Source organism: Erythrobacter sp. KY5 (genome assembly GCF_003264115.1).
In the GTDB taxonomy this organism is placed as follows: domain Bacteria; phylum Pseudomonadota; class Alphaproteobacteria; order Sphingomonadales; family Sphingomonadaceae; genus Erythrobacter.
The window spans coordinates 1,722,861-1,780,531 of the sequence record NZ_CP021912.1; the positions used below are offsets into that span (position 1 = coordinate 1,722,861).

Below are 57,671 nucleotides of genomic sequence, written 5' to 3' on the forward strand. Positions count from 1 at the left end.
TGCTTCATTTCTGATCCCATTGATTGGATTTGTAGCGCTTCCAACGATACCCACCGCGTTCTTCCCGGCAACAGATCGAGATCAGTTTCGGATCGAAGTGCGGATGGCGCAGGCCAGCTCGATTTACGCGAGCGCCCAAATTGTGAAGCGCATAGATCAAGCGATCCGGGAAGAAGAAGGCGTCGCCGAAGTCCTCGCGACCGTCGGGGCAGCTTCACCGCAACTCTATTACAATGCGCAGAGCTCTGAGAGCCAGAATCCCGCTTTTGCCGACCTCGTCATCGACACTGACAGCGATGCGGATACTGCGCGGCTTGTCCCCCTCCTTCAGCAAAAGCTTTCGGACCAATTCCCGGAAGCCTCGATTGCCGTGATCCAGTATGGGTTTGGGCCGCCGCTGGCTACTCCGGTCGAGATGCGGATCATCGGGACCGAGTTCGAAACACTCGCACAGCTCGGTGTCGAGGCGGCGAGCATTCTGGCCAATATTGACGGCGTGGTGGGGGCGCGTGCTGCCGTTCACCGCGACGCCGCCAAAATCGAAGTTGATGTCAACGAGGTCGCAACAGCAAGAGCCGGCTTGAGTCTCGGCGATGTGGCGCGACAACTCGACAATGCGCTGATCGGTCAAGCCGGCGGCTTTGTCCTTGAAGAAACCGAACAGCTTCCTGTCCTGGTCCGCTTCCCCGAGGACCAGAGAGACAGTATTGCTGACGTTGAGAGCATCTCTCTGACCCCTCCAAGCAGGGTAAGTCAGTCCGGTGTGCCGCTATCGTCCATTGGTTCGGTGCGGATTGTGCCCGCTTGGGTCGACTTGCAGCGTCTCGATGGCGAGCGAATTCAGGTCGTGTCGAGTTTCGTTGCAAAGGGTTATGATTCTTCAGTCATCCTTGCTGAGTTTCAATCAGAGCTTGAAGAGCAAGGTTTCCAGCTTCCGCCTGGCTATCGCATCGAGTGGGGCGGAGAAGCAGAAGCGCGCGGGGATGCCATCACCCAACTGTTGAGCCAGGTGGCAATACTGCTGGTGATTGCTGTCACGATCCTCGTTCTTGTTTTCAATTCCTTTCGCAGGATGCTCATTGTGGCGGGCTCCGGTGTTATAGCCATCGGTTTCGGCTTTTTCGCTCTTTTTGTGAGCGGCCACGACTTCGCTTTTCTCATCATTGTGGGTGTGATGGGCCTGATCGGTGTCGGCATAAATGACACGATCGTGGTCATCTCGGCGCTTGATGAAGACGAGGAGGCGCGCACTGGCGATCCTGATGCAATCAGAGATGTCGTAACCGGATCGGTCGCGCGCCATGTCTGGTCAACGACCATCACAACCGCCGGTGGCTTCATTCCACTTGCACTCTTTCCCGGCGAATTCTGGCCTCCATTCGCGCAGACATTTGCTGGCGGGCTGCTGGGCCTGACAGTGATTGCGTTCATCTACACTCCGGCTGCTTATCTGCTCGCGGTTCGGGCGCGGCATCGGTCGCGCGAGCACCCGATATCGCCAGCGAAAACAGTGCCAGCGACATGAGTTCTCGCCGCCACAATAGACTCAGGTCACCGCAGATTATTAAAGGAAGCGCACCATGCCGCACGTAATTGGCGAGCCTTGTCTGGGGGTGAAAGACGCGTCGTGCGTCGAGGTCTGCCCCGTCGCATGCATCCATGACGACGGTGACCGATTCAAAATCGATCCGAAAGTCTGCATCGATTGTGGAGCTTGTGTGATTGTCTGCCCCGTAAGCGCGATCACGCATTGCGACGATGAACCCACGGAATGGCGCAATTTCAACGCAGCACAAGGCAGCTGACTGGAATGCGCGCAATGGCAAAATTGCCGACCAAAGAATGAATTAGCAAGGAACCCCTAACCCATGCTTGGCCCCGCTGAACTCGTTATGCGCATTGCCGCTCGCCTCGGGTATTCCTTCGACGGTGTCGATGTCGAAGCAAGCACCGACGAGATGCTCGCGAAGCTGGAAGATCACGGCCCGATAGGCAGCGATCCTGTCGAGGCCGACGAGACCTCCCTACCCAGAACGCCGTTCACCAGCCACGTCCCTTTCCGGCAGAAAGCCATAGCGCGCATGAGATGGCGCGACTTCCTAAGACTTGTTCCCCAAATGCCCCATTTCGGAAAGCAGACACAAAGGGCGGCCAAGTTTTGGGACGAAACCTATTCCCCATACCGTCGGCATATCGATCCTGAAGAAATCGAAGAACTCACGCAGCTCATGAAGGAGAAAGGAGCACTCGAGGTTGGATTTCTCCCGAATGTAGATCCGAAGTTGATTTTCGCCGGCAAGTCGCTGCCCGAACGACATGCAATCTTGTTTACTGTCGAGATGCTCAAAGAGGAGATTCAGACTGCGCCGTCCGCCCGTGCGAGCACGGAGGTCATGCGTGGCTACGCCGATCTCGGCGAGATCGCATCGGACGCATGCGAGTGGCTGCGAGGGCGCGGCTTTGCAGCCTATCCGGGCACTAATTTGGGCGGTCAGTCGGATTACCCGGCTATGGCGGAAGCGGCGGGAATCGGTGCGATCGGTTACCATGGTCTTCTGATTGGGCCCACGGCCGGTGCTCGCATGCGGATTTGCGCGATCTATGTTGGGATCGAAAACCTTCCTGAACCGGAAAACCCCTATTTGTGGATCCGCGAGGTCTGCGCCGACTGCCGCAAATGCGTCCGATCCTGTCCGCCCGGCGCGATCGAGGCCAAGCCAGTCGATAAGGCGAATGGATACAAGCGCGCGATCAGGGCCACGGCCTGCCGCGACTATTTTGCTCGCAATTGGGGTTGCGCGATTTGCGTCAAGGTGTGCCCCTTCAGCGAGCTTGGATACGACAAGATCAAGCGAGGATACGATCAGGCAAGAAGAGCGCTCTTGCCGCGACCCGGCGAACCCAGACCCGGAAAAGCGCTCGACGACGAAGAAGGTCCGCGGATTGCTGTTGTCGGCGCCGGGCCAGCGGGAATGTACCTGGCTAAGTCGATCCTGGATGGGCACCCAACTGCGCAGGTCGATCTTATAGAGCGACTTAACTTCCCTCACGGGCTTGTACGGTATGGCGTAGCACCGGATCACCCTGAAGTGCGTGCCAAAGGTTGGGGGTACGACCGAATGCTCGAGCATCCACGCATTCGTTTTCTGGGAGGTATTGAGCTAGGCAAAGACACTAACATCGAACAGCTGCGCTCGTGTTATGATGCCGTCGGACTGTGCACTGGCGCTAGTGCGTCCCGCAAGTTAGGCCTTGAAGGCGAAGGCCTCCCTGGAAGCATTCACGCGCCGGATTTCGTGCGATGGTATAATGCCCATCCCGACTACCGAGACCTCGACCCACGGATCGGGAGGAGCGTTGTAATCATCGGTCATGGTAATGTAGCACTTGATACGGCCCGGATGCTGCTCAGCGATCCTTCTCACCTCATTACTACCGACATGATGCCCGAAGCCGCCGTGCGATTTGCGTCCTCGCAGGTCGAAAACGTAACGATAATTGGTAGACAGGGGCCTTCACAAACCAGTTTCACTCCGAAAGAACTGGTCGAGCTTTCAGAGGTCCCTGGCGTCCAGATCGTTGTTGATCCGCTTTCCCTTGAGCTCGACGAGGCTATCCCGCTCAATGACGCGCAAGCTGAACGCCGTAGACAGCGCAATCTCGAGCTTTTCAGGGGTTGGAGTCAGCAAGAGCTCGATAAGGACAAGCGACCTGTTCGGCTGAGCTTTGGATTGAGCCCACAGCGGATCGTCGGAGAGCATCGCATTGAGAGTTTGATTTGCGACCAGACCTTCGTCGTCAAGGAAAATGGACGCCCTCAGCACATGCTCATGGGAAAAACGATCGAACTGCGTTGCGATACCGTCATTCAATCAATCGGTTTTCGAAGCGAGCCTCTGGCAGGCCTGCCCTTTGACTTCGAAAGGTCACGTCTTCCAATTGGGCCGGGAGGGCGGATTTTGGATGAGAAGGGAGTTGCGATCCCCTTGGTCTACGCTTCCGGATGGGCTCGGCGAGGCGCTACTGGAGTGATTGGAACGAACAAAATTGATGCTGAAGAGGTCGCTCAAGCCATTCTCGAGGATCTCGAGCAGAATCGAAGCCGGGTGGGAGCGCGAGGGCTCCCTGAAAGCAAAGCGAGGGCAACGCTTGCCGATTGGCTGGATGTATCACGCGAAGAAAAACGGCGAGGAGCAATTCGAGGTCATGGGCCGCTAAGGTTTCGTGATGGGATCGAGGTGTCCGAATGGCTGAAGAGCCATGGAAGAAAGCGACTTAACGATCCGACGATGGCGCCAGAGCATCCGGAAGTTGGCAGACCGGACGCCTCACGGATCAATTTGTCATAGCCGATCAGTTGGCCGCTTTGGGAAAGCACAAAGGACAAATTGGAAGAGCCATCGCGCAATCTCGCAGCGTGTCTCGGTCATGCTGTGCAGGAAAGTGGCGCGCGTCGGCGGACGAACGCCGCACAGGCAATATCAACATGGATGCGCCATGCTAAACAAGTTCAGGTCAATCGGCTTCGAACCGCCCGAACAGTAGCGAACGAGCTGTTTGGGCTGCGCCTGGCCAGCGCCCGGCCGGCAGTCGGTGGATGTCCCTCTCGGGCGATTTTTACATGGCGTTTATGTCGCGGCTTGCTGATAGTGGCGGCGTTCCGGCCTGGCCTTGATAGCGAGTTCCGTTGCGCGCTCATTCGCTTTCTCGGCCTCGCGGTAAAGCTGATACTCGCCGGAGCGCAGCTGTACCGGCCAACCCAGCGAAGAGCCGTTGACCGAGCGTACGCCGTAATGCCCAGCTGCGTGACGTGCCCAGAAAGGATTGTTGAGGTGAGGGCGGGCCAATGCGCAAAGGTCTGCGCGCCCTGCCGCGATGATCGTATTGATCTGCTCGGGCACCGAGATATCACCGACCGCGATTGTCGGGATGTCGACAGTGTTGCGCACGAACTCGGCGAAGGGCGTCTGCCACATGCGTCCGAAAACGGGCTTCTGCCAACGGACCGTCTCGCCCGACGAACAATGGATGATGTCGGCACCGGCATCCTTGAAAAGTCCCGCGATAACCTGCAGGTCCTCAAGCGTGAGGCCGCCGGGCGCCCAGTCGCTTGACGAGAGGCGCACCGACATCGGCTTGTCCTCCGGCCAGACCGCGCGCATCGCCTCGAACACTTCGAGCGGATAGCGAGCGCGAGCTTCGGCGTCTCCGCCATATTCGTCTTCACGCACGTTGGTCAGCGGCGACAGGAAGCTTGCGAGCAGGTATCCGTGCGCACAGTGCAGTTCGAGCATGTCGAAGCCGGCCCGCTGGGCCCGTTTGGTGGAAGCCACGAAATCCGCTTTCACCGCATCCATCTGGTCCCGGCTCATCGCTTCCGGCGTACTCGACGTTCCCTCGATATAGGGGATCGCGGAAGCGGAAATGAGTGGCCAGTTGCCATCGGAAAGCGGCATGTCCATCCCGTTTTCTGCCACATTCGTGGACCCTTTTCGCCCCGCATGGCCAAGTTGGAGCGCAATCTTGGCCGGGGTTTCGTGGATGCGGGATACCAGTTCGGTGAAGTCGGCTTCCTGCTCGCCATTCCACAGGCCGGTGCAACCCGGTGTGATACGCGCATCCGCGCTTGGACAGGTCATTTCGGTGAAAATGAGCCCGGTGCCGCCAAGCGCGCGTGTGTAGTAATGCGTGTTATGCCAATGGTTCAGGCGCCCATTCTCGGAGCAGTATTGCGCCATAGGCGCCATGACAATCCTGTTCGGCACGGTCATGCCGCGCAGATCGAAGGGGGTGAACATAGGCGTGGGGTTGTAAGATGCGACATCACGTCCCGTATCGCCTTCGTAGTTCCGGTAGAATTCCTGCTCCACCTCGTGCAAAAATTCTTGGTCGCGAAGCGCGATATTATCCCACGTGACGGATTTGGCCCGGCTCATCAGGGAGAAGGCGAATTGATAACGCGGCTTTTCCCAATGCATCGCCATGTCCTCGAACCAGCGAAGCGAGACGGCGGCGTTATGCTGCGTAATCTCGACAGGCGTCCTTCGTTCTTCCTCGTAGGCCCTCTGAGCAGCTGCGATGTCGTCGCCATGTGCAACGACCTGATCGGACAGGCTGATCGCCGATTCCATCGCCAATTTCGTTCCTGAACCGATGGACCAGTGGGCTGTCGCCTTCGCATCACCGAGTAGGACCATGTTCTTGTGCGACCAGCGCTCGCACGCGATCACAGGGAAATTCCGCCAGATCGAGCGGTTGGTTATGAGCCCATGGCCGTCCAGGCAGTCGGCAAAGACCTCTTCAAGAGCCCACGCGCTTTCCTCTTCACTCATCTCGGCGAAGCCGGATGCGTGCCAGGTTTCGGGGGTCGTTTCGATCACCCATGTCGAGCGCTCGGGATTGTATTGATAAGTGTGCGCGCAGAAGTGACCGTGTTCGGTTTCGCGGAAGAAGAAGGTGAATGCGTCCAGCGGCCTGGTCGACCCCATCCATGTAAAGTAATTGGGGCGATCCTGCTGCGAAACTCCGAACTCTTCGGCAAATCTGTCGCGGATGGGGGAAGCAATCCCGTTGCCGACCACGATCAGGTCGCTGTCTGCAAAGCGATCTTCGATTGTATCGGCGTCGATGACGGATTCGAAATGCAACGCGACCCCTTTTTCGCGGCAGCGATCCTGCAATTGGGTCAGTAGCACCTGGCGCGAGCATCCCGCGAAACCGTTGCCGCCGATAACCGTGCGCTCACCGCTGCGATCGACGACGATATCGGTCCAATAGGCAAGATGATCGCGCAGCCCATCGTAAGACTCCGGATCCGCGCTCAGGAATTCGTCCATCGTCTCGTCGGAGAAGACTACGCCAAAGCCGAACGTATCGTTGGCCCGGTTCTGCTCGTGGACTTCGATCTCGATCTCCGGGCGCCGTTTCTTGGTCAGAAGCGCGAAATAGAGCCCGCCGGGTCCGCCGCCGATTACCGTGATTTTCATTTCAATGGTCCCGCTTTTTTAAACCGCGTTTTGTTGATGAATAAAATATCGACTCATGGCTGTCGCCGCGTCGAATGGGGCGATGCGCGCTCCTATTCGGCCTCAATGGGGACGACTGCTGTCGCTTCGATCTCGACGATCGCCTCGCGCTCAACCAGCTCTGAGACACCGATTACTGCCATGCAAGGAAAGACCTTGCCGAAATGCCGTCTCCATGATGCGCCGATCTCTTCGAGCGAGGCGCGATAGGCCGCGATATCTGTCACATAACAGGTTAGCCGCACGAGATGGTGCGGTTCTGCATCGCCCTGTCTGAGGATTTCGGCGACATTGCTTAGCGCCTGATCGAACTGGCCTGGGAAGTCATTCGCTTCGAAGGTTTCGTCTTTCGTCCAGCCAATCACGCCCGCTGTCATGACAAGGCGCCCCGTCGCGGCGATGCCATTGGCATAGCCCCTGGGACGTGGCCATCCCTCGGGTTGCAAATATCGATGGTCCGTCACGCGAGTCCCTTTCTCATGCCGTCGAGCAATTGCCGCGCAATAACGATCTTTTGGACCTCGGAAGCGCCCTCATAAATCCGCAGGGCGCGAATTTCACGGTAGAGTTCCTCAACCTTTACACCCTTCTTCACGCCGAGGCCGCCGAACATCTGCACGGCTTTGTCGATGACGCTCTGCGCCGCTTCGGTCGCATAGAGCTTTGCCATCGCTGCCTCGCGGGTAACGCGCTGTCCCACGATGTCTTTTGTCCAAGCCGAGCGGTAAACCAGAAGCGCCGAGGCATCGATGTCCACCGCCATTTCGGCAAGACTTGCCTGGGCGAGAGGGAGGTCGGCGAGCGAGGCTCCGAACATCTGCCTCGAAAGCGCGCGCGCTCCCGCTTCATCAAGCGCCCTTCTCGCAAGGCCCAGCGCAGCTGCGCCTACGGTCGTGCGGAAAATATCGAGTGTGGATAGGGCGACCTTGAAGCCTTTACCGTCTTCACCGAGTTTCCGGTCGCTCGGCACTTCCACACCATCGAAGCGCAACCGTGCGAGCGGGTGAGGGGCGATCACATTGATCCGCTCGGCGACCGAGAGCCCGGCACTGTCCGAGTCGACAACCACCGCGCTGACCCCTGCCTCGCCCTTGGCGAAAACGCAGTAGAAATTGGCGATCCCGCCGTTCGATATCCATAGTTTTTCGCCGTTTAGGCGCAATGTTGTGCCCGCTTGCGAGAGGGTGGTTTCCATCGCTGCCGCGTCGGACCCTGCATTCTCTTCCGACAAGGCAAAAGCCGCGATCTTTTCACCGCTCGCCACCGCTGGCAGATAGCGCTGCCGCAACTCATCGCTGCCGAACAGACTGATGGCCCCGGAGCCGAGGCCCTGCATGGCAAATGCAAAGTCGGCGAGCCCGGAATATCGCGCCAGCGTCTCGCGGATCAGAGAAAGCGAGCGGACGTCCAGCTCCTCATGCGCGCCGCCATAGGCGCCGATGACACAATATTTGAGCCAACCCGCCTGCCCGAGCGCCGCGACCAACATGCGGCAGGTTTCGTCGAGTTCTTCCTCAGCTCCCTCGCGCTCTACGATCGCGGGAATGGCGTCCGCTGCCCATGCATCCAGTTCGCGCGCGAGGGTTTTGTGGTGCGGCTCGAAAAACGGCCAACTCAGATATGATTGGTCCGCCATTCAATCGCCCTTGAACTCGGGTTTCCGCTTGTCGACGAAGGCACGGTAGGCGCGCTCGAAGTCTTTTGTTTGCATACAGATCGCTTGCGCCTGCGCTTCCGCTTCTATCGCAGCCGACAGGCTCATGTCCCATTCGAGATTGAGTTGGTTCTTCGTCATGGCATTGGCGAATGTCGGGCCGGAGGCCAGCTTGCGAGCCAGTTCGAGCACTTGTTGGTCAAGTTCATCGGCATCGAACACGCCGTTGAAGTACCCCCATTCAAGCCCCTCTGGCGCGCTCAAGGAGCGACCGAAAAACAGCAACTCGCTCGCTCGACCTTGGCCGATCAGGCGCGGCAGAATGGCACATGCCCCCATGTCACAGCCCGCAAGGCCAACGCGATTGAACAGAAACGCGGTCTTTGCGTCGGGCGAGGCGTATCGCAGATCGCTTGCCATCGAGATGATAGCCCCGGCACCCGCGCTCACCCCCTGAACCGCAGCGATGATCGTCTGCGGGCAGTCGCGCATGGCCTTGACCAGATCGCCCGTCATTCGGGTGAACCGAAGAAGGTCCGGCATATCCATCGCAACGAGCGGTCCGATGATCTCGTGCACATCGCCGCCAGAGCAGAAATTGCCGCCATTGCTCGCAAATACGACGACATGAACTTGAGGCGCGCAAGACAAGTCACGGAAGAGATCGCGCAATTCCGCGTAGGATTTGAAGGTCAGCGGATTCTTGCGCTCGGGCCGATCAAGACGGATCGTCGCCACGCCTCCCTCGAATTCCCAGAGGAAATGCTGCGGGGTGTAGGTCGCCGGATCGAAGCTATCATGCGTCAATGTGCGTATATCCTTCTCTTGAACGGTTTTTGAGCCTCGCGTTCGGCAAGCCTGATGCGCCCGACCAGCCGAGTGCGCTCGTCGATATCGGGCGGATCGAATTCCTCGAAACGCACCGCGATCGACTCGCCAGGCTGGGTTGCCATGCGTGCGAACAGCGCGCGCCCGTGGGCGGTGAGGCTGAATGTGGCTGCGCGGCCGTCGCTCATGAAATCGTCTCCCCGCCGTCAATCAAAATTGCCTGACCGTTTACCGATGCAGCACCTTCGCTGGCCAGCCAGGCGACTGCCTCGGCGACTTCGGCAGGGTCGATCAGCCGGCCCATCGGATTGCCTTTCACGAACTGGTCGAGGACTTCCTCGCGAACTCTCCCGGTTCGCGATTCGACGGCATCGAGTGCGTTCTCGAGGAGCGGGGTATCGGTAAAGCCGGGGCACACCGCATTCGCCGTGACACCCGATTTCGCAAGCTCGATCGCAAGCGAGCGAATCCAACCGAGCACTCCGTGCTTGGCCGCGGAATACGCCGCGCTATAAGCGTAGCCCTTGACCGAAGCGGTCGATGCGATGGCAATAAAGCGTCCCTGTTTGCGTTCAAGCATTTGCGGAATCACCATCTGCGAACATCGCACCACACTGGCGAGGTTCACCGCAATCATGGCATCCCAAAGTTCCTTGTCGGTCTTCAAGGCCGGTGCGGTTCGAGCAGCACCAGCGTTAGCAACGAACACATCGCAACGGCCAATGCGTTGGAGCGCCTCGGCTATCGAAGCATCGTCGCATACGTCCATCACGGCATAAGACAAGCCGGTCCGCTGCAGCTTGGCTTCGTTGCGTCCGCAAACCGTGACCTGAAATCCGCGCTCGTGAAGCACGCGCGCGATCGCCAGGCCAATTCCGGAGCCTCCTCCCGTGACGACGACATTCGGGTTACGTTCAGACATAGGTATACTTTATGCCTAAAATAAATTTGGTCAATCGAATTGCGCCGCTGATGGGCAGGGTGTGACAAGCGCGAACGTGCTGGCGGCTGAGGCGCCGATCATGTTCGACTGAAAACCGATGCATCGCAAAAGGCGCGCCCGCGCGATCGCTCACGCCTCTTGCAGTTTTCCCCCAGCCGCTCTAATCCCGCATTGTTGAACAATATTGTATGAAGAACGAGAGAATGGTGGCGGGCCAAGCACTATCGAACAAGACGCCTCGAACGGCAGACCGCGTCGTTCAGATTCTGAGAGAACAGATCCTCAACGGCTATTTGTCGCCCGGACAAAGGTTGGTCGAGACAGACTTGATCGGCGAATTCAATGTCAGTCGCAATACGTTGCGCGAAGCCCTGTCGAGACTTCAGAGCGACGGATTGGTCGAGATTATCCACCAACGCGGCGCGTCCGTTGTCCGGCTCACGCGCGAAACCATCGAGGAAACATTTGGAATCAGGGAGCGGCTCGAAGGATATGCCGCCGAACTCGCAGCGGAGTATTCGCACCTCCCGGAAAACGTCATCTGGCTCAAAGAGCAAAAGAGGACGTGGATGTCGGCGCACGTGCTTGAAGACGGCGATCGACACATGAGCGTGAACGTGCCGTTCCACGAGGGGCTTATCGCAATGTGCGGCCAGCGTCGTCTGGTCGCCATGATAAACTCTCTCCAACTTCCCGCTTTTCGTGCGCGTGGGGCTCGGCATTTTGACGAGAAGCACCGCCTGGTGTCAGCGCAAGATCACCTCAAGATTATCGAGGCGTTGCTCAAGAGCGACGCCAAAGCCGCAGGCAGAGCGGCCGAGGATCATATCCGGCGCGCAAAAAGGATCGCGCTGACAGTCTTTGAACAGGAACAGCAGAACCGCGGATTCAACTGAGCGCTGCAAGCCTCGTTCGTGGCGAGAGGAATGGAAGCCATGGGAATTATTATCGGCAGGGAAACGCAAGATGGTTTTGAGCCGTCCTGGCTGGTCAAAAAGCTGTGGCCCAAAACGTCTGGCAATACGATCAACGGTTTGGGCGAACGGGAAGATCGCCCGGCGACACCGGTGTTCCACCGACTTCACAAGCATCCATTCCTTCCGATTAACCTCTTGTTTCTGAGCAAAAGCACCTGGGATCTCAAGGTCTTGAATTCGGTCAGGCGCTCCGGAAAGATCAAGGAAGGCGAGAAGGAAAAGGTCCAGCAGGCGCTACCACGGCCCACTTCGTCCGATAAAGACGAATTGACGCGTATGATACAAACCCATGCCGAGGAGGACGCTGACTGCGATCTCATCCGCGTGGCAGCAAATCACAAAAATCTCTACTTCGACATGGATCTGGAGAAGATTTCTCACATCCCAAAGTACGCGATCGTCCTTGGCTTGCATCAGGACTACGAGGAAATATCGAAGAACCTCGAGCCAGAAACCTGGTGGAAGAAGCGCCCCTGGAATACGAAATGGCGGCATACGAGCGATGAAGTCATGTCAGTCTACGAGCGCACGCATGCCTCGGCTGCTCGGCTGGCAGACAAAATCCGAGAGGCGGGCTACCATGCGGAAGCAATTGGCGGAGCGATGGGATCGGCCATCAACGTCCTGAGGACTGCGATTGAATCAGGGATGGGGGAGCTAGGGAAACATGGCTCTATCCTCAACGACAGATACGGGCCGAACTTGCGCTTTTCGGTCGTTCTGACTGACATGCCGCTGCACGTCGACGGCCCGCGTGAGGTCGGGGCAGATGAGTTCTGCTATAATTGCAAGCTGTGCACGACGACATGCCCACCGAGTGCCATTTCCGATCGCAAGCAATTGGTGCGCGGCGCCACGCGTTGGTACGTCAATTTCGACAAATGCATGCCCTTTTTCATCGACACCAAGGGGTGCGCCCTTTGCATTGCTGCATGTCCGTGGAGCCGCCCTGGTGTGGCACCCAATCTGTCGAAGAAGATGCTCGCAAGAATGGAACGCAAACGCCTTGCGAAGATGAACTGAAGCGTCTGTCTGTCGAGCGCAATGCCGCCGCAATGTCCGATGCGGCGGCAGTCAGAATAGCGCTCTGACTTTCGTTTCGCCTTCGGGTGGGTTGGCGGCAGTGGCCTCAACTTTCGGATCGAACTGACGAAAAAAATTGATGGTTTGATCGTGCACCTTCCCGAAATCCGGGAGTGACGGGCATCGTGCTACGACCCATGCGAGTGTAGTCAGGCCCTTGACCGGTGGAGGCGAAGGTCTTCTGCAATGACATCGGTAGCCGATTGAAGCGCGCTGCTGATCCGGTCCACGACCCTTTGATCATCGCCAGATCTGTTTTCGAGCAAGGGGATGCTTGCCAGAACGGGAAGATCGAGAGCGCGCGATCCAGCGTCTTCGAAGGGCGCAGAGACTGTCCCACATTCCGGGCATGCCCACCTCGACATATTGGCGATCTGCCCCAGGATCGGCGTTTCGAAGCGCTCGAACATCGAACAGGCCCGGCGCGCGTCAATCTGGCCGAGGCTACTCGGCGTAGTAACGACAATAGCGGCGGAAAGCGGCAGATCGCGGATCAGAGAAAGCTGAATGTCTCCAGTGCCTGGCGGCATATCGACGATCATCACGTCGATGTCGCCCCATTGCGTCTGATTGACCAATTCCAGGACAGTCCGCGAAGCAATAGGTCCACGCCAGACCAGCGGTTCGTAGTCTTCGAGAAGGCCTCCCATCGAGGCAAACTCGATCCCTTGAGCGGTGATCGCCTGCATTCCCGTTGGCGCCTCGCTCGGTGCTTCCTTACAGCCCAGCAGGGCATGGACGGACGGACCGTAAAGATCCGCATCCAATAGACCGACCGAGAGGCCTCTGTCGCGCAGCGCCAACGCGGTTGCGACTGCGAGGGTCGACTTGCCGACCCCCCCTTTCCCAGACGCAATGCCCAGATAGTAAAATCCCCGACGCACTGCGATCGTGGGCGCTTGACCGGGTTCCTCCGCCCGCTCCGGCTGCTGGCGATTGCGAACCGGAACGATGGAAACGCTCTTCACCCGCTTTAGCTGTGCGAGACGCTCCTTTGCATCATCAATGAAGAGGCGGACAGCCTCGGCATCGGCCTTGTCTCGTACGGCGATAGCGATGGCGACAGCACCCTCAGGCGAGATCGAGATACCATCAAGCCGGTCATGATCGGCAAGGGATGAGCCGTCAGTGGTCAGGATCGAACGGAGCACCTTGCGGATTTCCGCTTCAAGCTTGGACTGTTGCTTTCTCGTTTTCCAGAACATTGCCATCGCCGCATTCTTGCTTGTCTTTTTTGGAGCCGAGCCAGCTTGGCCATTTTTAGTCCGACAAGATCTGCAAACGATATTGATGAACAATCGGGTGGTCAATCTTAGGTTCGACTGATCACCTGTGGAACTCTCGGTGTGCTAAGCTGACCTCTCGAATTCAGCATGTCGCGGCCGGAGAAAATTCCCTGCTTGGCAAAAGGCTGGCGGAAACCCCTGCTTCTCGTGCCCTAAAGCTAGGCAGTCGTCTTGGCATCTCGTCGACGGGCGCGGGGATCGCGCCCTTCGCAAGTCTGATCCGCGAGCCAGACCGGAGCATCGCAACGCAAAGCGCGATAATCCTAAAGCAGAGCGTGGCGCCTGATCTTGCCACTGGCGGTCTTGGGCAGCTCGCTCACGAACTCGATCTCGCGCGGATATTTGTAGGGTGCGATCTGCTGCTTCACGAACTTTTGCAACGCCATGACGTCGCATGCACCGGACGAGGGGTTCTGCTTCAGGACCACGAATGCCTTTACGATCTGCCCGCGCTGCTCGTTGGGCACGCCGATGACCGCACATTCGAGAACGGCGTCGTGCATCAGCAGCGCGTTTTCGACCTCTGGCGCGGCGATATTGTATCCCGACGAGATAATCAGGTCGTCGCCGCGCGCGACATACCAGAACATTCCCGAATCATCCTTGCGAAACACGTCGCCGCTAATGTTCCACCCCTCCTGTACATAATCGCCTTGTCTGGGGTCCTCCATGTACCGGCATCCGGTGGGTCCCTTGACAGCGAGGCGACCGATGCCGCTTTCCATTTCCTGCCCCGCGTCATCAAGGATGGTTGCGATGTACCCCGGGACTGCCGTGCCCGTTGTACCGGCGGTTTCCGTGTCCGGTCGGGTCGACAAGAAGATATGCATCATTTCCGTCGAGCCGATACCGTTCATCAACCTCAGACCGGTTGCGGCGAACCAGTCATGCCACGTCTTCTCGGACAGGTGTTCGCCGGCTGAGACGCAGACCTCGAGCGACGCGGTGTCGCCCGGCTCCATCTGTTCCAGCATCGCCCGATAAGCGGTGGGCGCGGTCGCAACGACCTGAGGTTTGTAGCGCCGGATCATCGCCAGAAGGTTTTTCGGCCCTGGCTGCGCGCAGGTGAGGGCCGTTCCTCCAAATCTGAGCGCGAAGATGAACTGCATTCCCAACCCGAAGGTGAAGGCGAGCGGGGCGCTCGAAATCCATTTCCAGTCGGGTTTCGGCTTGATCACCATACGCGCATAGGTGTCGGCACAGGCGAGGATGTCGCGGTGAAACTGAATGCAACCCTTCGGCTCTCCGGTTGTGCCTGATGTGAATGCGATCATCGCGGGCGTGTCGCGGCCCGTTCGGACCGCGGCGAGAGGCGCGAACTCGTCAATCGCCAAACTCAACTGATCCTCGGCGCCGTCGGCCGCGAACTCGACTATGTGACCCTGTCGTTTCTCGGTCGCGAAAGCCTCGCCGAGCGCGGAGCTGCAAGCGTTATGGCAGATTGCGAAGTCGGGCTGAGCTTTCCTGACGATCTTCGCGATCTCGTCTGCGCGCAATATCGGCATCAACGCAACCGCGACGCCGCCGGCCTTCAAGACACCGAGCCAAGCAGCGAACAGCTTCATGGAATTGGGGCCAATCAACAAAACCCGGTTGCCCCGGATCAGCCCCGCAGAGTTCACGAGATAGGAAGCGATTTTTCCTGAAATCTGATCGAGTTCGTCATAGTTCCACTGGCCGTCCTCGTTCTCGACGGCGACATCTCCGGGAGCGCCCCCCTTCAGCAATTCGTGCGCTGCGTTCAGTTCTTCGGGATAGTCGAGCTGAGCGAGATCGAACAGGAATTCGGGCTGCATTTCCTTGGGCGGCAGGCGGTCCTGGACGAATGCATCAAAGCTGCTGTTTTCCATGCTTAACCCCGGTGGATGGAGATATGAATACAGTCGCGGGCCGCTCCAATTCGAGCGCGCCCGAGATAGATCGGGCGTCCTTCGTGCAGGAAATTGCGAAAGATGCGGCGGACTCATCCACAGGCTGCATCCTTGGCGAGCGCGGCCTGCAGGCGCTCGCGCCAGTCGGACGGCCATTTCCGTGAGGAGCCAGTCGCGGTGTGAATGAGGACTTGACGATACTGAATCTTGAAACGCTCGGAGCCTGCGCAGCGCGCATCAAGCCTAAGGTCTACCGAGCTCGCACCGACCGCCGATACGAACAGCGTGATATCCAGCCGCTCGCCCAGCCGTGCCGGTGCTGTGAATTCTGCCGCTAACGTTACGGTAGGAAGCCCGGATCCGTGGTCCTCCACCAAAGCGCGACGAGAAACGCCGAGTATCGCTTCGCACCAGTCTTCAATGACGATATCGCCCATCTCGAACAGCCGCGGGTAATAGGCAATGCCTGCGGGATCACAGTGCGCGAAGCGGACGCGCCGCTCGGTCATAAAAGGGCTCATGATGCCCCGCCGACGCGTTTATGTCCAAATTCCGCGCGGAACATTTGCAAAGGCAAGTTGCTGCTGGGCTGAACTGCGATCATAGGCGGCATAACGATTTCATCCGATTGAGGATTTAAGGGCTTCGCGCAGCTTGCCGAGATCAGCATAAAGCGCCGCTTGATCTTCATTTGTCAGCGGCTCAAAAATCTCCCTTACCCAGGCATGATGGCTTTCGGCCATCTTCTTGAAAGTTCGTATGCCTTTCGGTGTCAGCGAAGCAATCGATACTCTCCTGTCGCTCTCGTCTTTTTGGATTTCGACAAGGCCGTCTCGCAGAAGTGTTTGCATTCGCCCGGTCACATTGCCGTTAGTCACGAGGAGAGCTTCGGCCAACTCGCTCATTGTCATGCCCGCTCGTTTCCGCTCCAGCGCCGCCAAGATGTCGAAGCGTGCAAGTCCGGCGTCGAAGTCGCACTTTAACATCGCAGCCAGATGCGTTTCTATCTGGTTTGTGCAGCGGATAAGTCGCAACCACAGGCGGAGAGAGATTTCGGGCTCGCTGTCTTCTTCGATCGCGATTGCGAGACTTGTTTTGCTCATCGCGACCCTCCCGGCGCGCTACTAAGAACCCCATCTTCGAAACCGATAGACAATCGCATCTCCATTAAGTTTTATGTATAAAACATCTTGACACATTGCAAGTGTATTTTAGGGGTCAAATAATTCCAACCCCAGATTTCGAGGTTCCAGAAATTGGCCGAGCTTGCGTCCTTCTCATGGGAAGATCCGTTCGATATCGAATCCCAGCTCGACGAAGATGAGCGTATGATCCGCGATGCGGCCCGCAACTTTGCGCAGAGCGAGTTGCAGCCGCGTGTCATCGACGCCTTCCGAAACGAGGTGGATGCCCCCGAACTCTTTCCGCTGATGGGGCGGGCAGGGTTGCTGGGCGCAACCGTTCCCGAAGAATTTGGAGGGGCTGGTGCCAATTACGTCGCCTACGGGCTTATAGCGCGCGAGATAGAACGCGTGGATAGCGGCTATCGATCGATGGCGAGCGTCCAGTCCAGCTTGGTCATGTATCCGATCCACGCCTACGGAACGGCAGCCCAGAAAGAGAAGTTCCTCCCGGGGTTGGCCAGCGGGGATCTGATCGGCTGTTTCGGGCTGACCGAACCCGACGCCGGCTCGGATCCAGCAGGAATGCGGACCTATGCGAAGGCCGACGGTGACGATTTCGTCATGTCGGGATCGAAGACGTGGATTTCCAATGCGCCATTCGCCGATGTGTTCATCGTCTGGGCAAAATCCGAAGCGCATGGAGGCGGTATCCGCGGCTTCATCCTCGAAAAGGGCATGAAGGGACTCGCTGCACCAAAGATCGAAGGCAAGATTTCGCTTCGTGCATCGACAACCGGCATGATCGTTATGGACGAAGTGCGCGTTCCGCGGGATGCGCTACTGCCCGATGTTCAGGGATTGAAAGGCCCGTTCGGCTGTCTAAATCGCGCGCGCTATGGTATCAGTTGGGGAGCAATGGGGGCTGCCGAGTTCTGCATGTCGGCCGCTCGGCAATATGGCCTCGACCGCAAGCAATTCGGTCGCACGCTTGCAGCCACGCAACTGTATCAGAAAAAGCTCGCCGACATGCTCACCGACATTTCCTTGGGCCTCCAGGGCAGTTTGCGGGTAGGGCGGTTGATGGATGAGGGCCGCTTTGCCCCCGACATGATTTCGATCATCAAGCGTAACAACGTTGGCAAAGCGCTCGACATCGCCCGCACCGCGCGCGAGATGCACGGAGGCAATGGTATCTCCGAAGAATATCAGGTGATGCGCCATGCGGTAAACCTGGAAACGGTCAACACCTACGAGGGCACGCATGATGTCCACGCGCTCATTCTCGGTAGAGCCGTAACGGGGATTTCCGCTTTCTAATTCTTGGCGCGCTCCGGCGCAGGGCGAGCGACCTAACGCGGTTTGCTATCGCCTTTAGGATAAGCCGCCGGACGGCTTGTCGTAATTGAATGAAACGCTGCCAAGTCCGTCAATCGCCGCTTCGATATGCGCACTCTCCTGCAACGTGATCATCGGACCCAGAGCTCCGGTCAGAATGATGTCGCCGGCACGCAAATGCTCGCCCTGCTGCGAGAGAGTCGCGGCAAGCCAACCCAGCGCATTTAACGGATGACCAAGGCAGGCCGCGCCTGTTCCGCTCGAGGCGACATCGCCATCGACGGTCATCCGCATTGCGCACCCCGTCATGTCGATATCCTCCGGTCGCTTGCGCTCTTCCCCGAGAACGAACAGCGCTGACGAACCGTTATCGGCGACCGTATCGGCGAATGTGATCTTCCAGTCCGTGATCCGACTATCGACGATTTCGATCGCGGCGACGGCATAGTCGATCGCTTGCACGAGTTGCTCGTGGGAAGGATCGGTCGAAACGATATCGCTTTTCAGAACCACGGCGATTTCCGCTTCCGCCTTGGGCTGGATCAGCGCCGAAGCATCGACGCGTGCCCCTGAGGCGATCTCCATATCGTCGAACAGAACGCCGAAATCCGGTTGATCGACGCCGAGCTGTTGCTGAACGCTTTTGGATGTCAGGCCAATCTTATGGCCCACCTGCTTTCGTCCGCCTTTCAGCCAGTGGCGCGTGTTAAATGCCTGGATCTGATAGGCCGTTTCTGCATCATCCGGTTCCACAACATGGCGCAACGGAGCGACGGGCTGGCCCGCGTAGGCGCGGCGCAAGTCAGCAGCAGTCTGGGCGATTTCCGGTCGCAGTTCATCATCAGACCGTGATGTTGGCGGGTGAGTCATTTTGCCCCTTCAAGCCCTTCGATCTCTTGCGCCAGAAGTCCGGTCCGGCGAACGTGCTGGCGCATCTGGTTTTCGGATTCGGCCGCGTTCCCCCGCAAAAGCATGTCGATGATAGAGAGGTGATCCGCGATCGATTGCTCGCGTCGTTCCACTACAAGCTGATCGAGGAAGCGCTTCCGGTAGACAGGAATGTGGAGCCGTTTGAGAGTTTCCACGAGGCACTTGTTGCCGCTCATCTGGATGATGCCTTCATGAAGCGGCATGTTTTTGTCCATGTGCGTGCGCTCATTGTAGAGCACGTCTTTGCCTTCCCAGATCGCTTTCTGCGCCAGTAGCCAATCACGATGCCCGGCCTCGTCGACCCTGTCTGCGGCGAGCCTTGCGGCGTAACCTTCGAGCTGTTCGCGCACTCCGAAAAGATCGGCAATTTCGACTCGATTGAGTCGCACGACTCTGGCGCCGCGCTGGTGCTTGAGCTCGACGAGACCGTCGCTTTCAAGCTGCATGAATGCATCGCGCACGGCGCTGCGACCGACATCGTATTCGCGCATGAACTCCGCTTCGACGAGGCGTTGTCCCGGCACCAGTTCGCCGCCCAGAATCCGATCACGCAGGCGATCGGCTACGGAGCGCCCAATCTTGATGCTCGCAACTTCGGTCATTGGTACAGTCAAGTTCGTCTCCTAATTACATCGACCAATAATGTCTGACGATTTTGTTTGCAATTCATTTTTGCCGGTTTTATGCGTCGTCTCGAAATAGGGAGAAGCGACATGACCAGCGGCGGCTTTGTTGAACCAGAGATCATTGAAAAGGTTCGCGTTGGCAAAGATTATGTGGCGGCAAAATACGGCTTCAGGAATCACTGGTACCCCGTCCTGCTGAGCAGCGAATTGACTGAGGATAACCCGGTCGCTGCAACCGTTTGCGGCGAAAACATCCTTTTCAATCGCCTCGAAGGTGAAGTGAAGGCGATCAAAGATCAGTGCCTTCACAAAGGCGTGAGGTTCTCGCGGCACCTGGAATGCTACAAAAAAGGGACCGTAACCTGTTGGTACCACGGTTTCACCTATCGCTACGAAGATGGTCAGCTTAATGGCATCGTTGGCGTCCCCGATAGCAAGATCATCGGCACGCGTCGTATCCGCACATATCCGGTCACAGAGGCCAAGGGTGTCGTGTTTGTCTTTGTCGGAGACGAGTACTTCGATGTCCCGCCTCTTTCGCATGATGTCCCCCCGGACTTTCTGGAGGAAGGCTTCACCGTTTGTGGGCGACGCCAGGAGGTTGCTTCGAATTGGCGCGTTGGCTGCGAGAACGGTTTCGATTCGACTCACATCTTCATCCATAAAAACTCGACACTGGTAAAGCATGCCGACCTGGCCTTACCTCTGGGTCTGGTGCCCACCGGGAAGGAGTCCTTCAAAATCCAAGACGAAGATGGTGGACCCAAAGGCGTATTCGACCTGTTCTCGCCGGAGACGGTCAATCCGGTTTTCGAGGGGAAAATCGAGGGCGAGGGCGTGTTGTCGGGCGCAGCGGATGGCAAGAACCTGCTGCCTCACAGCATTTCCATGTGGCTGCCATGTGCGCTGTGTATCAAGCCTTGGCCGGTACCAGAGCTCAAGCAATTCGAATGGTACGTGCCGATCGATGGTGAGCGTCACGTCTACTTCCAGTTCTTGGGCAAATATACCGAAAACGAGGAGGAGGAGCAGGCCTTCGCGAAGGAATTCGAGGAGCGCTGGGTCCCCGAAGCCCTTATCGGCTTCAACGAAGATGACATCTGGGCCCGCGAAGCAACACAGCCATTCTACGCCGACGGTTCGGGTTGGGTGAACGAGCAATTGTTCGAAGCCGACGAGAACATCGTGAAATGGCGCAGGCTCGCTCACAAGCACAATCGCGGATTGCAGGAGCCCAAGCATGTCGATCCAGCCTGAAGCGTCGGTGCCCGCATCGCAGGTGGCAGAATCGCGTTATTTCGTCGCCGACGGGATCGAGACACATTATCTTGAAGCGGGCGATCCAAATGCTCAGACCGTCATCCTCGTCCACGGGGGTGGGGCCGGAGCAAACGCAATGGGTAACTGGGCAGCTTGCATTCCCCTGTTCACTGAGAACTTCCACGTCATTGCGCCGGAAATGGTCGGCTTTGGTGACACCGAAAAGCCCGGCGGCGAATTCGAATACAGCCAAGGCGCGCGCAATCGACACATGGCTGCCTTTATCGAAGGCATGGGCCTTGGTCCTGCCTGCATCGTCGGCAATTCGATGGGCGGGGCAACCGCTCTCGGGGTGGCAATGGAGCGTCCCGAGCTGATAGACCGGCTGGTCTTGATGGGAAGCGCTGGGCTGAACGCGCAGATCACTCCTTCAATGGCGCCAATCCTGAATTATGACTTCACGTTTGAGGGGATGCGCCGTCTTGTCGCCGCTCTAACCGGTCCGAAATACGAGGCGACCGAGGAAATCCTCGCATCGCGCTATGAGAGTTCCATTCGGCCCGATGCCAGGGCGGCCTACGGAAAAACCATGGCGTGGATCGGGGAGCAGGGCGGCCTGTTCTACGAGGAAGACGCGATCGCCGCCGTCAAGCATCAGACGCTTGTCGTAAGCGGAAAGGACGATCTGGTCGTGCCGTTCGACAGGGGCGTGCGGTTCCTCGAATTGCTGGAAAACTCACGCGGTTATTTCATGCCGCATATCGGCCACTGGGTGATGATCGAAGCCCCCGAGGAATTCGTCGATGTGGTGACCTCTTTCCTGCAGATCGACGAGGAGCAGCTATGAGCAACCCACGGCAAAACCAGCACCACCAGCTTAATCAGATGATCCGCCAACTGACAGGTGATCCACAGTTGCGTGATCGCTTCATGGCCGATGCGGCGGCAGTGTTCGCCGAGTTTGGCCTCTCTGACCAGGAAATCGCAGCTCTCGAGGACGGCAGTATCGAGGCACTCGAGGGGGTTGCGGTCCATCCCCTCCTGCGGATGCATTGGAGCATGGCGTCTCAGCCGGAAGTCGCCGCGACCATGTCGGTCGAGGAATATCTGCCTCGTTTCAAGGAGGGTGCAGCCAATGGCTGAGATCGTAGGGGGCTTTGCCAGCTCGCATATTCTCATGTCGTCCAATGGCGTGGAAGACCAGGCTAACCGTGTTGTCGAGGGCATGGTCGAAATCGGAAAGCGCATTCGCTCGCTTAAACCCGACGTCATTCTCGTCGCGACCAATGACCACATGTTCAATGAGTCGTTGGCCATGCAGGCGCCGTTCTCGATAGGTGTGGCCGACACGTACACGCCATTTGGCGACCTCGGAGTGCCGCAGGTGCCGCGCCCGGGGCATCGGGCCTTCGCCGAAGAATTGCTCGGCCACACGGCAGGTAACGGATTTGACCTTGCCAAGATCGAAAAACTTAATCCAGATCACGGCGTCAGCGTGCCGATGCTGTTCGCCGATCCCGACAACACCATCCCACTCGTTCCGCTTTATCTCAATCTCATCATGAAGCCGACCCCGACACCGCGTCGGTGCTGGGATTTGGCGCGCGAAGTCAATCGCTTCGTTACCGAAAGCTGCACGACAGTGGAGCGGGTCGTCGTCTTGGGAGCCGGTGGTTTGTCGCACTGGGTCGGAGAGCGCCATGTCGGCGTCAACGAGGGTTGGGACCGCACATTGCTGGCTGATTTCGAAGAAGGTCGCTTCGAAAAATACGTAAACCTGACTCCTGCGGAGATCGAGCTCGCCAGTGGGAATGGCGGCCTTGAGATCATCCATTGGCTGTTCATGGCAGGCGCCGTTGGCGCGGAGAGATCCGAGGTCCTCTACTACGAACCGATGGTCGAATGGATGACCGGCATGGGAGGGATAGCTGCCGTAAAAACAGCTGCTTGAGGGGAAAAATCGTGAGAACTACAACTACCGGATCAAAGTTCAGCGTAACGCTGTCTTCGTCGCTCGCAGCCTTGGCAATTTCGCTGGGATACTCAGCACCTGCTTTGGCTCAACAGGCCGAAGAAATCTCTTCCTCGGTGCAGGAAACCGGGCAGGCACCCGAGAGTGACTCGCTAGGCGTTATCATCGTAACGGCGCGCAAGTTCGAAGAAAACATCCAGGAGACCCCGATCGCCATCACAGCCTTGACAGGAGACGAGCTTCAGGCACGCCAGATCGATTCGACAGTGGGGCTCGACCGGATCGCGCCAAATCTCGTCGTTTCGCAGGGGCAGGGCGTGTCAGGTAACAGCTCCGCAGGGTCCTACTTCGTTCGCGGCATCGGTCAGCTCGACTTCCTGCTTAACACTGATCCGGGCGTAGGCCTCTATGTCGACGGCGTTTACATCGCTCGTTCGATAGGCTCGATCATCGAATTGATCGACCTGGAACGGGTGGAGGTTCTGCGTGGACCCCAGGGAACGCTTTTTGGTCGCAATACGATCGGTGGTGCGATCAGCATGGTTTCTCGCAAACCCTCGCGCACTTTCCAGGGTGAGGCAGAGCTTACGGTTGGTTCTTTTGATCGCGTCGATGCACGCGTTCAGGTGGAAGGACCGCTGGGCGATTCCATCGCTGCAAAATTGGGCGTCTTGTACCGTGACCGCGATGGATGGGTGGACCGGATTACCGATGGTACCACTCTGGGCGACGAGGAATCCATTGCGATACGCGGAGCGATCAGCTTTGAGCCGTCGGACAGGGTCACGGTTGATGTCATCGCCGAGTATCTGGACTCCGAGGGGACCTCTCCTCCGGCAAATGTCGTTCAGATCGTCGAGTCGGCAGCTTTCCCGTCCTTCGTAAACGGAGCTTTGGTGGGACCACCTTGCGTTCCTCCGCCTAGCCCCCTCGACAACCCGGCATGTTTGAATTCCCAATATGAAGCGGACGATCTGTTCGAAGAGCGAGGGACCTTCAACTCGTTCCAGAGCACCGAAGTCCTCGGCGTCTCGGCCACGATCAATTGGGAGGTGAGTGACGGACTCACCATCAAGTCGATCACCGGCTATCGGGATACTTCGGCGGTCGGAAACCGCGATGGCGACCATACGCCTTTTGTCATCCAGAACACGTCAGACACTTTCGAGCATGAGCAGTTCAGTCAGGAAATTCAATTCCTCGGCTCTCTGTTCGATGAACGTGTCCGTTATGTCTTGGGCGGTTTCTACTTTAGCGAGAAAGGCGAAAACCTGAGCTTTATCGACTTCCCCGTTGTCTCCTTCCAGAGTGGCGGATCGGTCGACAATGAGAACTTGGCAATGTTCGGACAGGCTACTTGGGACATTACCGATCAGCTGGCGTTCACTGCAGGCTTGCGCTGGACGGAGGAGACCAAGACCTTCTTGCCTGATCAGTTCATCACGCGCGACGTGACCGGAGCCTTCCCGCCCGGTTCTGTCCCGGGCTTCCGGCTGGTGCCGTTTACGGTCAGCGAGATCGATATCAGCGAAGTCCAGCCGATGTTCAATATTTCTTACGACATCGTGCCTGAACTGATGGTCTATGCGACCTACTCGGAAGGCTTCAAATCAGGGGGTTTTACACAACGCATCTTCCCGCCACTGCCTGCACCCCCCTCGTTTGGACCGGAGTTCGCGACCAGCTACGAAGTTGGCTTCAAGTCAACTCTGGCCGGCGGCCTCGTTCGTTTCAACGGTGCCGGGTTCTACACCGACTACGCCGATATTCAGACCATCGTGTTTCGCGGGGTGCAGCCGCTGACGGAGAATGCGGGGGATGCTGAGATCAAGGGATTCGAGCTCGAACTGGAGGCGCTTCCCGCAGACGGACTCAACATCCGGGCAGCTGTCGGTTATCTCGATGCGAGATTCACGAGCCTCGATCCAGCGGTGCTGGTGACTGGTGTCAATCTCGACAGCGAGTTTCCGCAAGTGCCCGAATGGAGCGCGAATTTCGGAATTTCCTATGAGATCGAAAATGTGGGGCCGGGCACGCTAACGCCGCGCGTCGATCTTTCATGGCGCGACGGGGTCTTCCTCGATGCGGCCAACACCCCGGCGATTTTCCAGCCTGACTACGCCCTGCTCAACGCATCGCTCAATTGGGAATCGTATAGCGGGTCATGGCTCGTCTCGCTCTTTGCCCAGAACATCACCGACCAATCCTATATCGTCGGCGGTTTCGCTGATCTGACCGATCAGGGTTACGCCGAGGTGCAGGTTGGCCGACCGTTTGAAGCTGGGTTCTCGGTCATGAGGCGCTTCTAACGCCTTGCACGACTGAACCGGTTCGGACCCCGGCGCTCGACTGCATTGGCGCGATACGGCGCAGCGCTGGGGCACTGCGGCTGCCATCACCTGGAGAAGAATGATGGGCAAACAAACGAAGGTTGCGATCATTGGTTCGGGCAATATCGGCACCGATCTCATGATCAAGATCAAGCGCCTGTCCGACGTCCTTGAGGTTGCGGCCATGGTGGGCATTGATCCCGCATCGGATGGCCTTGCGCGGGCCAAGAGGATGGGGATTGCCGTCACGCACGAAGGGATCGATGGGCTCGTTGCATTGCCCGAATGGCAGGATATCGAGATCGTCTTCGACGCGACCAGCGCCGCTGCACACAAACGGCACAGCGAAGCGACGCTGGCTGCCGGGAAGCGAATGGTCGATCTAACCCCCGCCGCCATCGGTCCCTACGTTATCCCTCCAATCAATGGCGACGCCAATCTTGACGCAGATAATGTGAACATGGTTACCTGCGGCGGGCAGGCCACGATTCCCATCGTCGCCGCCGTCGGAAAGGTCGCCAAGGTCCATTACGGAGAGATTGTCGCCTCCATCGCGAGCAAAAGCGCAGGGCCCGGCACCCGCGCAAACATCGACGAATTTACCGAGACCACCTCGCAGGCAATTGTAGATGTCGGAGGGGCCTCTCGCGGCAAAGCCATCATCATTCTGAACCCAGCGGAGCCGCCGCTCATCATGCGCGACACAATATATTGCCTGTGCGAGGAGGCTGATCGTGAAGCCATCCGCGATAGCGTCGAAGACATGGTCCGGCAGGTCCAATCCTACGTGCCGGGCTATCGTCTCAAACAGGCGGTGCAATTCGAGCACATCGGATCAAACCGGCCCCTATATATCCCCGAAATGGACGCCAAGTTCACCGGGCTGAAAGTCTCGGTGTTCCTCGAAGTCGAAGGCGCGGCGCATTACTTGCCCGCCTACGCTGGCAATCTTGACATCATGACCTCCGCTGCGATGAAGACGGCAGAGAAAATGGCTGCGCGCCTTACCGAAGGAGCGGCAGCATGAGCGCGACACAGCCCAAAACCAGACTTTACATTCAGGATGTCACCCTTCGCGACGGGATGCATGCCATCCGGCATCAATATTCAATCTCGCATGTCCAACAGATCGCCAAGGCTCTCGACGCCTCTGGGGTCGATGCGATCGAAATCGCTCACGGCGACGGCTTGCAGGGGTCTAGCTTCAATTACGGTTTCGGCTCCAACACCGATTGGAACTGGATCGAAGCCGCAGCCGACGTGCTCGAACATGCAGTTCTCACGACGCTTCTCTTGCCCGGGATCGGGACGGTCCATGACTTGAAACAGGCTCATGCACTGGGGGTGCGCTCGGTGAGGGTCGCGACCCATTGCACCGAAGCCGACGTCGCCAAACAGCATATCGAGGCGGCGCGTGCTCTCGATATGGATGTTTCGGGTTTCTTGATGATGAGCCACATGGCCGACCCTGAAACCCTCGCCGGGCAGGCGAAGCTGATGGAAAACTACGGCGCCCACTGCGTGTATGTGACTGATAGCGGCGGTGCGATGCACATGGATCAATATGCCGAACGGCTTAAAGCCTATGATCGAGTGCTGAAACCGGAAACGCAGCGCGGGGTCCATGCGCACCACAATCTGTCCCTCGGTGTCGCCAACTCTATCGTCGCGGTTCAGAACGGTGCTGTCCGCGTCGATGCAAGTTTGACCGGGATGGGCGCGGGCGCAGGAAACGCTCCTCTCGAGGTTTTTATCGCTGCGGCGGATCGGTACGGCTGGGAACACGGGTGCGACCTGCATGGGCTGATGGATGCCGCCGAAGATCTGGTCCGTCCCCTGCAGGACCGCCCGGTACGCGTTGATCGGGAAACCCTAACGCTTGGCTATGCGGGCGTTTATTCCAGCTTCCTTCGTCACGCCGAAAAGGCTGCGCAGGACAACGGGATCGATACGCGCACGATCCTTGAGGAGGTGGGACGGCGCAAAATGGTCGGGGGCCAAGAGGATATGATCGTGGATATCGCGCTCGATCTTGCTCAGCGGTCTTAGGGTTGCTGACTGAGGGGCCCCCAGCTCATTCCTTCGCGACCAAGCGCAACTCACCATCCTCCCTCACATGGCGAACTATTCGTCGTCCGAATGACGGAGTTATTGAATGCGGTATGATGTTGTCATCGTGGGCGCGGGCCACGCCGGAGCCCATGCGGCGACCGAGCTAAGGAAGGCGGGCTTTGCCGGTTCGATCCTCATGATGGATGCCGGGAGCGAGTGGCCTCACGAGAGACCCCCGTTGTCCAAAGAATACCTGGCCGGAGAAAAAACCTTCGAGAGACTGATGTTTCGGCCGACCTCGTTCTGGAACGAGCAGCAAATCGCGTTTTTGCCGGGCGCGGTCGTTTCCGGTGTCGATGCTAACGCCAAAATGGTCTCGCTGAGCGATGGTAAACGGGTCGATTACGGAACGCTAGTCTGGGCCGCGGGCGGTCATGCGCGAAAGCTCGCTTGCGAAGGTTCCGAGCTTGAGGGGATCCTTTCCATCCGCAGGGCCAGCGACACCGACCAGATCATTAAGAGCATCGAACGCGGGGCGAAGCGGGTGGTCGTCATCGGAGGCGGCTATATCGGTTTGGAAGCGGCGGCAACTTTGAGCGGGCTCGGGTGCGAGACAACAGTGATTGAGGCGACGAGCAGATTGCTGGGGCGGGTCACGTGTGAACCCATCAGCCGCTTCTACGAGCAGCAGCACCGCGCACGCGGAGTAGACGTTCGCCTGAACTCCTCGGTCGCTCGGATTGAAGGAGCAGCCGGGCGCGCCGATCGCGTCATTCTCTCTTCGGGCGAGGCCTTGGAGGCCGATCTCGTGATCGCGGGGATTGGCATCCTTCCGACCATAGAACCATTGGTTCACGCAGGCGCTGCCAGTGATAACGGAGTTATAGTGAATGAACGTTGCGAGACATCGTTGCCCGATATCTTTGCAATCGGCGACTGCGCCGCCCGGCTGAACTGCTGGTCCGGATCGACTTATATTCGGATGGAAAGTATCCATAGCGCAACCGAGATGGCTCGTATTGCGGCACTTGCGATTTGTGAAGCGCCAATACCACCACCAGGCATACCTTGGTTTTGGTCAAACCAATTCGACTTGAGACTTCAAACACTCGGTATTTTCAACGATTTTGACGATCAAGTTATGCGTGGTAATCCGATGAAACGCAGCTTTAGCGTGGTCTACTTGAAGGATCGACGCGTAATCGCGATGGATTGTATCAACGCGACAAGGGATTTTGCGCAAGGCCGACTGCTTGTCGGGAAGAATGCAGAAGTAGACCCTGCTAGGTTGGTCGATCCGAAAGTGCCTTTGAAAGAAGTTGCCAGATCCGTAACATCTTGAGCCTCTGGGTCGTATGGTGGTCCTCGGTACGATCTTGATCTTGCGCGCTGACCGCCTGATTGTCCCGCGTTGTGGCCTTGATATGGAGGCATGTGCAAGTTTTCGGCCAGGGGAGCGTCGCGCCTAGCAGTGCGCCCTATGCGCTATAGCCTCCATCGACAGCGATGATCTGGCCATTCATGTAGCTTGATTGGTCGCTAGCCAGGAAAGAGGCGAGTGCGGCGACCTCCTCGGGTTGTCCCATGCGCGGCATTGGCGTGCGGTTCATGCATAGTTCGATGACGCCCTTCGCTGTTTCGTCGACTTCGAAAGAGGAGTGCACAATACCAGCGTCAATGACGCCCGGCGCAATGGCATTCAATCGCACCCCACTATCATGAACTTCGCGAGCGAGCTGCCTGACGATCCCCATGAGCGCGGTCTTTGGTATGCCGGACATTCCGTCATTTTCCAGAGTGCGCAACACAGCCGTGGTCAGGAGTTGGACGATTGAGCCACCGCCCTCGCTCCCCAAAACGCGCATCGCCGCGGTCAGAACATTGTACCCGCCAAGAACGTCTGTTTCCATGATTGACCAGAACACGTCCGAGGAGACATCCTTCAGCGGTTTGAGAGGGATTGCAGGCCCGACCGCGTTAATCACGCTTATGATGCGTCCATCCTCCGGCGGAGCCAGGAAACACTCCACCGATCCTGCATCGCGCGTATCGATTTGCCGAGCGACGACTCGAACGTCTCCAGCCGAAAGCCTCGCCGCCATTGTTTCAGCCTTTTCTGCAGACGAATGATAACCAAGAACGACGCTGTTTCCGTCGCTAACCAAACGTTCGACGATCGCCGCTCCGAGTCCTCCGGTCCCTCCTATCACTGCTGCATAGTTCGTCATGTAAAGCCGCTCCAATCACTATTTTCTTGTAGATAGTTGTTACCAATCCGAAGGCTACTCATCAGACCGCATAGCGATGCTCAAGCGTCTCCTTGAACGCGGTCAGTCGCTCAACGATAATCACTTCTTCCGGTGAGACGATCCACTGGTAAATCGCGCCGAAAATGAATGCGAGGAATTCACCCGCCGCGACATCTGGGTCGATGTCGTTGCTCACGGTTCCATCCGCCATCCCCTGCTGCAGCCAGTGCGCAGCGTCTTGACGATAGGCCGAATGATACCTGCCCAATCGCTCGCGAATGTTTGTATGACTAGCTACCGACTCAAACCATAAAACGTAGATTGCCTTCATCCGCGCCGGGTCGGAACGGATAAAATCTGCGACCACGTCCAAGGCAATGCAAAGCGCCTGCACACCATACGCTTCTCCGACACGCTCGGTGATCGATGTGCGCCAACGCGTATTGAAGTCTATGATCAACCTCTCGAACAACTGTTCCTTCGTGCCGAAACGATTGCTCGCCAGACCTCTGCTAAAACCGGCGCGCTCGCCAATGTCTTTGAGGGTCGTGTTCTGCGCTCCACCTTCGCAAATCAGCTCAAGGGCTGCCTGATACATCCTGCCATCCGACCGTGCGGTCCGCTCTCCTTGGGTCAAACGCTGCTTTCGTTGGGGAGCCTGGGCCATCTAATATCCTCGTGTCATGGGTCGGTGTAACCAACAAACTGCCCGCCCGCAAGATACATGCTTGCAGCAAGCAAGTAAATGTGCTTCCTGTTTAGCCGGAGTATCGCACGAGCAATGCTCAGCACCAAAAGAGTGCAATTGGGGAGAGATATCATGCAGGCAAATCTATGCCGAACGGCTGTCGCGGCTTTGCTGACCAGCGCCTCTTTTCTGGCCGCTCCGGCAGCCTTTGCGCAGTCTCAGCCGACTGTTGGCGAACAGGACGAGCAAGCAGAAGAGGAAAGCGGCGTCATCGTCGTGACAGCGCGGCGTACGTCGGAGACCTTGATCGAGGCTCCTGTCGCCGTCTCTGCGTTCTCAGCCGAGCAGATTCTCGATGCCGGTATCGAGCGCCCTTCTGATTTCGCTCAGCTCGTACCTAACCTGCTTCTCGTGGACACGGCGGAAGCCGGGGACACACAGGTCATCATCCGCGGGATCATCAATGCGCGCGACGTGGATCCTTCCTATGCACTGGTTGTGGATGGAGTTCTCCAGCCCGATACGTTTGCGCTCAACAGAGATCTCGTTGGCATCGAACAGATTGAAGTCGTCAAAGGTCCGGTCAGCTCCCTCTACGGGCGCAACGCAGTTGGTGGAGCGATCCTCATCACGACAAAGCGTCCGAGCGATACGTTTGAAGGGAATTTCACGGCCGAATATGGCAACGGCGACCATGTCAGGCTTGCAGGAATAGTCAGCGGCCCGGTTACGGACGGTCTCTACTTCAGCGTGGCCTCTTCATACACAGATCGCGATGGCGTCATCGACAATGAGCTTGGCGGCACCATGGACTACTATGAGGAGGCGCGCGTGCGTGGCCGCCTGCTTTGGGAGTTCACGCCTGATGCCTCGCTCGATCTCATCGGTGAATATGCTGACATCGATGGCAGTTCGATCATCTTCCAGTATCAAAGCCCACTGCAGCCGCAATTTGCCATCGGCATCGACGTCAATGATACCAGCTTGCCTTATGCCCCGAATGTTGATTCCATCAATTTCGCTGAACGCCTTGACCTGACCGCCAAACTCGATTGGGATTTCGGGCCTGTGGAGCTGTTTGCAGCGGTTGGCTATAACGAGAATGAGAACAAGCTCGGCTCCGACTTTCTCATCCGGCTTTCAGGTGCAACGCCAACCGGGGTGATCTTTGAAGGTCTAAATGACGATTTCTCGGTAAACAACCCGTTCGGCATTCTGGGCTATACACCCTTTCCCGGAACTATCGCTTACCAACAGCGAGATGGTGAGGCCTTGACGGCCGAGGCGCGGCTTTCGGGCGAGTTCTTCGATGGTTTGAGCTGGACCACAGGCATCTATGCCGCTGATATCGAGCGGACTACGCTTGTCTCCGTCCAGCTTGATCCGGGCGACGGTTCGATCCAGCTTCAAAATCCAGGCCCGCAGACATTGAACGTCAGCGAGTTCCAGACGACTGAAACCGATGTGTTCTCGGTCTACGCGCAGCTCATCTACGACATCATACCAGAGCTGGAAATTGCATTCTCGGGTCGCTTCGACCGCGAGGAGCGTGTTGCCACCAATCTGCTCGATCCAGCCTTTGCACCGGTGCCGACGATCAATGTTCCGGTAGGTTTTGCCAGAGAGGCGGAGTTTGATCGCTTCCAGCCGCGCTTTTCGCTGCGCTGGGCTCCTACAGATAGTTTCTCCTTGTACGGAAGCTACGGAGAGGCTTTCCGGGCTGGCGGATTTAATCAGGCAGGTACACGCGATACGGTACTTGCAATCGATTTTGCTGGCGTGGATCCAGCTGCGATCAACATCTTCGACGACTATCAAGAGGAAGTCGTCAAGGGCTGGGAGGCTGGCTTCAAGTCCCGTTTTGCAGGCGGCACTGTACAGCTCAATGGCGCGGTCTTTCTAACCGACACGACGAATTCCCAGTCGTTTGAATTTACACCAATTACCTCGTCTCGGACGCGAGTGAACATCGATGAGACGCAGATCAAGGGCTTCGAGATCGACGCACTTTGGCAGGCTACTGATGCTCTGACGTTCACCGCCGCCTATGGCTATGTCAAGGCGACGGTTGAGGAATATACCCCCAATCCGGCAGCCGTTGGCAATCGCCTGCCTTCCGTTCCGAAATCCACGCTAAACCTAGGGGCGCAGTTGGATGTGCCGTTAAGTGATAGGATGAACCTTGTCGGCCGCGCGGATTACCAACGCATCGGCGAAACGCCTTGGGATATCAACGGAGCAGCTGGCACAGTCAGAGATCCGGTCAATCTGCTGGGTGCACGGCTCGGTGTCGAGATCAATGATTTCACGGTAACCGCGTGGGTGACCAACCTGCTCGACGAAGAGTATTATCAGGAAAACATCATCCTTTATTCAGAGGCGCCAAGTCCGACGACGCCCGTTTCGGCAATCGCCAATACGATGTCGCCGGGTGAGCCGAGGCGCTTCGGAATTCAGCTCTCCTACGACTTTTAAGGACGCGGTATGGCATATCTCGATCGTGAAGGTGGCCGGCTTTTCTACCAGGACAGGGCGGGAGAAAAGCGGCCAATCATCCTCATTCATGGATGGTCGGCTGCTCTCACGGTCTGGGATACGGTGAGCGACGCCCTGGTCCGCGCCGGTCACCGGGTGATCGCCTTCGATCAGCGCGGATGCGGCGACAGCGACAAGGATTTCGGGTCTGCGACCTTGGAGGACAGTATTGAGGACGCTCTCGCGCTGGCCGAACATCTCGGGCTGCGTGGCACAGTCTTCAATGGCTGGTCGCTGGGCGGCGCGGTTGCTCTCGGTGCTGCGTCCAGATCGCCAGATGCTGCCGGCCTGGTTCTCACCTGCGGCGCTGCGCCCCGCTACACACAGGTGGATGATTTTCCGTATGGTGGCACAGTCGCAGATGTCGAAGGGGTGGTGGCTGCACTTCAACAGGACAGGCCGGGCACGTTCCGCGGTGTAGCGGCCGCTGTTTGCGCAAAGCCGATGGCTGACGGTGTCGTCGACTGGATTTGGCAGACGTTCCTGCGAAGTGGTCCGATCGCCAACCAGGCTATTCTCGATCTAGCCCATTCGGACCAGCGAGAAGCGCTGAGCAGTCTTTCGATACCGCTGTTGAGCATCACCGGCGAGCATGACAATTTCGTCGCCCCAGACATCGGCAAATTTGCCGCAGAGACAGCCCCTCATGGCAAGCAAGTGCATTTCGCCGATTGCGGCCATGCCCCATTCCTCGAAGATTTTCCGGGCTACTTGGATGCTGTTTTGGATTTTCTTGCAACGATCGGTGATCGAGAATGAGTCAAGCAGAACGTAAATCTGAAACGAGCGAACATCTCGATGCAGAGGTTGTCATTATCGGTGCCGGATTTGCTGGCATCCGTGCGCTGTTGGAAATGCGCAAGCGCGGCAGGACGGCGAAGGTTTTCGACGCGGCGAGCGACGTTGGTGGAACTTGGTACTGGAACAAATATCCGGGTGCGCGCACCGATTCCGAAGCGTGGGCCTATTGCTACGCGATGTCGGACGAATTGCAGGACGATTGGGTCTGGCCCGACCGAATGCCCAGCCAAAAACACGTGCAGGCCTATCTCAGCCATGTCGCGGACCGGTTCGACCTTCGCAAGGACATCCAGTTCAACACGCAAATCACGGGCGCCTCCTACGATGAGGATAACAGGAGCTGGGAGATTGCGACTAAAGATGGCGAGAGGTTTCGCAGCCGCTATCTAATCAGCGCCATGGGCTGGCTTTCGGTTGCAAACCGTCCCGATTTTCCCGGCGAAGACACGTTTTCGGGCGAAATCTATCGCTCGTCATCATGGCCGGATCACGACGTCGACTTTTCGAACAAGCGTGTCGGAATAATCGGCAGCGGGTCGACAGCCGTGCAGATGCTACCCATCGTCGCGAGGCTGGCCGATCATGTGAAGCTGTTCCAGCGCACACCGAATTACGTCCTGCCCAGCCGCAACCGCCCCCTGGACGAGCATGACCGCGCGAGCCTCGCCAAGGAACGCGAAGAAAATTGGAGCCTTGTGCGACAGCAGGTCTTCGCGTTCCCGATGGTGACCTCGGAACGCGTGTTCGATTCTGTCGATGATGCCGAGCGCGAAAAAATATTTGAAGCAGGCTGGGAAGCGGGCGGCTTCCGCTTCCTGTTCGAGACGTTCGGCGATATTCTGGTGGACGAGCGATCGAACGCGGCCGCTGCGGATTTCATTCGCCGCAGGATCCGCGCCATCGTGAAGGATCCGAAGACGGCAGAGCTGCTCTGCCCCGATTACCCCTTCGCCCTCAAGCGCCCGCCTTTGGGCTCGCATTATTTCGAAGCCTTCAACCGCGACAATGTCGAACTTGTCGATGTGAGTACGCAAGCGATCAAGAAGATTACCGAGTCCGGCCTGGTCGCTGGTGGCGGGCATCACGATCTCGACATGATCATCTTTGCCACCGGTTTCGATGCAGTCACCGGGCCAATGATGGCGGTGGACGTTAAGGGGCGCGGGGGCGTCAGCATTCGGGATAAATGGGCGGCAGGCCCGCAGACTTATCTCGGCCTGATGACAGACCAGTTTCCCAACATGTTCATCATGACCGGCCCGCAGGTTCCTTTCGCGAACCTACCGCCGATCGCAGAAACGAGTGCCGTTTGGATCGCGGATCTGATGGACTCTGTCAGCGATAAGGGCGGCGTGGCTGCAGAACCGCGTGCCGAGGCCGTGCAGGGGTGGGTCGACACCGTGAATGCGACGCTGGATGCCACCCTGCTCGGCGGCGGTGCCGAACTGCGCAGCTGGTTCATGGGCGCAAACATTCCCGGCAAGGTGCAGACGCCGCTCTTCTATTTCGGCGGCGCAGGCGCCTTCTTCGATCAGATGGAACAGGTCAGCCGGGACGGGTTCGTCGACATCAAGATATCGTAGCGTAGCTTACTCGACTTGCGAGCTTCGCGACCCCATTCCAGAAACAGCATAGCCTCCGAGGCGAGTATGCGATCCGGTCAATCGCCTCGCCGCACTTGAAGTCCGTTTTTGACAGGTCTTCGGAGGCCAGCGGACCGACCGCATTCGGCCTAATTCGTGGCATTGTTTTCGATCAGGATAGTCCGCGACTACGAAGGCCGGCGGCCGCGCTCCAACCATTTGACAAGAGCGTCATGCTTTCGTCGCGTGAGCGGCGACTGGCGGATCACTATCGCTGTAAGCACCGCCGCTATCAATGGAATGCCAAACGATAGCCATGCGAGCCCTTCAAGCGTCTCTGCGGTCTGCCGCTCGTTGGCGATGTATCCAACCAAGGACAGGGCGAGGCCTAATGCCCCGACGCCAAGTCCACTAGCAGCTTTCAGGGCGAATTGATTCAGTCCGAAGACAATTGCTTCGTCGCGGAAGCCGCTGCGCCACTCCCCAAATTCGACCGTGTCTGGCAGCATCGCCCAGAACATCGTTACAAAAGCGCCGTTGAAGCAGGCAGCAAGACAGACAAGCCAATAGAGCTGCGACATCTCCCGGGGAGCGAGTATCAGCATCGCAGCCTGCGCAATGACGCTGCCCAAAGCGCCGCAAAACCACACGTCACGCTTCGAGTACCGGGTGCCAGCCCAAGCCCAAAGGGGGATCGAGGCGCCTGTGACCAGCAAGGATACGGTCAGCAAAGTAGAAACCTGTTCGGGCTCTTCGACGACATAGGTCACGTAATAGACCAAAGCCTTGCTGCCGACCGATGATCCAAGAGCCCCGAGGAAGACTGCTGCGAACAGGATCCAGAAGGCGCTGTTTGCCCGCAGGAAACCAATCGACTGGCGGAGAGATCCCGCAGGCACGGCGGGCGCATGCGTGTCGCGTTTGCTCACTTTCTCCTTTGTCGCCAGGAAAACGACCATCATTATGCCAGTGGCGATGAGAGCGAAGAACACTGCGACCTGTATGAACCCGGATTTCAGATCCCCCCCACCAAGATCGCGGGCCAGAGAGAGTGTCAGAAATGCTGTGAGGATGCCGCCTCCCACCGCAAACACCATGCGGGTTCCGGCAATCCTGGAACGTTCGGCTCCGTCACGAGACATCGCCGCCGATAGCGCGGTGTAAGGGATCGAAACGACCGTGTAGCAAGTCCGGAAGAGAATGTGCGAAACGAGGCTGGCGATGACCACGGCGCCGGGGAACATCAGTGGTGCGGCGAACATCGAGATGTAGCTGAGGGCCATCACCGGACCTCCGAAGAGAATGTAAGGGCGGTAGGGTCCCCAACGGGTTCGCGTTCGCGATGCAATCGCACCCATGATCGGATCGGTTATCGCGTCCCAGATGACCGGTAGCATGAAGATCAGCCCGGCGGTCGCCGGGGGAATTTCGAGCACGTCTGTGTAATAGTAGAGGAGGTAGAGATTGAGGCCGGTGTAAAAGAGGTTGAAGCCAAAATCGCCCAGCCCGTATCCGAAGATGCGCCCAAATGGGAGCCGTTCCAGCGGTGTGTGTTGCTTAGGGTGGCTCAAGTGGACCGGCTCGCAAGACCCGCCTCAGCCGCACAGCTGTCCGCGATCTCGAACAAGTAGCTGGCCTGCTCCCAGCGATCGGATTCCTCTTCCGCTGTATCAGACGTCCCGAGGCGCCGGGCGTAATAGAACCTGTGCACGGCCTCACCGAGCGGCAATTCGTAGGGTAGCAGCTCGGGTGCGAAGGGCAGCACTTCTCCTTCCAAGCCATTCGCGGCAAAACCTTTCATCGCCCGTTTCCACATGTTGCGAAAGTGGTCGACGAAGTCGCGCTCATCGTCGGGGCCACGAAGCGCGACCTGCGCACAACACGGCGTTCCGATCCGACCGTGCATGTAGCGGACACGTTCGAAGATTGGCTCCATCGCATCGAATTTGGCAGAGATATCGCCATAGGTCATTTCGCTACCAGTGTAGTAGTGCGACAGGTCAGCATTGAAGCGGACGTCGGGATGCCGCTCGATGATCCGCAGGGTCCTGTAGATGTCCTGCGTTACGGTCGCGCGGTGTGTTTCGACGAAAATCGGGTAAGCGTATTTAGCGCTCGCCGAGATGGTCGCGTCGATCAGTGCGTCAGCTTCGCTGTCGCTTTCGAACCCGGTCCCGACATGCACCGTCGTGAGGGCATATCCGGCGGATTTGTGCTCGCGCGCCAGTTTAGTGGCATCTTCGGGCGTGTCGATGCGACCCATGCCCACAATCGGTAGAGGCAGTTCTGGGAGCATCGCGGGCACGGGATGTTGAAACGCCTCGACCCCCATCGCGATCAGGCCGGCAAATTGGCCTGCCTCGTCCTGTGGCGCGATCGTACCTTCATGAAGGTTCCACAAGGTCGCGGCATTCATGTGCCGGACAAGGCTTCCGGTGGTTCCACCATCCGGTCGATAGATCGCGGTCATGCGCTCTCGCCCTGCATCTCAGCCATCAACTTGCCGAATATCTGAGCCGCCTGATTAGGGTCTTCCGGGCGCAGGAAGGGCCGCAGAAGCTCTTCTTTGCCTTTCCAAGCATAATGATCCTTACCGCAGACCATTTCAAAATCGCGGAAATCATCGCGCGGTTGCGGAGGGATTCCCATCGACCAGGGTAGCATGGATCGCGCACTCATCACGTGATTGACGATTGCGCGCCGGTACCCCTCCTTGCGGGTGTTGTTGAGAGAGCGATGAAGCACGTATCCGTGGAATATCACCACGTCTCCGGCATCGGCTTCGACCGGAATACCTCCTTCGCGCTCGTAGGGGAAGTCATAGGCTTCCGCCGAGCTGTCGAACCTTTCGTCGCCATGCGCCTTGGCCGGATAGATCACGCCGTCTTTGTGGCTGCCCGGATGCATCCAAAGACCGCCATTGTCGATCCGTGCATCGTCCAATGCGATCCAGATTCCAGCAAGCGAACGGTCACGCGTGGGAATGTAAAACTCGTCCTGATGCCACGCCTGGCCGGGCTTGCCCGCATTCTTCACGAACAGCATCGATTGCATGCACTTCACATCGGGGCCGATGATCGCCTTGAGAACATCGACGATCGTGGGCTTTGTCAGCGTCGATTTCATGAGGTCGGAAACCTTGTGCGGGAAATGGATCGCCAGCACGCGGCGCATCGCCTCTTCGGCATCCTCGGCACCATCGGCAACCATGTCGGACCCCATGATGTCCCCGCGTTTGCCGTTGCAGATTTCAACCGTCTCCTCGCGCAAGCGTTCCACCTCGCTCTTCGAGAAGACGTTTCGGACTACTATGTAACCGTCGCGGTCATAAGCTTCCGCGATTTCGTCTTGCGACAGGCTATCGGCATCAAAAACGGCAGTCATGTGAGTGACCTTTCCTGAAAATCAGCAGCTTTGGTTGACAATATTCTCGAGGTATTCCTGTCGCCCGGACTTCGGTTTGGGCCGGAGGTCGCGCTCGCTTGCGAGATCGGAAATCTGCGCAAGCGTCATCTCGCCCGAAAGCATGGCCTGCGCACTCTCGTCGCTCCATCCGGCGTAGCGCTCGGTAACGAATGCATCGAGCGTCCCGGCCTCGATCAAGGCCGCAGCATTGAGCAGTGCGCGAGCAAGCACATCGACGCCGCCGACATGGCCGTGAAACAGATCCTCGGCATCGATTGACTGGCGGCGCACCTTCGCATCGAAGTTGAAGCCCCCGGTCTCGAACCCGCCGTGCTTGAGCAGCTGGTACATCGCCAAAGTGGTTCCCGGCACGTCATTGGGAAACTGGTCGGTGTCCCAGCCATTTTGCGGATCGCCGCGATTGATGTCGACGGAGCCGAGGATTCCCAGCGCGCCGGCCATCGCGACTTCATGCTCGAAACTGTGGCCAGCGAGCGTTGCGTGGTTCGCCTCGATATTGACCTTCACTTCATTCTCGAGACCGTAGCGGTTCAGAAATCCATAAACCGTCGCGGCATCGCGATCGTACTGATGCTTGGTCGGCTCGTGCGGTTTGGGTTCAATCAGGATCGTGCCCTTGAAGCCGATCGCATGCTTGTGTTCGACCACAAGGCTGAGAAACCGTCCCAATTGATCCATCTCGTGAGACAGGTTCGTGTTGAGCAGCGTGTCATAGCCCTCGCGCCCGCCCCACAGCACATAGTTTGCGCCGCCCAGCGCATGTGTCGCCTCGATCGCGCTTCGAACCTGGTGAGCGGCCCAAGCGAACACCTCAGGATCGGGATTTGTCGCTCCGCCAGCAGCGTAGCGCCTGTGTCCGAACAGATTGGCGGTGCCCCACAGAAGCTTGACACCGGTATCGCCCATCTTGTTGCCGATGGCATCGGTCATCCGCTCAAGGTTGCTAGAATACTCGGCGACGCTTTCGTAGTAGGCAATCACATCGACATCGTGAAAGCAGAAATAAGGCGCTCCTAGCTTCGTGAAGAAGTCGAACGCCGCGTCGAGCTTGGTCTGTGCTAACTCGTGGGTGACTGGCGCACCAGGGTGCCAGGGGCGATTAAAAGTGCCTTCCCCGAACACATCCGAGCCAGGCCAGCAGAAGCTGTGCCAATAACATACCGCCCACCGCAGGTGATCTTCCATCCTCTTGCCCAGAACGACGCGGTCCTTGTCGTAATACCGATAGGCAAGGGCGTTCGCCGTCTCCGTTCCCTCGAATGCAATGGCGGGTATTTGGTCGAAACAGGTCATGTCAATTCCTCGAAGAGCGGCTTGATCGAGCGGTAGAGCTTGCGAAAGGTTGCGAGGCGCGAAATGGGCTCATCACCCGGTTCGTAGCGCGCCAGCACCGGCGGCTTCGTGCACACCTCGTCCGCCGCTGCGCCGGTTACGGCGATCTGGGCAAGGCGCGCGGCTCCCAATGCCGGACCGACCTCCGCTCCATCGCGCACGACCAGCGGCACTTGCAGAGCGTCGCATATGATTTGGGACCACAGGGCGGAGCGCGCGCCGCCGCCGATGACTGAGATCTCGGCCAGGTCGAGCTGCAGTGCATCAAGACCATCGCGAAGTCCGAATGCAACGCCTTCGAGAACCGAATGAACAAGGCTCGCGCCGTCGGTGTCGTTATCCAAACCGAAGAAAACACCCCGCGCACTGGCGTCGTTGTGCGGCGTTCGTTCTCCCGAGAGATAAGGTAGGAACAGGGGAACAGGCGAAGCATGAGTGCAATTCTCGGCTGCCGATAGCGCCAACGGAACATCCTTGAACCCTGCCAGCCGCGCCGCCCAATCGAGACAGGCTGCCGACGACAGCATCACGCTCATAACATGCCAGCGATCTGGCAACGCATGACAGAAGGCGTGGACACCATTGTAGGGGGCGGGGGCGAAGGCATTGGTGGGGGCGAAGATCACGCCCGAAGTGCCCAAGCTTAGCAGCGCATCGGAACTCTCGATGACACCGACACCAATGGCTCCCGCTGCCTGATCGCCCGCGCCACCCGCAACCGGCACGATCGGTAGGCCAAGATCCTCGGCGGCGCTCGCAAGCAACTGGCCGGACACGTCCGTACCCTCGACCAAGCAGGGCATTTGCTCGACTGTCATGCCGGTGGCATTGAGCATCGGCTGCGACCACCGACGTTTGGCTATATCGAGCCATAACGTGCCGGAGGCATCCGACATGTCGCTCGCGAGTTCACCGGTCAGGCGGAACCGGATATAGTCCTTGGGCAGCAGAACGGTTTTTATGCGGTTGAAGATGTCGGGCTCGTGCTGCGCCATCCATAAGAGTTTGGGGGCTGTGAAACCCGGCATGGCAAGGTTGCCGACATGGGTTTTTGCCTCTTCAGAGAGCGACTGCGCTTCCGCAGCGCTGCGCGTGTCGTTCCACAGAATAGCCGGTCTCAAAGGCTGCTCGTTCTCACCGAGCACGACAGTACCGTGCATCTGGCCGGACAGTGCGACCCCCTTCACCCTCGCGCGGATCATTCGCGGAAGTGCCCGGATGGATTGCCTGACTGCGCGCCACCAGTCCTCGGGATCCTGCTCAGACCAACCGGGGTGAGGGCGCTCGGTACCAAGGGCAACGCTTTGGCGAGCCACGACCGCCCGCTGGTCGTCCATGACGATCGTCTTCACGCCCGAGGTGCCCAGATCGATCCCGAGCCACATCAGACGGCAGCCTGCGAGACTGTGAACCGTGTCGCGGTGTGGAAGCATTCGCCCGGACCGAGCACGCGTTGACCCGCGTCGAAATCGTGATCGGCACGGTTGAAACAATCCGGCAGGTGGCTCACCGGCTCGATGCAGAAGAAGTCCTCATTTTCAGGGCAATAGACATGGGTGTACGCCAATGCCGGATCAGGCTCGATCGTCAGCGCATGTCCTGACCCGGCGACGCGGATAGCGCCCTTGCGGCCCGTGAACGTGTTGTCCCACGGTCTCTCGCCAAGAAGCTCGAAGGACCCTGCTTCGAACCTCTCCGGAATGCCGCTCGCATCGTTGTGCCAGACGCCGTTGAGCCCCACCTCCACCGAGGCGCCATCACGCGGGAAGTACGGATGGAGGCCTAGTCCGCACGGCATATCGGTATCAGCGCGATTGGTGAGCGAGAGGCGGTGGAGATATCCGCCGTCGACCAATTCAAATTTCTGCTCAGCGCCAAACGCCCAGGGCCACTGACGCGCAGGGCCATCCTCAAAGGGTGGCTGCGGGGAGTACTCATAGGCAAGCTTCACGGTGCTTGCAGTAGCGGCGATGACCTCCCACGGCTCCAGCCAGCCATAGCCATGCAGAGGGTTATAAAGGTCGATGTCCGCCCGATTTGGCCGGAGAGCGACCGTGCGGCCGTCGAACACGAAGCGGCCATTGGCGATCCGTCCGGCGAACGGCACAAGTGGAAAGCACGCCATATCAAAGGCGTCGATCGGGTTCGCACTGCGCCGGAACACCGGCATATCCCGCCATGAGAATGCGGCAACCGAACCGCCGAATTCAGGAGCGATTATCAACCTGATATCGTAGGCCGCGAGCTCAAGCATACCTAGAGAGCGACCGTCGTTTCAACGAGCGATGCCGAACTGCCACCGCAGGAAATCCGATACTCGCCCGGTTCGAACTGCCACCTGCGCGTGAGCGGGTCGCGATAACGCAGATCCTCGCGCGGGATCGTCACGGATACCAGCCGCTGCTCGCCGGGCTTGAGTTTTACTCTGGCGAAGCCCTTGAGGAGCTTCTTCTGCCGTTCCAGAGCCTTGCCCGGAGCGCCGACATAAAATTGAACGACCTCCTCAGCTTCGGCTTCGCCAGTATTCGAGACGGTGACCTGCGCATGGACCGCCTTGTCATCGGCGAGCGTTTTCAGCGACCGATAATCGAAAGTAGTGTAGGAAAGACCATGTCCGAAAGGATATCGCGGCTCGATCCCCTCCCTGTCGAACTTGGTATACCCATGCCATAGATCGTAGGTGATGCGCTCGGCACCCTTGTCGAAGAAAGGATAGTCGGCAGGCGATTTGGCGACGACGAAAGGTAGTTTGCCCGAGGGCGACACTTCGCCGAAGAGCAGTTTCGCCAGCGCGGTCCCGCCTTCCATCCCCGAATAGAAGGTCTGCAGGATCGCCCCGACGCTCTCGTGCCATTCCTCGACCATTATGGCCGATCCCGACACGATCACGACGATCACCGGTTTGCCTGCGCTGCTTGCGACAGCGATCAGATTCTGTTGATCCTGGCGCAGGCCAAGATTGTCACGGTCTCCGCCCACGGTGGAGCGCTGCGCTTCTGACCTCAGTTCTTCCGGCACATCCGCGCCCAAAGCAATGTCGCCGGGGATGAACTCGCCTTCGTCCTCGGCGGTATTGCCGACGACAACCACGATTGCGTCCGCCTTTGTTAAAGCTTCGCGCGTGGCATCGAGGTCGCTTTCGTCCGCTGTCACGATCTCATTGATGCCCAATCTCTCGCTCGCCCGCTCAAGGCCTTCGAGCGCGGTCACGACATACGGCGGCCGCACCTTGCTCGAGCCTTCGTCGCCCGTGTTTTCCTGAGTGGCCAGCTTGCCCAGAACCGCAAGCGTCCCAACCTTGCCGGGTATGAGAGGCAACACGTCGTCGTTCTTGAGCAAAACGGCCGACTTCTCGGCGGCTTCCAGTGCGATTGCCGTGTGCGCAGGGGCAGCGGATAAGGCGCTCTCATAGGCCTCGACCGGATCCTCGCTTGCTGCAAAACGGTATGTCACTCGCAATATTCGGCGGCAGGCACGGTTGATGACCTCGGGTTCGATCGTCCCATTCTCAACACCGGCGAGCAGCTTCGGGCCGAAGTGGATCGGTTCGGGGTTCTCGACGTCCAGGCCCGCAGCCGCTCCGTAAGGATGGTACACTCCCATCACCCAGTCCGAGTGGACGAAGCCGTCAAAGCCCCATTCGCCGCGCAAGATATCGGTCAGCAGGACGCGATCCTGCCCGCAATACTCGCCGTTCATCTTGTTGTAGGCGCTCATAACGCTGGCGCAGCCAGCATCGATCGCGCGTTTGAAGTGCGGGAGATAAACCTCGTGCAGGGCGCGGTCGTCGATCCGAACGTCGACCTTGAACCGGGCATTCTCCATCGAATTGAGCGCGAAGTGCTTTACGGTTGCAACCACGTTATGCGTCTGGATGCCCGTAGCAAGCGCCGCGCCCATTTCCCCGAGATGGTGGGGGTCCTCGCCGTAGGTTTCCTGGGCGCGACCCCATGCGGGATGGCGCAAAAGGTTCATGCAAACCGCTCCTGAAAGCGTGCATCCGTTGACCCGGCTTTCAATTCCCATCACTTCGCCGATCCGTTGCTCAAGATCCGTGTCGAAGGTAGCCCCGCGGGCCATCGAGCAGGGAAAGCAGGTGGACTGGCCACCTGCGACACCGCGCGGCCCATCGGTGAAATAGAGCGCGGGCACGTTGAGGCGCTCTAAGCCGCCGCCCGCGCGATAAGGCCTGGCGCACCAGACACGGTCGTCTTCCGCCATGGCCTGAAAGAAGCCCTGGCCAGACATCATGGCTACTTTTTCTTCAAGCGTCGCCTCGGCGAGGATTGCTTCGATCGTCTCGTCGATCTCAAGGTCGGTCATACCCTTGCGGGGACTAAAGTCGGTCACGTGGTGCTCCAGCAATGAAAAAGCAGGTCCATCAGAAGTCGAAATTGACCTGCACGCCGACAAGCCGTTCGGCATCACGGGTCACAAACTGGCCGAGATCGCCGGGGCCGCCGAATGGCAGATCGAAGATGTTGGTGACGTAGTTCGTATCGAACAGGTTCTTGGCGAAGACATTCACGCCGATACGATCGTCGGCAAAACTCAGTCCCGCGACCGCGTTCACAACGACATATCCGTCCTGAACATAAGGGTTGGCGACGCCTTCAGGTACGATTGCGAACATGTTGTCGCTTCGCAGCAGAGCATTCACCTGGAGGAAGCCGCCGACAGCGTCAGAGAAGTCGTGATCGTACCTACTGTTCAGGGACAGGGTCAATTCCGGCGCGTTGGGGGCATTAAGGCCCGAGGCGTCGAACGAAGGCGCGCCGCCGGCGCAAGGGTTGCCGGGCGCGGTCGACGCCTGGGCAATGCGCGCGCATGCGGCACCTTCAAATTCCTCGAATTTCGTGTCGGCATATGCCAGTCCGAAACCCACGACGAAGTCAGGAACCGGACGTGCGGTGGCTTCGAGTTCGAACCCTGTAGTGCTCAACTCACCGGCATTGCGCACCCGGAACGAACCGAGCGCTGCTCCCGGCGGTGTCTCGAAAACCTGAGCCTGGAAGTCTTCGAATTCCGTCCTGAACACCGCGAGATTCACATTGACCGCGCCATCGGCGAACACGGCCTTCACCCCTGCCTCGTAGCTTGTGGGGATTTCCGGATTGACGAGCGCGGATTCGAGCGGCGTCAGGCCAGGCACGATTGTGAAATCGACCTGCGTGTCGAAGCCCGGACCTTTGTAACCACGCGCGTAAGTCGCGTAGAAATTCAGGTCGGGGTTCGGCGCGTATTCGAGGCCAAAGCGATAGGAGAGATCTTCGTCGTCCGTTTCGAGGTCGTAGGCGAGCGGCGCAGCCCCTGCGCCAAGTGCAAGGTTGAAAAGCGGGTCTGTGCCTGCGGCAGGGGTGCGATCGTAGACAGCCGATACTTCCGTGTTTGTGTATCGTCCACCGAATATGATCTGGAACTGCTCGGACAGATTGAGGCTCGCCTGCCCGAACACAGCAAAATCCCGGACGTCGACTTCCGAGTTAACATTTCGCCCCGCAAGCTGGTCGGGCGCAACGTTGATCGGCCCGCCTAGCGGAACCGTAACCCCGATCGAATTGAGCTGTGCAACAACCGGAACGAATTTGCCGCGCTGGACGGTGTTGTTGGTGTTGCTGGACTCGTAATAGAAAAGCCCGGCGACGAACGAGACGATCTGATCTTCAGGCGAAGTCAGCCGCAATTCTTGCGAGAATTGGTACAGGTCGTTCGTCCCTGTGTTCAGATCGAGGATGTTAAAAAGGCTCTGATCGGCATCGTTGTTGTCTGCCTGCTGCCAATCGCGATAAGCGGTTAACGACGTAACGGTGTAGTCGCCGAGGAAATAGTTGATCTCGCCGGAAACACCCCAGCCTTCGACCCTGTTGAAGATATCGCCGCCGATTTCCACGACACGGCTTTCTGGGCCAACCTCGGCCTGTACCGCTGGGGTAATCGTTGAAGGCACGACCCCCGGCACCGGCGTTGAGAGTAGGGGCGAGGCATCATTGAGTGAGCGAATGGTCCAGATGTTGGCGCGATTGTCGCGCTTCGACCAATCGGCCCGCAATATGATCTCAAGATCGGAAGAGGGCTCGACCAGCAAGCTTCCTCGAAGGCCGTATTCCTCGCGGGCATTCAGGTCTTCGCCATTGGCGAGATTGGTCACGAACCCGTCGCGCTGGTTGAAAAACCCGGTGATCCTAATGCCGGCAATGTCGCGCGCCAGGGGCGCAGTAAGGCTGGCGGCGAGCTGGATGTCGTCATCCGAGCCGTAACTGGCCCGCCCCTCGATGCCGACAGCGTCGAGCGACGGACGTTTGGTGACGATGTTGATGAGACCTGCCGAGGCGTTTCGCCCAAACAACATGCCCTGCGGGCCGCGCAAGACCTCGATCCGTTCAATGTCAACGAGATCGGCAAGACCCTGGCCAGCGCGCGCCAGGGGGACGCCGTCGACGACTGTCCCGACGCTTTGTTCGATCCCGTCCGCGAAAATCGCAGTTCCTACGCCGCGAACACGGAAACCAGCACCACGCGGTGTATTGGAATCGCCAAGCCCGAGGCCCGGCGCGAGAAATTGAAGATCAGTCGCTTCGGTAAGATTGAGGTCCGCCAGCGTATCGCCGTCAACAACGGCAATCGAGGCCGGGACGTCCTGAAGTCGCTCGGTTCGCTTCTGAGCTGTAACGACAATGACGCTGTCCGGCAGCGCCTCGTCGTCCTGGTCCTCCACTACGGCACCGGTATCTTGCGCAAATGCCGGACCAACGCCCCCAACCAGGAACGATGTCGACATGAGCAACACGGCGAACGCCGAGCGATTGTGTTTCATGAGTCTCTCCCATCATTGGGCTGACCATCATTGTTCGCGTGGGCAGCTCCTGAATGAAGAGAGTTTTCATATTCTAACCAATTGGTCAATAATATATCTGACCAGGTGGTTAGTTATTTTGCGACTATGACATTTGTGACCTGCGCGGCGTACTCACGGGCGAATTGCTCTGTCCGGCTGTCGACTCCAGCCGCCGCCGCCCACAATTCTGCCTGGCCGATGAGCAATTGCCCTCCTCCTGTTAGAAGCGTTTGCAGGAAAAGTGGCTCGATTGGCGCAACGATGCCCCTTGCGGTCAAATCGAGGAGATAGCTGCGCATGAAGTCGACGTGACGCTTCAAATGCGCCTGCGCGAGATACTCTGATCTCCAGGTTTGCGTATTGCCTTCGATAGCGGGGATCTGAACGTACGGCGGGAAGCGGCTGCACGCGAGCATGAAAGCCTCAATAATTGATGCAAGCCCTTTGCGTGTGGGGGGCAGGGGGTCGGGAAGCGTTCCTACGAAGAACTCATCGACAATCTTCCATTGATGGTCGATTGCGTGCTTCCACAGCGTGTCCTTGTCCTTGAAGTAATACAGCACGTTAGCTTTGGGCAGTTGCGCGCGCTTCGCGATATCGTTGAACGACGTGGCTTCGAAACCCTTGGAAGCGAAAAGAGACAAGGCCGCCTTGGTGATCATCCCATTCGCGTCCTCATAGGCAGAGGGTCGTCCAGCGTTTCGCTTCTTTTTCATCCCGTCGCCATAGCGAAGGGATAGACGAAAAGACAGATGCGCAAATGCTTTCGTCAGATCAGGCTACAGCAAGGCGTTCCGCATGCTCACGGTAATCGATGAGCACAGTCGGCAGTGCCTGGCGATCCATGTCCAGCGCAAGTTGAAGAGCGATGATGTTCTGGCCGTACTGACAGAGCTGTTCCAGCGTCACGGCCCGCCCGACCATATCCGCTCGGACAATGGCGCTGAGTTTACCGCACACGCCGTGCGCGACTGGCTTGAGCGGATCGGGGTGAAGACGCTTTACATCGAGCCAGGCTCACCTTGGGAGAATGGTTACAACGAGAGCTTCAATGGCAAACTACGCGATGAACTGCTCAACGGCGAGATCTTCTACACCCTTGAGGAAGCTGTCATCCTGATCGAGCGCTGGCGCATCCATTACAATGCCGTCCGCCCACACTCATCGCTCGGATACCAGCCGCCAGCACCACAAACGATCTTGCCTCGCCCTGCAAGACTGCCTTACGCTACGCTCCAGGCCGTCCAACAGGGCGACCCCAACCGCCGGAACTCTAACTTAACCGGTGGACCACCCTGATGGGGCAGGTCATTGAGCGAGGGCGAAATGGCAATCGCCACGGTGAAGAAGTCTCGATTATGGGGATATTTTTTTCAAGATGAAAAAGTATTAGCCAAAGATTTTGCGTATTCTTCCAGCGGAGCCAGGTGCCCGCTAACGACTTTCACTATTTTTTTTCGGTCGCCTTTGCGGAGCGCGTTGAGTGTATCGGTGTGCCAATCTATGACAGATTGGATATCTTCTTTGCTGAAAAAATCTCGGCGAGCCATCTCGTAGTATAGTCGCTCCAAAATCTGGTGCTGATACCTGGCAAGAACCTGGTTTCGCGATATCCTTCCGAGCAAGTAGTGGAACTGCTGATCGTAGAATGTTTTCTCGCTTTGCTCGCCGAGCTGATGCTTGGCCAAGAGTTGAACGGTTTCTTGAAGCTTCCGAAAATCCTTTTCGGAGCCATTTTTTGACGCCAGCAGCGCAATCTCAATTTCTATAGGTTTCCGAGCTTCGACAAGTTTCTGAAACGAGAAATTCTTTGTCGGGCTCGCATCAGAAAGGGGTTTGGTTGGCGGGGCGTTGCTCAACACTTCCGCGCCGCCATTCACTCCTCGAATGACTCGGACCAATCCTGCGTCCACAAGCAGTTTAAGGCCTTGCCCGACAGTGGGTTTGCTCACTGACATCAATCGGGAGAGCTCATCGATATTCGGCAGCCTGTCACCCACCTCATAAGCTCCAGATCGTATTACGAATGTGAGCTGTTCAGCGACTTCTTCAAAGGCGCGGGCACCTGATATCGGAAAGAAGAGGCAAGTAGCCTGGCGAGTTCCTAAGATATCCATGTTAAGTGTTTGCCAGCGGAATGGTCGAATGACTACGAAATTTTGCATGTCATCCAAACCGGATAATGGCAGAGAAGTGGACATTCACGTCGGATCTCCACCACGCATGGACGGAGAAGCATTGGTAGTATCGATAGAAATCTTGTGATGCGTCCGACGACATCTCAGGTGGAACCAGACGGACTAAACGACGCGCAGCAATGAGTGAGAGATCGAATGGAAGAAGACGCTCTAGATAAACTCATAGGCCAGTGGCTAGCGGAGACTCCGGAGCTCGATCTCCAGGGTATGCACGTCGTCGGTCGGATTATTTGGCTCGGGAGACACTTAGAGGATCGGATAGAAACCAATCTCAAACCGTGGGGAGTATCCTACACCGACTTCGATATCTTGGCGACCCTAAGGCGTTTGGGCGAGCCGTATTCAGCTTCGCTGGCGGTGGCATCACGAATGACTCGCCGCCGTATTTTTAGCGGACTCCCTTTGGCCTTTCCGACTCCATGAGGTGGCGGGGCCAGCGTGGAGCTTTTCAATCGAGCGCAGCGCTGGCCCTGCCTGAGCGCGAGATATAGGGCTGGCACCCGGACCCATCGCTATGCGATGGGCTTCCAGCCTTCCTGCCCCTCAATAGTCGGATGACAAATCTTGAGACGATGGCGAATGAACATCTCTGGCATCGATCCGATTGAAGTCGCCAATCAACTCTCTGGACCACCCTCACCGGCCTGAATTTCGCTAAATGCTAATTGGCGTCAATCGACCGAAGTATGGTCTGAAAATCAGCGCCTAACTGATCCTGGCGACCGGGTACCTGTTCGGCATAGGCGCGATGGGTGAGTACGCGGGAGCGGATCGAAGGTGATCGATGGGCGAACGCGACCTTTTCCGGCGAATCGAGACCCTTGCGAATAGCAATCGCAAGGATTTCCAGAACCGCGGGATTAGCTGAAACCTTGCCAGCCTCTTCAATTGCATGTTGGACGAGCGCGGTGAGCGCGCCCGCAATCATGTAGAACCTCCGATTCATCAGTCGTAGCACGAAGTCCCGGGACCGTTTGCAGGTCTTGATCCGGGCGGGGACTACGCCAAGTGCAGCCTCAATGGTGGCGAACGGAGCACCACTCAGCCAAGCTCGCAGAGCCAGCTTCAACAATCCTATCTCAGCGTCGGTGCTATCTCCTCCGGTCTTCCGACCGCGCGTCACCGCCTTGACCGTCTCGACATCGCGGCCGAAGAGCAACGCGTAGCTATGCCGGTCGGCGATCATGAAATCGACTAGCCAATCGCACCAATCGATGATCGATGTCGGCAGATCATCAATCTCTGCCGTAATGTGTGTGGTCAGCGCCGCCAAAGGTTCGAGCTGCATGCCGCTGAATGCGGCGACCTTCACCGTCACAACCTCGGCTGCCTGGGCATCGGCGTCCAGCGCTCCCCTTAGCGAAGCGATCTTCGCATCAAAAGCCGCCTCATTACCCGCCCTCCGTGCCTGAAAAGCTGCAAACGAACGGCTCATCATTTGGATCGGGCGATCGACATCCTGCTCCTCGCCGTCGCCAGCGCGCAACCGGCTCAAAAAGTAGCGTACATCTGGGGAATTAACGTCGCCGAGCTGGATGCGGTCGAGCAAGGACGTCAGAGGGTCGTCGATCGTGACGCATTGGTCGTTTGTAGGCAGCACCTTTCCGAGCATATCGAACGCCGCGCCGGTCGGAACCCAATTCGCGTCAAAGGCGACCGGCGGCTCTGGAATCAGCAGGACTGTCCCGTTGGCGAGGTGGCCCGCGCGGCCAGCGCGACCGGCAGCATTCAGAATCTCGTGGCCTTTGAGTGGCTCGCGCCCATCTTCGTCATGGCGCATTGTCCCTGCCAGGATGGCGACCTCCGCCGGCAAGTTCATACCTTGGGCGAGCGTAGGCGTCGCAACGATAATGCTTGCGCCGTCGCGCCGCCGAAAAAGCGACTCAGCCATACGTCGCTCGATAGCAATCATGTCGCCATTGTGGGGTAGCGCGGGCGCGGTGGGATCCAGCAGCGAGTGCTGCGGCCCGCCAAGCTCGGCGATGATTTCGGTCCAGAGATTGTTCTCAAATTCTGTAAGTGCGCCGACAGGTTGGAGGCCAGCTCTGATTCGTCGCGCGGTGCTGGGAGCGTGATCGGCCTGATTGACAAACATGATTGTCTTCAATCCTGCGCGAGCGGCACTAGCGGCGAAGGAACCACCGACTTCGTTGGAGTTTGGGGTTGCTCCGCCGACGCCGTAGTTCAACCGCACGTTGCCGTCAGAAAGTCGAACAATGCGGCGGTCGGCAGGTGCCTGGCGCGCCCAAGCGTTGTGCAGCCCGAAGAGGGCGAATGGCACCAACTCAAGCGGTGGCTTGTTGGCAGGCTGTCCGTTGCGCTTGGCGAAATTTGCAGCTCGGACGACCTGATTCGCCCAGGTCAGCTGGTTTTCCGAATAGGTAACGACGCCGCGAGCCTGTCGGCTCGGCTTCCACGGGTCGAGAAAGCTGATGCAAGGACGGCCGGTGAGCTGCCCGAGCCATTCCGCGACATCAGGGGCGTTTTGTAGCATCGCTGACAGCAGCAAATAGTCGGCATCGGGCGCTCGCCGGAGGGCATGTAGGAGACAAAGCATGGCGTCGACGCTCCGCGCGCCTCCGCCGGTCGGGCTTAGGAGGTGGCATTCATCAAAGACGATTAGGCCTAGTTCAGCGACGTCCGCATCGGCAAAGCTAAGAACTGCGAGTAGACGCTCCGGCGTCATCACCTCGATCGCGCCAAGTTCAGGACCAGAGATAAACGCGACAAGATCTCCATCGGCTGAGATCTCGTAATTGGCGAGGCTCATAGGGAAGCTTTCGGCAAGGTCGTCGCGTAGCTGATCGACGAGTGCCAACGTGGGAACAAGGAAGATAACCTTCCGGCCGGCACTTAGCGTCGCAGCAATTTTCAATTCGGATAGGGTCGTCTTCCCAGCCCCGGTGGGCAGAACCAGAACACCGGAGGTGCCGGCGTCGAGAAATCCAGTCGCAATGGCTTGGCGATGATTGGGCCAAAGCGTAGGCTTTGTCAGAGCGCGGTGGCGCAGCCAGCGCCGCCAAGCCGGTTCGGCCGCACCGACCGGCGCCGGTAGATTGGCTATGCCGGCTCCCTCTAGGCCATCGGCAACATGCCGGAGCAATCGTGCAAGGTGACGTGGGCCGGCATATGCTGAGACGAGACGGGCACCGGGCCCAGGCGCCTCGACATTGGCGACGGCCAATTGCGTGACGCGATCGAACAAGGCCTGTGGGGTGTCCAGGAGTGGATATGCCAGAACGGGCGGCACTTGGGCGAGAAGGCGTGCGACCAGATGGACGAGGCCGGCCCAGCAGAGACCATAGAGACCCTGTGTCGCCTGTTCAGTGAGGCCTTCGCCCGGGGAAGGCTGCAGGCGCGCCAAGCGTTCCGCGCGTTCGAGGATCGCAGTGAACCTCTCTTGCGCCAAATCCTGAATGCTCTCGAGCAGGGCCCCACGGTGAATGTCTTCGAGGCGGTCGCCAGTGAGCCCGCGCGTCGCCTCACGCGCATCAGGGCTTTGCTCGGCGATCAAGAACAGCAGCGGCGCGGCAATCCGCGGGTGGATTGCCGCCGCACTGAGGAACGTGGTGCGGTCAGGTGTCGCGGGCATTACGCGTCCGAGAATCTGATAGGCCGTGCCGGCGACAAAAGCTGCGGCCCGGCGCGCTTCGCCGTCGACGGTGTCATCGACTTGTGCTTCGTAGACTGCGGCAATACGCGAGAGACGTTCGATCTGGGCAACATAATCGGGCGCGTCGGCAAGTTGCGCCGCACGAAGGCGTAGGCCAGCAAGCTCAGCGTAAATACTGGTGAGTTCTTGGGGCAAGATTTGCGGGTCGATACCGCGCAAAGGCGGTGCCGATCGGATGAGCGCCGCAGTTTCAGCGTCGAACATCGAACGCCTCGATTCTTGCCCAAACCCGTGCAGAGAAATCTGCGAACCATGCGCGGACGCCGTCGAGCGGCATAATATTGCCGCCACGCGTCGCGACATCGCCGGCAATCGCGTCATAGCCCGAAGAAAGAGCAAGGCGCTGCTCGGCAGTGAAGCCTCTTGGCGCAACGGTTAACGAAGCCTGGAAGGCGAGCGGTCGCGTCCGGATCAGCTCATCATAGGCTGCGTTGCGTTCTTGGGGTGTGAAGCCAAGGCCAATCGAGAGTGTGATCGCTGCCTGCGCAAGTTGGTTGTCGCGCTCTCCCGAAACATATTCTCGAAAAGCCGCGAGGACGTCCTGCGAGAACAGCTGCCGCCAATTGGTCGTGCATTTGTACTCATAGACGGTTGCTCGTGTAAGCGTGCGGGTCTCCGGATCGATCGTCACCTTGATGCAGTCGGTTCCTTGGTTGGTCGCCTTCAAGTGCGGATCAGAAATTGCGTCGTCAACGGTCGCGGTCAAGCGGGCAGCGACCCAGCTAATGATTTCGAACAAGAGGCCGTCCCGATGCCAAATCTTTGGATCGGTTTGGGGATGCAGTTCCAGGCGAAGCTTTTCCTTTAAAGCCGCGCTAACGATCGGGGGTGTGCCTGCCGGATGGACACCGTCGAGAATCATCGCGGCGTGAAGTGCGCGGCCGATGAGGATTTGCGCGCAAACCTCAGCCAGCGCGTCGGGATCGGCGACCGTCCAGACCGACCCTAGGCATTGCGGCAATATGGCTGTTGGTTCGACGACAAGGGTCACTGGCTGCCCTCTTCGTCGGTAGGCCGTTTCCCGCGGCGGGAGGCGATCGCGTCATCGACCATGTTATTCAGGTTGAGGCCGATCCCGGCGATGTTCGGCTGAACCATGAACCAGCGCGACATCGAGCTGATCCAGTCGAGAAGGCGGCTTGATTTTGGTACTGGCGTACCGGCCGAAATCGCGGACCGTGCTCGTTCAATTGCGAGTTGATACCTGACGTTCTCGTGAGCGAAATATTGCCGAACTGGAGAGATCGCCTTGAGCTTGGCGGCGGCACCGTCGAGCCTTGCTCCGTCGCGCAGGGCGATAGCGATGGCCGCATAAGCGATAGCGTAGTCTGCGCGTTCCGGCACCTCCAGAGTCTCGAAATCGACGGATTCGATGATCTCGAGCGCATCTTTCGCGCGGCGCTGCATCAGCCGACAGCTCGCCTCGAAGATGCGGCATGCAGGGTTGCCGTCTAAATCATATCCTGCGGAATAGGCAGCAGCTCCCTCTTCCCATTGCCCGGCTAAGCGGAGAACGTCACCTAGGCAGCGGTTGACGTGACCGAGGCCGGCGGGCGTCCAGTAATCTGTCTGCTCAACGAGTGCACGCAGCCGTTCGGACGCATCGTCGAAATAAGCTCGATGGTGCTTCGCGATGCCGGCCACTTCTAGCAGCTTGCAGAACCACAATTGCGTGTCAGGCCCGAACGGTCGTTCTTCTTCGGATTCCCGCGCGGCGTTGAGCGCTTCGTCGCAAACCGCAATCGCGCCAGCGGTGTCGCCTGCCAACGTCAATTCCACACCCTTCGCCGCCGCGTATTGGATGCGGTCTGTTCGCGATGTCGTGAGCTCGAGGACACGATCATAGAGGCGCAGCTTTTCGACGAGCGGGATCGTATCCCCATTAATGTCGATGTGGAGCTGGAGGACATCGAGGTCTGCTTCCTGCGCCGTGATCAGCCCCAGCTTGACCAATTCTCGCTTAGCCCCCGCGACGTCGTCGAGAAGGTGGGCCACTATCGCCTGGTGGTAAGTCAGCTTCCGCTGCCAGCGTGGATCGTCGATGTTGACGCGCAATCGTTCGAACACCTGAGGCAACTCTGCCAACCGACCGAGGCGCCCGTATATACCAGTGAGCTGCTCGACGGATTCGTGGAGCGCTTCAATGTCGATGCTGAGGATTGCAATTTCCTCTGGCGGCAGCCGTTGCATCAATGGCACCGTATTGGTGCGGTGGTAGATCGTATATTGAGTTATGTCCGCGCGGATGGCGCGAAGTACCTTAGGCCGTTGCCTTTTACGCGCAGGTTCGCGCCACGCTTCGCCCATGGCAAATCCGGGCAAATGGTCGCAGCAGCACTGGCGGAATTGCTTTCCCGATCCGCATAGGCAAGTGTCCGTGCGGCGAGGGCAAGCCAATTTCCGAGACGTTGCAGAGTTCATCTTGTCGTCGCCGTCTGTTGCACAGATTTCGAATGCATCATCGGCGCGACGTCCTGCCAAAAATCGGATAAAAATTTGTTCGTCGAAGGCTTATCAGACGCACACTGACCATGAAAGATTTGTTAGTTGTTTCTACGGCTTAATATTTTCAGCTCGAGAACCCATTTGAGAGGCCACTTCTCTTGAAGAGGACCTGCAAACAACCCGCTATCTCACTTCATGGCAATATTCTCACTACTCCGGGCTACGCTTAATGGAATGGTTGCGATAATCGAGGTGTCTGTGATCGCACACCGTTCTTTGTATTTTTTGAGGAATCAGAATGACCGGCTTTTCGATCGACCTAGCCGCAGACCGCATTGTTGATCCGCGCACTCGGACGTACTTCTCTGAGGTGTCGCGGTCCTTTTCGAACGAATGTTATCGCAGCTGTTTGGTGATGCTTTGGACAGTTGTCGTCTGCGATCTCATCTATAAGCTTCAGACTCTCCGTGATCTCTATGGCGACGCTTCGGCAGGCAAGCTTCTCAAAGATGTAGAAGCCAAGCGGCAGGCCAATCCAACCAGCCCAGACTGGGAAATATATCTGCTAGACGAGGTCGCGAAGCGAACCAAGATGCTTGAAATATCTGAGCACGCCCAGCTGCAGCATCTTCAAAAGCTCCGACATTTGTCGGCGCACCCCGTGCTTTCTGGAGCTCATTTATTGTTCCGGCCGAATAAGGAAGACGCGCGTGCTCAAATCCGACTGGCGCTCGAAGGGCTCCTACTTAAGCCTGCGCTTTTTTCGAAGCGCATTGTCGGGACGCTGGTTGAAGACATCGCAGTAAACAAGGCGGTACTAATTTCGCGTGAGAAGCTCAAAGCATACCTCGAGGCTCGATATCTGCCGAATATGCCTCAAGCAATCGAGCAAGAGCTATTTCGTGCACTTTGGAAGTTTTGCTTCAAACTTAACAACACAGAGACTCAAGCTAATCGCCAGATCAATCTCGATGCGTTGGCGATACTCTATGGCCGCAATCCCGCTTCGATACGGACCATGATCGATGGAGAACGACCCGCGTTTAGCAATGTCGGGCCCGATGCGGAGCCGCTCGACGCGCTAATCGAATTTCTGGCGGACCATCCCGAACTCTATGCATCGCTGGACCCTGCGGCCCACGTCCTCATTGACGGGCGATTGGCAGCAGACGTCAACAATTTTGCTAAAGCGCGCTTCAAGACTGCAGATATGTCGAGCCACCTCAGCGCTCTCAACGCTCTTGATACGAAGATTTTGGCTAAGCTCGATGAGGCAACTTGGCTGGCACTGCTCAAAACTGCGGAAGCCGAGAACGAGATCGAGGACGCCCTTCGTATTGCGGTGAAGATCTATGGCGGAAGCGGAAGCTTTGATGCTGCAGATCGGCGCTTCACCAGCTATATTGAGCCTTCCCTTGCCAAATTCACCAAGCCGACGATGGTCGAGTTGCTCGAACAAATAGAGGGTAACTCGCAGACCTATAGTCGCGGTCGCGCAGCCTTCGATCATCCGCAAATCCGGGATGCTGCCGAAGCGCTCAAGATAGACACGACTACCTACAAGTCGTTCACAAAGTCTCTGTGACGATTGTTATGCCTCACGTCCGGCGCAGACAGTCGGTACATTCTGATTGCCATTGGTGCCGCCGATAGTGGTACGATGGTGCGCGTGACCCGGACGGTTGCTTGTTGGCAGCTTTAACGGACCTTAGCTCTCGTGCTTGACGGCACGTATCTCCAATAACCGACGTTGTGGTGTCACGCCGTCATGTCGACCGCCGTATCGGCCCGCTCAGCGGAAGCCAAACGGGCCAATGGCGGTCTCATTCAATTTCGTCCGGCCAGACGTCACCGTTTTCTTCGATCCACCGCTTGAGCCGCCTGGATTCCGCCGCGAAGGTGTCCCGTTCTTCATCGGAAAGCAACTCGGTCGGCACATTCACCTGCAGCTGCCGATGCCATTCGGGCACTGCCTCTATCCGAACAAGCATCACCTCGACCTTGCCGCGGTCGTAAATCTCAAATGTGCGGGTCTTGGCCAGTTCGGCGAATTTGGCGAAATCCTGAGCGACTCCGTCGATTGAAACGCGGAAACATGCATGACTTTTCATGAGATAGAACCTTTCGTTTTAGCACACGTATCCTGTCGATCGCGGAGCCTGGGCGATGCGACCGAGCAGGTGAAAGGTTCTGGCTGATTGTTAGCAGCTGGTTTGCGCAGGTAAAGAGGCGCGAGGTGTCGGTGGTTCAGAGCTGTGCTCTGATTTGCTCCCTCACGTCTTTGCCGTCGACATCCTTCTCGGCAAAGACATACACCCCATCGCCGCCGCTGCGAGATTGCCACAGCTCGCCAACGGCGCGCTTTTCAGTTGAGTCAGCGACGAGATGCCCGCCCTTGTACTCGACTACGAGAAGTCGTCCGTCCTTCAGCTTTGCGACGAAGTCCGGGTAGGTCCAGCCACCGGCGACCGGAAGGCGGAACGCATTCGGATGCTGTGAGACGTTGCGGACCCAATATTCGATCTCAGTCATTGAATCGATCAGCTGCGCCGCCTTGAACTCCTCGCCCTCAGCGCCGTCATCGCCTTTGCCATCGAAGCGTGGGACCCG

47 protein-coding genes and 2 pseudogenes (2 of these 49 cut by a window edge) are annotated in these 57,671 nt (G+C 58.1%); 19 read left to right on the forward strand and 30 right to left on the reverse strand.

Going from position 1 to position 57,671, the window contains the following annotated elements; all coding sequences use genetic code 11:
• The 3 genes from CD351_RS08145 to CD351_RS08155 form a co-directional block, all read left to right on the forward strand.
• Nucleotides 1–1,525: the end of an efflux RND transporter permease subunit gene (locus CD351_RS08145; RefSeq protein ID WP_111992163.1), read on the forward strand. The gene continues 1,598 nt to the left of window position 1, outside the view; 1,525 of the gene's 3,123 nt are visible here — the last part of the coding sequence; the start codon falls outside the window, past its left edge; it ends in the stop codon at nt 1,523–1,525.
• Nucleotides 1,526–1,580: 55 nt separating this feature from the next.
• Nucleotides 1,581–1,805, forward strand: a complete 225-nt coding sequence (locus CD351_RS16085; protein ID WP_111992164.1) for a 4Fe-4S binding protein — start codon at nt 1,581–1,583, stop codon at nt 1,803–1,805.
• A gap of 63 nt (nt 1,806–1,868) precedes the next feature.
• On the forward strand, nt 1,869–4,349 hold the full coding sequence (locus CD351_RS08155) for an FAD-dependent oxidoreductase (protein ID WP_111992165.1): 2,481 nt from the start codon (nt 1,869–1,871) through the stop codon (nt 4,347–4,349).
• 279 nt (nt 4,350–4,628) lie between these two features.
• On the opposite strand, the gene CD351_RS08160 is transcribed toward CD351_RS08155, so the two are convergent.
• The 6 genes from CD351_RS08160 to CD351_RS08185 form a co-directional block, all read right to left on the reverse strand.
• Nucleotides 4,629–6,986 (reverse strand): bifunctional salicylyl-CoA 5-hydroxylase/oxidoreductase, encoded by a 2,358-nt coding sequence (locus CD351_RS08160; protein ID WP_111992166.1) that lies wholly within the window; start codon nt 6,984–6,986, stop codon nt 4,629–4,631.
• A gap of 92 nt (nt 6,987–7,078) precedes the next feature.
• On the reverse strand, nt 7,079–7,489 hold the full coding sequence (locus CD351_RS08165; protein ID WP_234027076.1) for a RidA family protein: 411 nt from the start codon (nt 7,487–7,489) through the stop codon (nt 7,079–7,081).
• Nucleotides 7,486–8,661 (reverse strand): acyl-CoA dehydrogenase family protein, encoded by a 1,176-nt coding sequence (locus CD351_RS08170; protein ID WP_111992170.1) that lies wholly within the window; start codon nt 8,659–8,661, stop codon nt 7,486–7,488. The genes CD351_RS08165 and CD351_RS08170 overlap by 4 nt, the downstream gene beginning before the upstream one ends.
• Nucleotides 8,662–9,486 (reverse strand): enoyl-CoA hydratase family protein, encoded by an 825-nt coding sequence (locus CD351_RS08175; protein WP_111992171.1) that lies wholly within the window; start codon nt 9,484–9,486, stop codon nt 8,662–8,664.
• Entirely contained in the window at nt 9,483–9,695 is a 213-nt protein-coding gene (locus tag CD351_RS08180) for a hypothetical protein (RefSeq protein ID WP_111992172.1), read from the reverse strand. Before CD351_RS08180 ends, CD351_RS08175 begins: the two co-directional genes overlap by 4 nt.
• Nucleotides 9,692–10,429, reverse strand: a complete 738-nt coding sequence (locus CD351_RS08185; RefSeq protein WP_111992174.1) for an SDR family NAD(P)-dependent oxidoreductase — start codon at nt 10,427–10,429, stop codon at nt 9,692–9,694. The genes CD351_RS08180 and CD351_RS08185 overlap by 4 nt, the downstream gene beginning before the upstream one ends.
• Nucleotides 10,430–10,638: 209 nt before the next feature.
• Here CD351_RS08185 and CD351_RS08190 point away from each other — a divergent pair, with 209 nt between their 5' ends.
• Both CD351_RS08190 and CD351_RS08195 read left to right on the forward strand, forming a co-directional pair.
• The gene (locus tag CD351_RS08190; RefSeq protein WP_111992175.1) at nt 10,639–11,346 is read left to right on the forward strand and encodes a GntR family transcriptional regulator; all 708 of its coding nucleotides are present in this window, start codon (nt 10,639–10,641) and stop codon (nt 11,344–11,346) included.
• A gap of 39 nt (nt 11,347–11,385) precedes the next feature.
• The gene (locus tag CD351_RS08195) at nt 11,386–12,450 is read left to right on the forward strand and encodes a 4Fe-4S dicluster domain-containing protein (protein ID WP_162627658.1); all 1,065 of its coding nucleotides are present in this window, start codon (nt 11,386–11,388) and stop codon (nt 12,448–12,450) included.
• Nucleotides 12,451–12,659: 209 nt separating this feature from the next.
• Here CD351_RS08195 and CD351_RS08200 read toward each other — a convergent pair whose 3' ends face one another.
• The 4 genes from CD351_RS08200 to CD351_RS08215 form a co-directional block, all read right to left on the reverse strand.
• On the reverse strand, nt 12,660–13,715 hold the full coding sequence (locus tag CD351_RS08200) for a P-loop NTPase (RefSeq protein ID WP_162627659.1): 1,056 nt from the start codon (nt 13,713–13,715) through the stop codon (nt 12,660–12,662).
• A 344-nt stretch (nt 13,716–14,059) separates the two neighbouring features.
• Entirely contained in the window at nt 14,060–15,646 is a 1,587-nt protein-coding gene (locus tag CD351_RS08205; protein WP_111992180.1) for an AMP-binding protein, read from the reverse strand.
• 113 nt (nt 15,647–15,759) lie between these two features.
• A complete protein-coding gene (locus tag CD351_RS08210) occupies nt 15,760–16,188 on the reverse strand; it encodes a thioesterase family protein (protein ID WP_111992181.1) in 429 nt (142 codons plus the stop codon).
• Between the two features lie 99 nt (nt 16,189–16,287).
• The gene (locus CD351_RS08215) at nt 16,288–16,770 is read right to left on the reverse strand and encodes a MarR family winged helix-turn-helix transcriptional regulator (RefSeq protein WP_111992182.1); all 483 of its coding nucleotides are present in this window, start codon (nt 16,768–16,770) and stop codon (nt 16,288–16,290) included.
• A gap of 153 nt (nt 16,771–16,923) precedes the next feature.
• On the opposite strand from CD351_RS08215, the gene CD351_RS08220 reads away from it, so the two are divergent.
• Complete coding sequence (locus tag CD351_RS08220; RefSeq protein ID WP_174214258.1) at nt 16,924–18,108, forward strand: acyl-CoA dehydrogenase; 1,185 nt, start codon at nt 16,924–16,926, stop codon at nt 18,106–18,108.
• 54 nt (nt 18,109–18,162) lie between these two features.
• Here the strand turns inward: CD351_RS08220 and CD351_RS08225 are convergent, their stop codons facing one another.
• Nucleotides 18,163–18,996 carry a 2-keto-4-pentenoate hydratase gene (locus tag CD351_RS08225; RefSeq protein ID WP_111992183.1) on the reverse strand — a complete coding sequence of 278 codons (834 nt, stop codon included), beginning with the start codon at nt 18,994–18,996 and terminating at the stop codon, nt 18,163–18,165.
• On the reverse strand, nt 18,993–19,670 hold the full coding sequence (locus tag CD351_RS08230; protein ID WP_162627661.1) for a GntR family transcriptional regulator: 678 nt from the start codon (nt 19,668–19,670) through the stop codon (nt 18,993–18,995). The genes CD351_RS08225 and CD351_RS08230 overlap by 4 nt, the downstream gene beginning before the upstream one ends.
• Before the next feature lie 99 nt (nt 19,671–19,769).
• Between CD351_RS08230 and CD351_RS08235 the strand changes: the two genes are divergently transcribed.
• The 8 genes from CD351_RS08235 to CD351_RS08270 all read left to right on the forward strand — a co-directional run bounded on the left by CD351_RS08235 (nt 19,770) and on the right by CD351_RS08270 (nt 28,638).
• Nucleotides 19,770–20,939: a Rieske 2Fe-2S domain-containing protein gene (locus CD351_RS08235; RefSeq protein ID WP_111992186.1), complete on the forward strand. Its 1,170-nt coding sequence runs from the start codon at nt 19,770–19,772 to the stop codon at nt 20,937–20,939.
• Nucleotides 20,923–21,789, forward strand: a complete 867-nt coding sequence (locus CD351_RS08240) for an alpha/beta fold hydrolase (RefSeq protein WP_111992187.1) — start codon at nt 20,923–20,925, stop codon at nt 21,787–21,789. Before CD351_RS08235 ends, CD351_RS08240 begins: the two co-directional genes overlap by 17 nt.
• A complete protein-coding gene (locus CD351_RS08245; RefSeq protein ID WP_111992189.1) occupies nt 21,786–22,085 on the forward strand; it encodes a hypothetical protein in 300 nt (99 codons plus the stop codon). Before CD351_RS08240 ends, CD351_RS08245 begins: the two co-directional genes overlap by 4 nt.
• Nucleotides 22,078–22,893: a protocatechuate 3,4-dioxygenase gene (locus CD351_RS08250; RefSeq protein WP_111993666.1), complete on the forward strand. Its 816-nt coding sequence runs from the start codon at nt 22,078–22,080 to the stop codon at nt 22,891–22,893. Before CD351_RS08245 ends, CD351_RS08250 begins: the two co-directional genes overlap by 8 nt.
• 11 nt (nt 22,894–22,904) lie before the next feature.
• Nucleotides 22,905–25,223, forward strand: coding sequence for a TonB-dependent receptor (locus tag CD351_RS08255; RefSeq protein WP_162627662.1), 2,319 nt, complete (start codon nt 22,905–22,907; stop codon nt 25,221–25,223).
• A gap of 103 nt (nt 25,224–25,326) precedes the next feature.
• Nucleotides 25,327–26,271 (forward strand): acetaldehyde dehydrogenase (acetylating), encoded by a 945-nt coding sequence (locus CD351_RS08260; RefSeq protein WP_111993667.1) that lies wholly within the window; start codon nt 25,327–25,329, stop codon nt 26,269–26,271.
• Nucleotides 26,268–27,293 carry a 4-hydroxy-2-oxovalerate aldolase gene (gene dmpG, locus CD351_RS08265; protein WP_111992191.1) on the forward strand — a complete coding sequence of 342 codons (1,026 nt, stop codon included), beginning with the start codon at nt 26,268–26,270 and terminating at the stop codon, nt 27,291–27,293. Before CD351_RS08260 ends, dmpG begins: the two co-directional genes overlap by 4 nt.
• Before the next feature lie 106 nt (nt 27,294–27,399).
• Nucleotides 27,400–28,638 (forward strand): NAD(P)/FAD-dependent oxidoreductase, encoded by a 1,239-nt coding sequence (locus CD351_RS08270; protein WP_111992192.1) that lies wholly within the window; start codon nt 27,400–27,402, stop codon nt 28,636–28,638.
• Nucleotides 28,639–28,774: 136 nt separating this feature from the next.
• Here the strand turns inward: CD351_RS08270 and CD351_RS08275 are convergent, their stop codons facing one another.
• Nucleotides 28,775–29,524, reverse strand: coding sequence for an SDR family NAD(P)-dependent oxidoreductase (locus CD351_RS08275; RefSeq protein ID WP_111992194.1), 750 nt, complete (start codon nt 29,522–29,524; stop codon nt 28,775–28,777).
• Between the two features lie 61 nt (nt 29,525–29,585).
• Nucleotides 29,586–30,212 carry a TetR/AcrR family transcriptional regulator gene (locus CD351_RS08280; protein WP_111992195.1) on the reverse strand — a complete coding sequence of 209 codons (627 nt, stop codon included), beginning with the start codon at nt 30,210–30,212 and terminating at the stop codon, nt 29,586–29,588.
• A gap of 153 nt (nt 30,213–30,365) precedes the next feature.
• Here CD351_RS08280 and CD351_RS08285 point away from each other — a divergent pair, with 153 nt between their 5' ends.
• From CD351_RS08285 to CD351_RS08295, 3 genes are read left to right on the forward strand one after another with little or no spacing between them, the layout of a single operon-like run.
• Nucleotides 30,366–32,708, forward strand: a complete 2,343-nt coding sequence (locus CD351_RS08285; protein ID WP_162627663.1) for a TonB-dependent receptor — start codon at nt 30,366–30,368, stop codon at nt 32,706–32,708.
• Nucleotides 32,709–32,717: 9 nt separating this feature from the next.
• Nucleotides 32,718–33,527: an alpha/beta fold hydrolase gene (locus CD351_RS08290; protein WP_111992197.1), complete on the forward strand. Its 810-nt coding sequence runs from the start codon at nt 32,718–32,720 to the stop codon at nt 33,525–33,527.
• Nucleotides 33,524–35,152, forward strand: a complete 1,629-nt coding sequence (locus tag CD351_RS08295; RefSeq protein ID WP_111992198.1) for an NAD(P)/FAD-dependent oxidoreductase — start codon at nt 33,524–33,526, stop codon at nt 35,150–35,152. Before CD351_RS08290 ends, CD351_RS08295 begins: the two co-directional genes overlap by 4 nt.
• Before the next feature lie 188 nt (nt 35,153–35,340).
• On the opposite strand, the gene CD351_RS08300 is transcribed toward CD351_RS08295, so the two are convergent.
• The 9 genes from CD351_RS08300 to CD351_RS08340 all read right to left on the reverse strand — a co-directional run bounded on the left by CD351_RS08300 (nt 35,341) and on the right by CD351_RS08340 (nt 47,461).
• Nucleotides 35,341–36,723 (reverse strand): MFS transporter, encoded by a 1,383-nt coding sequence (locus CD351_RS08300; RefSeq protein WP_111992199.1) that lies wholly within the window; start codon nt 36,721–36,723, stop codon nt 35,341–35,343.
• Nucleotides 36,720–37,622: a hypothetical protein gene (locus CD351_RS08305; protein WP_111992201.1), complete on the reverse strand. Its 903-nt coding sequence runs from the start codon at nt 37,620–37,622 to the stop codon at nt 36,720–36,722. The genes CD351_RS08300 and CD351_RS08305 overlap by 4 nt, the downstream gene beginning before the upstream one ends.
• Nucleotides 37,619–38,536, reverse strand: a complete 918-nt coding sequence (locus CD351_RS08310) for a phytanoyl-CoA dioxygenase family protein (RefSeq protein WP_111992203.1) — start codon at nt 38,534–38,536, stop codon at nt 37,619–37,621. Before CD351_RS08310 ends, CD351_RS08305 begins: the two co-directional genes overlap by 4 nt.
• 21 nt (nt 38,537–38,557) lie before the next feature.
• A complete protein-coding gene (gene xylA, locus CD351_RS08315; protein WP_111992204.1) occupies nt 38,558–39,871 on the reverse strand; it encodes a xylose isomerase in 1,314 nt (437 codons plus the stop codon).
• Entirely contained in the window at nt 39,868–41,295 is a 1,428-nt protein-coding gene (gene xylB / locus CD351_RS08320) for a xylulokinase (RefSeq protein ID WP_111993668.1), read from the reverse strand. Before xylB ends, xylA begins: the two co-directional genes overlap by 4 nt.
• The gene (locus CD351_RS08325) at nt 41,295–42,164 is read right to left on the reverse strand and encodes an aldose 1-epimerase (protein WP_111992206.1); all 870 of its coding nucleotides are present in this window, start codon (nt 42,162–42,164) and stop codon (nt 41,295–41,297) included. Before CD351_RS08325 ends, xylB begins: the two co-directional genes overlap by 1 nt.
• Nucleotides 42,165–42,166: 2 nt before the next feature.
• Nucleotides 42,167–44,260: a beta-glucosidase gene (locus CD351_RS08330; protein WP_162627664.1), complete on the reverse strand. Its 2,094-nt coding sequence runs from the start codon at nt 44,258–44,260 to the stop codon at nt 42,167–42,169.
• A gap of 31 nt (nt 44,261–44,291) precedes the next feature.
• Complete coding sequence (locus tag CD351_RS08335; protein WP_111992208.1) at nt 44,292–46,724, reverse strand: TonB-dependent receptor; 2,433 nt, start codon at nt 46,722–46,724, stop codon at nt 44,292–44,294.
• Between the two features lie 113 nt (nt 46,725–46,837).
• Nucleotides 46,838–47,461, reverse strand: a complete 624-nt coding sequence (locus tag CD351_RS08340; protein WP_111992210.1) for a TetR/AcrR family transcriptional regulator — start codon at nt 47,459–47,461, stop codon at nt 46,838–46,840.
• Nucleotides 47,462–47,537: 76 nt separating this feature from the next.
• Between CD351_RS08340 and CD351_RS08345 the strand changes: the two are divergent.
• A pseudogene (locus CD351_RS08345) lies at nt 47,538–48,044 on the forward strand (integrase core domain-containing protein); the annotation flags it as partial.
• A 74-nt stretch (nt 48,045–48,118) separates the two neighbouring features.
• On the opposite strand, the gene CD351_RS08350 reads toward CD351_RS08345, so the two are convergent.
• The 5 genes and pseudogenes from CD351_RS08350 to CD351_RS16090 form a co-directional block, all read right to left on the reverse strand.
• Complete coding sequence (locus CD351_RS08350) at nt 48,119–48,946, reverse strand: FadR/GntR family transcriptional regulator (protein ID WP_111992211.1); 828 nt, start codon at nt 48,944–48,946, stop codon at nt 48,119–48,121.
• Between the two features lie 658 nt (nt 48,947–49,604).
• On the reverse strand, nt 49,605–52,775 hold the full coding sequence (locus CD351_RS08360; RefSeq protein WP_234027078.1) for a DEAD/DEAH box helicase: 3,171 nt from the start codon (nt 52,773–52,775) through the stop codon (nt 49,605–49,607).
• Between the two features lie 31 nt (nt 52,776–52,806).
• A complete protein-coding gene (locus tag CD351_RS08365) occupies nt 52,807–53,607 on the reverse strand; it encodes a hypothetical protein (RefSeq protein ID WP_162627665.1) in 801 nt (266 codons plus the stop codon).
• Nucleotides 53,604–54,923, reverse strand: a complete 1,320-nt coding sequence (locus tag CD351_RS08370; protein ID WP_234027079.1) for a hypothetical protein — start codon at nt 54,921–54,923, stop codon at nt 53,604–53,606. The genes CD351_RS08365 and CD351_RS08370 overlap by 4 nt, the downstream gene beginning before the upstream one ends.
• Before the next feature lie 24 nt (nt 54,924–54,947).
• Nucleotides 54,948–55,037: pseudogene (locus CD351_RS16090) on the reverse strand (SEC-C metal-binding domain-containing protein); the annotation flags it as partial.
• Between the two features lie 322 nt (nt 55,038–55,359).
• Between CD351_RS16090 and CD351_RS08375 the strand changes: the two are divergent.
• The gene (locus tag CD351_RS08375) at nt 55,360–56,646 is read left to right on the forward strand and encodes a hypothetical protein (protein WP_111992219.1); all 1,287 of its coding nucleotides are present in this window, start codon (nt 55,360–55,362) and stop codon (nt 56,644–56,646) included.
• A gap of 238 nt (nt 56,647–56,884) precedes the next feature.
• Here CD351_RS08375 and CD351_RS08380 read toward each other — a convergent pair whose 3' ends face one another.
• Both CD351_RS08380 and CD351_RS08385 read right to left on the reverse strand, forming a co-directional pair.
• Nucleotides 56,885–57,172 carry a hypothetical protein gene (locus CD351_RS08380; protein WP_111992221.1) on the reverse strand — a complete coding sequence of 96 codons (288 nt, stop codon included), beginning with the start codon at nt 57,170–57,172 and terminating at the stop codon, nt 56,885–56,887.
• 136 nt (nt 57,173–57,308) lie between these two features.
• Nucleotides 57,309–57,671, reverse strand: partial view of a DEAD/DEAH box helicase family protein gene (locus tag CD351_RS08385; protein ID WP_111992223.1) — the 3' portion only. 2,319 nt of this gene lie beyond the right edge of the window; only the last 363 of its 2,682 coding nucleotides appear in the window; its start codon lies beyond the right edge, outside the window — the gene reads right to left on this strand; it ends in the stop codon at nt 57,309–57,311.

What these genes read in the sequence shown, in the direction of transcription:
- CD351_RS08200 (WP_162627659.1), bottom strand. Translation starts at nt 13,715, where the DNA reads ATGTTCTGGAAAACGAGAAAGCAACAGTCCAAGCTTGAAGCGGAAATC.
- CD351_RS08180 (WP_111992172.1), bottom strand. Translation starts at nt 9,695, where the DNA reads ATGAGCGACGGCCGCGCAGCCACATTCAGCCTCACCGCCCACGGGCGC.
- CD351_RS08275 (WP_111992194.1), bottom strand. Translation starts at nt 29,524, where the DNA reads ATGACGAACTATGCAGCAGTGATAGGAGGGACCGGAGGACTCGGAGCG.
- CD351_RS08350 (WP_111992211.1), bottom strand. Translation starts at nt 48,946, where the DNA reads ATGTCCACTTCTCTGCCATTATCCGGTTTGGATGACATGCAAAATTTC.
- xylB (WP_111993668.1), bottom strand. Translation starts at nt 41,295, where the DNA reads ATGTGGCTCGGGATCGATCTGGGCACCTCGGGCGTGAAGACGATCGTC.
- CD351_RS08270 (WP_111992192.1), top strand. Translation starts at nt 27,400, where the DNA reads ATGCGGTATGATGTTGTCATCGTGGGCGCGGGCCACGCCGGAGCCCAT.
- CD351_RS16085 (WP_111992164.1), top strand. Translation starts at nt 1,581, where the DNA reads ATGCCGCACGTAATTGGCGAGCCTTGTCTGGGGGTGAAAGACGCGTCG.
- CD351_RS08370 (WP_234027079.1), bottom strand. Translation starts at nt 54,923, where the DNA reads ATGGGCGAAGCGTGGCGCGAACCTGCGCGTAAAAGGCAACGGCCTAAG.
- CD351_RS08190 (WP_111992175.1), top strand. Translation starts at nt 10,639, where the DNA reads ATGAAGAACGAGAGAATGGTGGCGGGCCAAGCACTATCGAACAAGACG.
- CD351_RS08285 (WP_162627663.1), top strand. Translation starts at nt 30,366, where the DNA reads ATGCAGGCAAATCTATGCCGAACGGCTGTCGCGGCTTTGCTGACCAGC.
- dmpG (WP_111992191.1), top strand. Translation starts at nt 26,268, where the DNA reads ATGAGCGCGACACAGCCCAAAACCAGACTTTACATTCAGGATGTCACC.
- CD351_RS08210 (WP_111992181.1), bottom strand. Translation starts at nt 16,188, where the DNA reads ATGAGCCCTTTTATGACCGAGCGGCGCGTCCGCTTCGCGCACTGTGAT.
- CD351_RS08260 (WP_111993667.1), top strand. Translation starts at nt 25,327, where the DNA reads ATGGGCAAACAAACGAAGGTTGCGATCATTGGTTCGGGCAATATCGGC.
- CD351_RS08380 (WP_111992221.1), bottom strand. Translation starts at nt 57,172, where the DNA reads ATGAAAAGTCATGCATGTTTCCGCGTTTCAATCGACGGAGTCGCTCAG.
- CD351_RS08170 (WP_111992170.1), bottom strand. Translation starts at nt 8,661, where the DNA reads ATGGCGGACCAATCATATCTGAGTTGGCCGTTTTTCGAGCCGCACCAC.
- CD351_RS08160 (WP_111992166.1), bottom strand. Translation starts at nt 6,986, where the DNA reads ATGAAAATCACGGTAATCGGCGGCGGACCCGGCGGGCTCTATTTCGCG.
- CD351_RS08245 (WP_111992189.1), top strand. Translation starts at nt 21,786, where the DNA reads ATGAGCAACCCACGGCAAAACCAGCACCACCAGCTTAATCAGATGATC.
- CD351_RS08195 (WP_162627658.1), top strand. Translation starts at nt 11,386, where the DNA reads ATGGGAATTATTATCGGCAGGGAAACGCAAGATGGTTTTGAGCCGTCC.
- CD351_RS08325 (WP_111992206.1), bottom strand. Translation starts at nt 42,164, where the DNA reads ATGCTTGAGCTCGCGGCCTACGATATCAGGTTGATAATCGCTCCTGAA.
- CD351_RS08290 (WP_111992197.1), top strand. Translation starts at nt 32,718, where the DNA reads ATGGCATATCTCGATCGTGAAGGTGGCCGGCTTTTCTACCAGGACAGG.
- CD351_RS08310 (WP_111992203.1), bottom strand. Translation starts at nt 38,536, where the DNA reads ATGACTGCCGTTTTTGATGCCGATAGCCTGTCGCAAGACGAAATCGCG.
- CD351_RS08225 (WP_111992183.1), bottom strand. Translation starts at nt 18,996, where the DNA reads ATGACTCACCCGCCAACATCACGGTCTGATGATGAACTGCGACCGGAA.
- xylA (WP_111992204.1), bottom strand. Translation starts at nt 39,871, where the DNA reads ATGACCTGTTTCGACCAAATACCCGCCATTGCATTCGAGGGAACGGAG.
- CD351_RS08335 (WP_111992208.1), bottom strand. Translation starts at nt 46,724, where the DNA reads ATGAAACACAATCGCTCGGCGTTCGCCGTGTTGCTCATGTCGACATCG.
- CD351_RS08155 (WP_111992165.1), top strand. Translation starts at nt 1,869, where the DNA reads ATGCTTGGCCCCGCTGAACTCGTTATGCGCATTGCCGCTCGCCTCGGG.
- CD351_RS08240 (WP_111992187.1), top strand. Translation starts at nt 20,923, where the DNA reads ATGTCGATCCAGCCTGAAGCGTCGGTGCCCGCATCGCAGGTGGCAGAA.
- CD351_RS08305 (WP_111992201.1), bottom strand. Translation starts at nt 37,622, where the DNA reads ATGACCGCGATCTATCGACCGGATGGTGGAACCACCGGAAGCCTTGTC.
- CD351_RS08250 (WP_111993666.1), top strand. Translation starts at nt 22,078, where the DNA reads ATGGCTGAGATCGTAGGGGGCTTTGCCAGCTCGCATATTCTCATGTCG.
- CD351_RS08235 (WP_111992186.1), top strand. Translation starts at nt 19,770, where the DNA reads ATGACCAGCGGCGGCTTTGTTGAACCAGAGATCATTGAAAAGGTTCGC.
- CD351_RS08295 (WP_111992198.1), top strand. Translation starts at nt 33,524, where the DNA reads ATGAGTCAAGCAGAACGTAAATCTGAAACGAGCGAACATCTCGATGCA.
- CD351_RS08215 (WP_111992182.1), bottom strand. Translation starts at nt 16,770, where the DNA reads ATGAGCAAAACAAGTCTCGCAATCGCGATCGAAGAAGACAGCGAGCCC.
- CD351_RS08375 (WP_111992219.1), top strand. Translation starts at nt 55,360, where the DNA reads ATGACCGGCTTTTCGATCGACCTAGCCGCAGACCGCATTGTTGATCCG.
- CD351_RS08185 (WP_111992174.1), bottom strand. Translation starts at nt 10,429, where the DNA reads ATGTCTGAACGTAACCCGAATGTCGTCGTCACGGGAGGAGGCTCCGGA.
- CD351_RS08340 (WP_111992210.1), bottom strand. Translation starts at nt 47,461, where the DNA reads ATGAAAAAGAAGCGAAACGCTGGACGACCCTCTGCCTATGAGGACGCG.
- CD351_RS08280 (WP_111992195.1), bottom strand. Translation starts at nt 30,212, where the DNA reads ATGGCCCAGGCTCCCCAACGAAAGCAGCGTTTGACCCAAGGAGAGCGG.
- CD351_RS08205 (WP_111992180.1), bottom strand. Translation starts at nt 15,646, where the DNA reads ATGGAAAACAGCAGCTTTGATGCATTCGTCCAGGACCGCCTGCCGCCC.